Source organism: Pseudofrankia sp. EUN1h, assembly GCF_001854645.1.
Classification (GTDB): domain Bacteria; phylum Actinomycetota; class Actinomycetes; order Frankiales; family Frankiaceae; genus Pseudofrankia; species Pseudofrankia saprophytica.
Map to the genome: position 1 here is coordinate 346,029 of NZ_MBLN01000025.1, position 57,671 is coordinate 403,699.

At 70.8% G+C, this 57,671-nt stretch carries 50 protein-coding genes and 2 tRNA genes (2 of these 52 cut by a window edge); 22 read left to right on the forward strand and 30 right to left on the reverse strand.

Features of this window, described 5'->3' with window-relative positions; translation table 11 throughout:
- Positions 1-578, reverse strand: the 5' portion of a protein-coding gene (locus tag BCD49_RS07765) for a lipase family protein (protein WP_232793941.1). It extends 607 nt beyond the left edge of the window; the window shows 578 of its 1,185 coding nt (coding positions 1-578); the start codon lies at positions 576-578; the stop codon falls past the left edge of the window.
- Positions 579-1,023: 445 nt separating this feature from the next.
- Here BCD49_RS07765 and BCD49_RS07770 point away from each other — a divergent pair, with 445 nt between their 5' ends.
- On the forward strand, positions 1,024-1,854 hold the full coding sequence (locus BCD49_RS07770; RefSeq protein ID WP_007511754.1) for a DedA family protein: 831 nt from the start codon (positions 1,024-1,026) through the stop codon (positions 1,852-1,854).
- Between the two features lie 401 nt (positions 1,855-2,255).
- Here the strand turns inward: BCD49_RS07770 and BCD49_RS07775 are convergent, their stop codons facing one another.
- Positions 2,256-2,594, reverse strand: coding sequence for a P-II family nitrogen regulator (locus BCD49_RS07775; RefSeq protein ID WP_007511752.1), 339 nt, complete (start codon positions 2,592-2,594; stop codon positions 2,256-2,258).
- Between the two features lie 110 nt (positions 2,595-2,704).
- Between BCD49_RS07775 and BCD49_RS07780 the strand changes: the two genes are divergently transcribed.
- Both BCD49_RS07780 and BCD49_RS44005 read left to right on the forward strand, forming a co-directional pair.
- Entirely contained in the window at positions 2,705-3,247 is a 543-nt protein-coding gene (locus tag BCD49_RS07780) for a YbhB/YbcL family Raf kinase inhibitor-like protein (RefSeq protein WP_071041314.1), read from the forward strand.
- A gap of 141 nt (positions 3,248-3,388) precedes the next feature.
- Positions 3,389-3,520 carry a DLW-39 family protein gene (locus BCD49_RS44005; protein ID WP_007511748.1) on the forward strand — a complete coding sequence of 44 codons (132 nt, stop codon included), beginning with the start codon at positions 3,389-3,391 and terminating at the stop codon, positions 3,518-3,520.
- A 79-nt stretch (positions 3,521-3,599) separates the two neighbouring features.
- Here the strand turns inward: BCD49_RS44005 and BCD49_RS07785 are convergent, their stop codons facing one another.
- The 4 genes from BCD49_RS07785 to BCD49_RS07800 all read right to left on the reverse strand — a co-directional run bounded on the left by BCD49_RS07785 (position 3,600) and on the right by BCD49_RS07800 (position 8,035).
- A complete protein-coding gene (locus tag BCD49_RS07785; protein WP_007511745.1) occupies positions 3,600-4,535 on the reverse strand; it encodes an ABC transporter permease in 936 nt (311 codons plus the stop codon).
- Complete coding sequence (locus BCD49_RS07790) at positions 4,532-5,464, reverse strand: ABC transporter permease (RefSeq protein ID WP_007511743.1); 933 nt, start codon at positions 5,462-5,464, stop codon at positions 4,532-4,534. Before BCD49_RS07790 ends, BCD49_RS07785 begins: the two co-directional genes overlap by 4 nt.
- Positions 5,461-6,777 carry a polyamine ABC transporter substrate-binding protein gene (locus tag BCD49_RS07795; protein WP_007511740.1) on the reverse strand — a complete coding sequence of 439 codons (1,317 nt, stop codon included), beginning with the start codon at positions 6,775-6,777 and terminating at the stop codon, positions 5,461-5,463. Before BCD49_RS07795 ends, BCD49_RS07790 begins: the two co-directional genes overlap by 4 nt.
- Positions 6,778-6,841: 64 nt before the next feature.
- Positions 6,842-8,035, reverse strand: a complete 1,194-nt coding sequence (locus BCD49_RS07800) for an ABC transporter ATP-binding protein (protein WP_051466678.1) — start codon at positions 8,033-8,035, stop codon at positions 6,842-6,844.
- Between the two features lie 805 nt (positions 8,036-8,840).
- Here BCD49_RS07800 and BCD49_RS44900 point away from each other — a divergent pair.
- From BCD49_RS44900 to BCD49_RS07820, 4 genes are all read left to right on the forward strand, one after another.
- Positions 8,841-9,659 carry a maleylpyruvate isomerase N-terminal domain-containing protein gene (locus BCD49_RS44900; protein WP_035926567.1) on the forward strand — a complete coding sequence of 273 codons (819 nt, stop codon included), beginning with the start codon at positions 8,841-8,843 and terminating at the stop codon, positions 9,657-9,659.
- A gap of 359 nt (positions 9,660-10,018) precedes the next feature.
- Positions 10,019-11,146 (forward strand): ParA family protein, encoded by a 1,128-nt coding sequence (locus BCD49_RS07810; RefSeq protein WP_071041335.1) that lies wholly within the window; start codon positions 10,019-10,021, stop codon positions 11,144-11,146.
- A gap of 347 nt (positions 11,147-11,493) precedes the next feature.
- A complete protein-coding gene (locus BCD49_RS07815) occupies positions 11,494-12,831 on the forward strand; it encodes a hypothetical protein (protein WP_071041315.1) in 1,338 nt (445 codons plus the stop codon).
- 134 nt (positions 12,832-12,965) lie between these two features.
- A tRNA-Ala gene (locus tag BCD49_RS07820) sits at positions 12,966-13,038 on the forward strand.
- A 260-nt stretch (positions 13,039-13,298) separates the two neighbouring features.
- Here BCD49_RS07820 and BCD49_RS07825 read toward each other — a convergent pair.
- Genes BCD49_RS07825 through BCD49_RS07835 form a run of 3 tightly spaced genes read right to left on the reverse strand, consistent with a single transcriptional unit; the run spans position 13,299 to position 15,878 of the window.
- Positions 13,299-13,949 carry a response regulator transcription factor gene (locus BCD49_RS07825; protein ID WP_007511727.1) on the reverse strand — a complete coding sequence of 217 codons (651 nt, stop codon included), beginning with the start codon at positions 13,947-13,949 and terminating at the stop codon, positions 13,299-13,301.
- Entirely contained in the window at positions 13,946-14,620 is a 675-nt protein-coding gene (locus BCD49_RS07830) for a sensor histidine kinase (protein WP_027140310.1), read from the reverse strand. Before BCD49_RS07830 ends, BCD49_RS07825 begins: the two co-directional genes overlap by 4 nt.
- Positions 14,550-15,878 (reverse strand): hypothetical protein, encoded by a 1,329-nt coding sequence (locus tag BCD49_RS07835; RefSeq protein ID WP_071041316.1) that lies wholly within the window; start codon positions 15,876-15,878, stop codon positions 14,550-14,552. Before BCD49_RS07835 ends, BCD49_RS07830 begins: the two co-directional genes overlap by 71 nt.
- Positions 15,879-16,044: 166 nt before the next feature.
- On the opposite strand from BCD49_RS07835, the gene BCD49_RS07840 reads away from it, so the two are divergent.
- The 4 genes from BCD49_RS07840 (at position 16,045) to BCD49_RS07855 (ending at position 20,214) form a co-directional block, all read left to right on the forward strand.
- Complete coding sequence (locus tag BCD49_RS07840) at positions 16,045-16,527, forward strand: hypothetical protein (protein ID WP_157845177.1); 483 nt, start codon at positions 16,045-16,047, stop codon at positions 16,525-16,527.
- A gap of 545 nt (positions 16,528-17,072) precedes the next feature.
- Positions 17,073-17,852, forward strand: a complete 780-nt coding sequence (locus BCD49_RS07845; RefSeq protein WP_007511719.1) for a class I SAM-dependent methyltransferase — start codon at positions 17,073-17,075, stop codon at positions 17,850-17,852.
- Between the two features lie 29 nt (positions 17,853-17,881).
- Positions 17,882-19,327 carry an NAD(P)/FAD-dependent oxidoreductase gene (locus tag BCD49_RS07850; protein WP_071041317.1) on the forward strand — a complete coding sequence of 482 codons (1,446 nt, stop codon included), beginning with the start codon at positions 17,882-17,884 and terminating at the stop codon, positions 19,325-19,327.
- 140 nt (positions 19,328-19,467) lie between these two features.
- Positions 19,468-20,214: a metallophosphoesterase family protein gene (locus BCD49_RS07855; RefSeq protein ID WP_007511716.1), complete on the forward strand. Its 747-nt coding sequence runs from the start codon at positions 19,468-19,470 to the stop codon at positions 20,212-20,214.
- A 14-nt stretch (positions 20,215-20,228) separates the two neighbouring features.
- Here BCD49_RS07855 and BCD49_RS07860 read toward each other — a convergent pair whose 3' ends face one another.
- Together BCD49_RS07860 and BCD49_RS07865 are read right to left on the reverse strand one after the other, a co-directional pair.
- Positions 20,229-20,912: a class I SAM-dependent methyltransferase family protein gene (locus BCD49_RS07860; RefSeq protein WP_027140308.1), complete on the reverse strand. Its 684-nt coding sequence runs from the start codon at positions 20,910-20,912 to the stop codon at positions 20,229-20,231.
- A 91-nt stretch (positions 20,913-21,003) separates the two neighbouring features.
- Positions 21,004-21,867 (reverse strand): SDR family NAD(P)-dependent oxidoreductase, encoded by an 864-nt coding sequence (locus BCD49_RS07865; RefSeq protein WP_007511711.1) that lies wholly within the window; start codon positions 21,865-21,867, stop codon positions 21,004-21,006.
- A gap of 111 nt (positions 21,868-21,978) precedes the next feature.
- On the opposite strand from BCD49_RS07865, the gene BCD49_RS07870 reads away from it, so the two are divergent.
- Both BCD49_RS07870 and BCD49_RS07875 read left to right on the forward strand, forming a co-directional pair.
- Entirely contained in the window at positions 21,979-22,524 is a 546-nt protein-coding gene (locus BCD49_RS07870; RefSeq protein ID WP_007511709.1) for a PadR family transcriptional regulator, read from the forward strand.
- Between the two features lie 55 nt (positions 22,525-22,579).
- On the forward strand, positions 22,580-23,197 hold the full coding sequence (locus tag BCD49_RS07875) for a class I SAM-dependent methyltransferase (RefSeq protein ID WP_007511707.1): 618 nt from the start codon (positions 22,580-22,582) through the stop codon (positions 23,195-23,197).
- A 43-nt stretch (positions 23,198-23,240) separates the two neighbouring features.
- Here the strand turns inward: BCD49_RS07875 and BCD49_RS07880 are convergent, their stop codons facing one another.
- From BCD49_RS07880 to dnaA, 11 genes are all read right to left on the reverse strand, one after another.
- Positions 23,241-24,614 (reverse strand): hypothetical protein, encoded by a 1,374-nt coding sequence (locus BCD49_RS07880; protein WP_083401333.1) that lies wholly within the window; start codon positions 24,612-24,614, stop codon positions 23,241-23,243.
- Positions 24,601-25,404 carry a class I SAM-dependent methyltransferase gene (locus tag BCD49_RS07885; RefSeq protein ID WP_007511704.1) on the reverse strand — a complete coding sequence of 268 codons (804 nt, stop codon included), beginning with the start codon at positions 25,402-25,404 and terminating at the stop codon, positions 24,601-24,603. Before BCD49_RS07885 ends, BCD49_RS07880 begins: the two co-directional genes overlap by 14 nt.
- 3 nt (positions 25,405-25,407) lie before the next feature.
- Entirely contained in the window at positions 25,408-26,667 is a 1,260-nt protein-coding gene (locus tag BCD49_RS07890; RefSeq protein WP_007511702.1) for a glycosyltransferase family 4 protein, read from the reverse strand.
- 858 nt (positions 26,668-27,525) lie between these two features.
- Positions 27,526-27,599, reverse strand: a tRNA-Ile gene (locus BCD49_RS07895).
- Positions 27,600-27,718: 119 nt separating this feature from the next.
- Complete coding sequence (locus tag BCD49_RS45825; protein WP_007511700.1) at positions 27,719-29,128, reverse strand: DUF3566 domain-containing protein; 1,410 nt, start codon at positions 29,126-29,128, stop codon at positions 27,719-27,721.
- A 33-nt stretch (positions 29,129-29,161) separates the two neighbouring features.
- Complete coding sequence (gyrA, locus tag BCD49_RS07905) at positions 29,162-31,654, reverse strand: DNA gyrase subunit A (protein WP_007511698.1); 2,493 nt, start codon at positions 31,652-31,654, stop codon at positions 29,162-29,164.
- Positions 31,655-31,958: 304 nt separating this feature from the next.
- Complete coding sequence (gyrB, locus tag BCD49_RS07910) at positions 31,959-33,899, reverse strand: DNA topoisomerase (ATP-hydrolyzing) subunit B (RefSeq protein WP_007511696.1); 1,941 nt, start codon at positions 33,897-33,899, stop codon at positions 31,959-31,961.
- Positions 33,900-34,235: 336 nt separating this feature from the next.
- Positions 34,236-34,919 carry a DUF721 domain-containing protein gene (locus BCD49_RS07915; protein ID WP_007511694.1) on the reverse strand — a complete coding sequence of 228 codons (684 nt, stop codon included), beginning with the start codon at positions 34,917-34,919 and terminating at the stop codon, positions 34,236-34,238.
- Positions 34,909-36,012, reverse strand: coding sequence for a DNA replication/repair protein RecF (recF, locus tag BCD49_RS07920; protein WP_071041318.1), 1,104 nt, complete (start codon positions 36,010-36,012; stop codon positions 34,909-34,911). The genes BCD49_RS07915 and recF overlap by 11 nt, the downstream gene beginning before the upstream one ends.
- Before the next feature lie 9 nt (positions 36,013-36,021).
- Positions 36,022-37,188 (reverse strand): DNA polymerase III subunit beta, encoded by a 1,167-nt coding sequence (gene dnaN / locus BCD49_RS07925; protein WP_007511690.1) that lies wholly within the window; start codon positions 37,186-37,188, stop codon positions 36,022-36,024.
- A gap of 994 nt (positions 37,189-38,182) precedes the next feature.
- A complete protein-coding gene (gene dnaA, locus BCD49_RS07930) occupies positions 38,183-39,727 on the reverse strand; it encodes a chromosomal replication initiator protein DnaA (protein ID WP_007511686.1) in 1,545 nt (514 codons plus the stop codon).
- Positions 39,728-40,235: 508 nt separating this feature from the next.
- On the opposite strand from dnaA, the gene rpmH reads away from it, so the two are divergent.
- From rpmH to BCD49_RS07975, 9 genes are all read left to right on the forward strand, one after another.
- Positions 40,236-40,373: a 50S ribosomal protein L34 gene (gene rpmH / locus BCD49_RS07935; protein ID WP_007511684.1), complete on the forward strand. Its 138-nt coding sequence runs from the start codon at positions 40,236-40,238 to the stop codon at positions 40,371-40,373.
- 34 nt (positions 40,374-40,407) lie between these two features.
- Entirely contained in the window at positions 40,408-40,953 is a 546-nt protein-coding gene (gene rnpA / locus BCD49_RS46110) for a ribonuclease P protein component (RefSeq protein WP_007511682.1), read from the forward strand.
- On the forward strand, positions 40,950-41,321 hold the full coding sequence (gene yidD / locus BCD49_RS07945; protein ID WP_007511680.1) for a membrane protein insertion efficiency factor YidD: 372 nt from the start codon (positions 40,950-40,952) through the stop codon (positions 41,319-41,321). Before rnpA ends, yidD begins: the two co-directional genes overlap by 4 nt.
- Before the next feature lie 4 nt (positions 41,322-41,325).
- The gene (gene yidC, locus BCD49_RS07950; RefSeq protein WP_071041319.1) at positions 41,326-42,636 is read left to right on the forward strand and encodes a membrane protein insertase YidC; all 1,311 of its coding nucleotides are present in this window, start codon (positions 41,326-41,328) and stop codon (positions 42,634-42,636) included.
- Between the two features lie 97 nt (positions 42,637-42,733).
- On the forward strand, positions 42,734-43,270 hold the full coding sequence (locus tag BCD49_RS07955; protein WP_007511677.1) for a Jag family protein: 537 nt from the start codon (positions 42,734-42,736) through the stop codon (positions 43,268-43,270).
- A 132-nt stretch (positions 43,271-43,402) separates the two neighbouring features.
- Positions 43,403-45,394 carry a hypothetical protein gene (locus tag BCD49_RS07960; protein ID WP_007511675.1) on the forward strand — a complete coding sequence of 664 codons (1,992 nt, stop codon included), beginning with the start codon at positions 43,403-43,405 and terminating at the stop codon, positions 45,392-45,394.
- A gap of 155 nt (positions 45,395-45,549) precedes the next feature.
- Positions 45,550-46,422, forward strand: coding sequence for a 16S rRNA (guanine(527)-N(7))-methyltransferase RsmG (gene rsmG, locus BCD49_RS07965; RefSeq protein ID WP_007511674.1), 873 nt, complete (start codon positions 45,550-45,552; stop codon positions 46,420-46,422).
- Positions 46,343-47,338 (forward strand): ParA family protein, encoded by a 996-nt coding sequence (locus BCD49_RS07970; RefSeq protein WP_425343319.1) that lies wholly within the window; start codon positions 46,343-46,345, stop codon positions 47,336-47,338. The genes rsmG and BCD49_RS07970 overlap by 80 nt, the downstream gene beginning before the upstream one ends.
- The gene (locus BCD49_RS07975) at positions 47,335-48,276 is read left to right on the forward strand and encodes a ParB/RepB/Spo0J family partition protein (RefSeq protein ID WP_007511670.1); all 942 of its coding nucleotides are present in this window, start codon (positions 47,335-47,337) and stop codon (positions 48,274-48,276) included. The genes BCD49_RS07970 and BCD49_RS07975 overlap by 4 nt, the downstream gene beginning before the upstream one ends.
- 163 nt (positions 48,277-48,439) lie before the next feature.
- On the opposite strand, the gene BCD49_RS07980 is transcribed toward BCD49_RS07975, so the two are convergent.
- The 8 genes from BCD49_RS07980 to murJ form a co-directional block, all read right to left on the reverse strand.
- Positions 48,440-49,093, reverse strand: coding sequence for a hypothetical protein (locus tag BCD49_RS07980; RefSeq protein ID WP_007511669.1), 654 nt, complete (start codon positions 49,091-49,093; stop codon positions 48,440-48,442).
- Between the two features lie 416 nt (positions 49,094-49,509).
- Entirely contained in the window at positions 49,510-50,661 is a 1,152-nt protein-coding gene (locus BCD49_RS07985) for an N-acetylmuramoyl-L-alanine amidase (RefSeq protein ID WP_007511667.1), read from the reverse strand.
- Positions 50,662-50,934: 273 nt separating this feature from the next.
- A complete protein-coding gene (gene trxA, locus BCD49_RS07990) occupies positions 50,935-51,261 on the reverse strand; it encodes a thioredoxin (RefSeq protein ID WP_007511665.1) in 327 nt (108 codons plus the stop codon).
- A gap of 34 nt (positions 51,262-51,295) precedes the next feature.
- Positions 51,296-52,267: a thioredoxin-disulfide reductase gene (gene trxB, locus BCD49_RS07995; RefSeq protein ID WP_007511663.1), complete on the reverse strand. Its 972-nt coding sequence runs from the start codon at positions 52,265-52,267 to the stop codon at positions 51,296-51,298.
- A 154-nt stretch (positions 52,268-52,421) separates the two neighbouring features.
- Entirely contained in the window at positions 52,422-53,531 is a 1,110-nt protein-coding gene (locus BCD49_RS08000; protein ID WP_007511660.1) for an anti-sigma factor family protein, read from the reverse strand.
- Positions 53,521-54,261, reverse strand: a complete 741-nt coding sequence (sigM, locus tag BCD49_RS08005) for an RNA polymerase sigma factor SigM (protein WP_007511658.1) — start codon at positions 54,259-54,261, stop codon at positions 53,521-53,523. The genes BCD49_RS08000 and sigM overlap by 11 nt, the downstream gene beginning before the upstream one ends.
- Positions 54,262-54,297: 36 nt before the next feature.
- A complete protein-coding gene (locus BCD49_RS08010) occupies positions 54,298-56,166 on the reverse strand; it encodes a protein kinase family protein (RefSeq protein ID WP_007511656.1) in 1,869 nt (622 codons plus the stop codon).
- Positions 56,167-56,394: 228 nt separating this feature from the next.
- A protein-coding gene (gene murJ / locus BCD49_RS40420; protein ID WP_035924386.1) for a murein biosynthesis integral membrane protein MurJ crosses the window boundary here: on the reverse strand, positions 56,395-57,671 show its 3' portion. Its footprint extends 292 nt past the window's final position; the window shows 1,277 of its 1,569 coding nt (coding positions 293-1,569); its start codon lies beyond the right edge, outside the window; it ends in the stop codon at positions 56,395-56,397.

Below are 57,671 nucleotides of genomic sequence, written 5' to 3' on the forward strand. Positions count from 1 at the left end.
CCACCCTGCGAGTAGCCCCAGATGACCACGCTCGCGCCGGCGTGCGCCGCCGGGAGCTCCCGAGCGGCCCGGACCACGTCGAGCAGCGCCTGGCCCTCCGGACGGGCGACGTAGATCGCGTGCTCGCCGGGAGTGCCGAGCCCGATGTAGTCGGCGGCGGCGAGCACGTACCCCTGCGTCACCAGCCCGAGCGCGCCGCCGATGGCGGACAGCGGCGGGTTGGCCCTGGATGGCGCGCAGCTGTCGCCGACGCCGGTCGTGCCGTGCCCGAAGGCGACCACCGGCCGGCCCCCGGCCGGGACGGCGCCGCCCTGCCCGGCCGCCGGCGTGACGACCAGCCCCGACGCCGCGACGTCCGCGCCGTTCTGGTCGCGCGTGTGGTAGACGACCCGCCAGGCCGCCAGCCCGTCCGACGCGGCGAGCGCCGTCGCCGAGATCAGCTCGCCCGGCGCGCCCGGGCTGATATCCGCTGGTAGCTCGGTGCCCGCCTGCGTCGGCACGGTCGCCGCCGACGTGGCGGGCGCCGGGCGGGCACCACCGTCACCGCCGGAGCCGCAGGCGGCCAGCGACGCGGTCACGCACGCGACAGCCAGAGCCGCGGCGACGCCCGTCAGCCGTCGCCGTGCCCCTCGTCCGCCCGGTCCGCCCGGGGATCGCCGCGCCCGCACACATAGAGGTTAATCACCCCCTGTGTTCGCGAATGTTTCACGTGAGTCCATGACGGCCGATTTGGCCGGAGACACAACCGATCACTGATCTGCGCCAAAACCAGTGGCCCCAGGTCCAACTCGGCGTCGGGATCACGCGTCCTGGACCGGAACCGCGAGGCCCCACCGGCGACGGGTATGAACCAAGACACAGCGGCCGGGTCGGGTCGCTCGCCCGGCAGCCGCCGGCCGGGCGAGCGGAGGCGCTGGTTACCCTGATCTGGACCCACGGACTGGGCCATCGACGGGCGGGCATGCCGTTCCCGCGGGCGGCTGGCCATCCTCGCGTCCGCGTCCGCTCCCGGAGGCCCGCACTGTGACCACCTCGATCGCGGCGAACACGCTTGCCCTGCCCGCCTTCCTGAACGCCGACACCCTGGCCAAGGCCGGCCTCGTGGCGATCCTGATCCTCGTGTTCGCCGAGTCGGGACTGCTCATCGGCTTCTTCCTGCCGGGCGACTCGGTGTTGTTCACGTTCGGCATGCTGATCGCGCGCGGCGAGGTCTCCACCCCCATCTGGGTCGCCTGCCTGTTGATCGGCCTGGCGGCCGCGGCCGGTGACCAGACCGGCTACCTGTTCGGCCGCAAGGTCGGCCCCACGCTGTTCCGCCGCCCGAGCTCTCGGCTGTTCAAGCAGGAGAACGTCGAGAAGGCGCACGCCTTCTTCGAGCGGCACGGCCCCCAGTCGATCGTGCTGGCCCGCTTCGTGCCGGTGATCCGCACCTTCACGCCGATCATCGCCGGCGTGAGCCGGATGAACTACCGCACGTTCGTCATGTACAACCTGGTCGGTGCCGTGCTCTGGGGCTGCGGCGTCACCGCCCTCGGGTACTTCCTCGGCCAGATCGGCTTCATCCGGAACAACATCGAGGCGATTCTCGTCCTCATCGTCCTGATCTCGGTGGTCCCGATCGGCTTCGAGGTCCTGCGCGCCCGCCGCTCGGCCAAGCGCCGCGCTGGCGCTGGCGCCGCCGCCCGCTCTGAGAGAGGCGACGACGCGCTCTACGAGACGCTGGGGGACGACGAGGTACTTCCCATGGGCCACGACACGACCCAGGTCCTCGTCCGCTCGCGTCTTCGCCCGTCCGTCCAGCCGTCGACCGCGCCGCCCCGCCGGGCCGCCGGTGGCGGCCGCCACCGGCGTTGAGGGCTGGGCCCCCGCCCCGATCTGCCCGATCTGCCCGACCTACGCGAGCCGCACGGCCGCGAGCCGCAGCCGCAGGCCGACCCGTCACGGTGTCGCGGGCGCGGACCGTCCGCCGCGGGCCGCCGTCCCAACGGGATCCCGGGTTTCTGGAACTCCGACAGCGATGGCCGAGCACGCTCGGTGCCCACCGCGACGCGGCAGCAGAACCTGGGTGAAGCCGCCTGAGGCACGGCGGACACGAAAAATCCCGATCGCCTGCTCGTCGATACGGGGGGATTCGACGAGCAGGACGACCGAGACGAGGTTAGCTTACGCCATCTCGGGCCGGCACGGCACAACAGACGACATCTGAATACGCATCGTCTGGAACTCGCGGCACGTGAGCTCGCCGCGGGTGGAACTCAGAGCGCGTCGGTACCACGCTCGCCGGTACGCACCCTGGCCAGCGTGTGGACCGGGGTGATCCAGACCTTCCCGGCACCGCTCGCGGTACTCGCGGCCGAGCGCAGGATGACGTTGACGACGTCCTCCGCGTCGGCATCGTCGGTGACGATCTCCAGCCGAACGTTACTGACGGTCTCGTCGTGGAAGGCCTGCCCCCTATACGAACTGGTACGCCAAAGTTCCATACCGTAACCGGTTACCTGGCTAGTAGTCATGCCATGAATACCGAAAGTGGTCAGCGCGGCGCGCACGTCGGCCACCCGGTGCGGGCGGAGAATTGCGGTGACAAGCTTCACGACCAGGCCCCACTCATGCGCTCGGACTGCGGGTTTTCGTTCCGCCAAAGCGTAGAGCCGACGCGTGCCGGGCCGCGCTGCCCACCCTTGCTCTTCTGGAGGAACGCCGTATGTCGCTGGCCGACCGCGCACTGGCGCCGGACCCGCTCGACCTGCTGCCGCCCGCTCCCGGCTTCGCCGTGGCGARCACGGACCTGACCGACGGCGAGCCGCTGCCCCTGGCCCAGGTGCACARCAGCGCCGGTGGGGAGGACCTCTCTCCGCAGCTGTCCTGGTCCGGGTTCCCGGCCGAGACGGCCAGCTTCGTCATCAGCTGCTACGACCCGGACGCGCCGACGGGCTCCGGGTTCTGGCACTGGGTGCTCGTCGACGTCCCGGCCTCGGTCACCGAGCTCGCGACCGGCGCGGCCTCGGGCGACCTCACCGGTCTGCCCGCGGGCGCCTACCACGTGGCGTGCGACTGGGGGACGAAGAACTACGGCGGCGCGGCACCGCCGGCGGGCGACCGCCCGCACCGGTACGTGTTCGTCGTCCACGCGGTGGACGTGCCGAAGCTGGAGATCAACGACGCGGTCTCGCCCGCCGTCGTGGGCTTCAATCTCGCGTTCCACACGCTGGCCCGCGGCGTCCTGCGAGCGACCTACCAGCACTGAGTCATCTACCAGCACTGAGCGCCGGGCCGGCGGCCAACCCGGGCAGGTCGGGCTCAGCGCCCGATCGCGGCCGCGAGGCCCCCGGGATACCGTGACGACGCGGGGGCGGGAGCCCAGCAACCAGGACAAGGAGAGCGTCCGATGATGCGCAAGCTTGCGTTGATCGCCGCGGTGGCCAGTGCCGCCGCGCTGGCCGCCCGCTGGCGCCGGGACAAGGGCGAGCAGATCGATCTGTGGCGGGAGGCGACCTCCGCCAGCACCGGCCAGGACTGACCCGCGGAACTGTTCGGGCTGTTCGGTTCGGGCTGTTCGGGCTGTTCGCGCGCAGGCCCCGCCGGCTGACATCGCCGAGTCAGGCCGGAACGCTGGCTGTGTCCTCGGCCGGTGGTCGAGGGCGCCGGCCTCGGCCGATGGTCGCGCCCAGGACGGCGAGCAGCACACCGCCCATGAAGATGATCGTGGCCATCACGTTCACCTGCGGCGGGACGCCGACCCTGGTCGCCCCGAAGACCCACAGCGGGAACGTGAGCGTCCCGCCCGCGTTGAACTGCGTCATGATGTACTCGTCGATCGACAGCGAGAACGCGAGCAGCGCACCCGACATGACGCCCGGGAAGATGATGGGCAGCGTGACCAGCCGGAACGTCGCGAACGGACCGGCGCCCAGGTCGCGGGCCGCCTCCTCGAGGCTCAGGTCGTAGCTGGCCAGCCGCGTACTGACCACCACCGCGACATACGCGATGTTGAACATCGCGTGCGCGATGAGGATCGTCAGGTATCCGCGCGGGATGCCAAGCGTGATGAACAGCGACAGCAGTGACGCGCCGAGCACCACCTCGGGCGCGGCGATGTTGGCGAACAGCAGCAGGTTCACGGCGCCCTTGCCGCGGAACGCGTGCTTGCCGATCGCCATGCCGATCATCGTGCCGAGCACGGTCGCGATGAGGGTCGACAGCAGCGCGATCGTGAGCGAGTTCTCCAGCGCGGTGGTCAGGTCGGGAATGGCGCCGATGCGCTTCCACCAGGTGAGGGTGAATCCCTGCCACGTGTTGTTCTGCTTGCTGTGCGTGTCGTTGAAGCTGAAGACGATCATCGAGATGATCGGCGCGACCAGCCACAGCAGGATCACCCAGGTGTAGAACCGCAGCAGGTGCTCGCCGAGCCGGCCGCGCGGACGCCTGGCCCTGGGCCGGCCCTTCGGCGTCGTGGACGTGGCCGTGGCTTCTGCCGTGGCCGTGGCAGTGGCGGCCGCGGCCGCAGCCGAGGCACCGGGCGCGGCCGTGCTCATCGGGTGCCCATCTCGAAGACGTCGCGGGTGCCCAGCACGCGCGCGTAGACGAAGATCCCGATGAGCAGGATCACCATCAGGATGAACGAGATCGCGGACGCCAGCGGATAGTCCGCGTTCGTCAGGAACGTGGTCTGGATGATGTTGCCGATCATCGTGTCGCCCGTGCCGCCGAGGATCGAGGCGTTGACGTAGTCCGAGGTCGCGGGCACGAAGGTGAGCAGCACCCCGGCGAACACGCCGGGCATCGACAGCGGCAGCACCACCCGGCCGAACACCGCCGCCCGGCCCGCGTAGAGGTCGTCGGCGGCCTCGAGCAGCTTCGGGTCCATCCGCTCCAGGGCGACGTAGATCGGCAGCAGCATGAACGGGAACGAGTTGTAGGTCAGGCCCCCGATGACCGCCGTCGAGGTGGCGAGCACCCGGAAGTCACCCGGCAACAGGCCAAGGTCCTTCAGGTTGCCCAGCAGCACGCCGTCGTCGGCCAGCAGGAACTTCCAGGAGACCGTCCTGATCACGAACGAGACGAAGAACGGCAGCAGGACCAGGAACAGGTAGGTCGAGCGGCGCCGTCCGCCGTGGAAGGCGATCCAGTACGCCATCGGGTAGGCGAGCACGACGCACAGGACGGTGCAGATCCCGCCGTAGACGAAGGACCGGATGAACTGGTCGGAGTACTGCCTGATCGCGTCGGGGTAGACCGCGAAGTGGAAGGTCTGCGCGAAGCCGTCCACGACGTTCCCGGTCTGCAGGGAGACCGAGAGCATGACCAGCATCGGGACGACGAAGAAGATGGCGAGCCACAGCCCGCCCGGCAGCGCCAGCAGGTACGGGGCCAGCGGCGAGCGCCACCGCCCGCCCCGCCGCCTGCCCCGGGGGCCAGGGGCCCCCGGGGCAGGGGCGACGGGGGCCGCGGACTCGGCGGTCACGACTGGTAGACCGGCTGGAAGATCTTGTTCCACTCGGTTTCCTCGTCGGTGGTGAGGACGCGGAAACGGTGGGTCTTCGCGAGGTCACTCTCGCTCGGGAAGATCAGCGGCGAGTCGGCGAGCGCCGGGGAGACGTCCTGCTTGGCCGACGGCACCGGGGTGATGTAGTTGATGTACTCGGCCAGCATCGCGGCGATCTCCGGCTTGTACACGTAGTCCATGTAGGTGATCGCGTCGACCGGGTGCTGGGCGGTGATCGGGATACACAGGTTGTCGGTCCAGAGGATCCCGCCCTCCTTGGGCACGACGAACCGCAGGTTCTTGCCTTCCGCGACCTGCTGGTACACGTCCCCGGACCACGCCATCGAGATCCACAGGTCACCGGACGCCAGTGCGTCGATGTAGTCCTGCGTGTAGTACTTGCGGACGATGCCGTCGGTGCGCTGCTTGTTCAGCTTCTCGGCGGCCTTCTTCCAGTCGTCCGGGGTGGACTTCTCCGGGTTCACCCCGATGCCGACGAGCGCCAGGTTCGGCAGGTCGAGGTTGTCACCGAACATGCCGACGTGGCCCGCGAACTTCGGGTCGAACAGGTCCTCGTAGCTGGTGATCTCCCGGCCGGTCTTGTCCGGGTCGTACGCGATGCCGGTGAGGCCGGACTGCCAGGCGACCGTGTACTTGTTCCCCGGGTCGTACGACGGGTTCTTCACGCTGGCGTCCGCGTTCGCCGCGAACGTCGGCAGCTTCGCCTGGTCGAGCGGCGCGAGATAGCCGAGCTGGATGAACTTGTCGAGGAAGATGCCGTTGGTGATGACGATCAGGTCGGCACCGATCGACTTCCCGGCGGCGAGGCTCGGCCGGACCTTGCCGAAGTACGACTCGTTGTCCTGGATGTCCTCGCGGTAGTTGACCTTGATCCCCGTGTCGGCCTTGAACTTGTCCAGCGACGGGTTGGACTTCCCGTCGTCCGACACGTCGATGTAGAGCGGCCAGTTCGAGAAGTCGAGCGTGTTGGTCTTGGTCTTGCCGGCCCAGAAGTCGCTGGGCGCGACGCTGGCCGAGTCGTCCTTCTTCTCGCCCTTGACCCCGCAGGCGGCCAGCAACGCGGCCGCGCCGGCGAGGCCACCCAGCCGGAAGACGTCGCGACGGCCCAGCCTGGGCTGGGTCAGCCCGCGCAGGAGCGCCGGGTCGACGGCTGAGCCAAAGGAGGTGCGAGAATGATCTTCTTTCGCACCTCCGGCGGCCGCTGTCCCGAGGGTCGCGGGGGCGGGCGCCTGGTGCGCGCCGGGACGGTCCGAGCTGTCGTGAGTCGTCACGATGGGGGTCCTCCACGGGTGCAGTCGAACTGTGGTTCTTGGCTTACGTGGGTGGCCCGGAGGGTCAGCCGGTGGTGGGCACCTGGTCGGCGCCCCCCGGCGCCAGCGCGCAGAAGTGGTCCGACCGCCAGGACAGCCACACCTCGTCGCCACGGCTCGCGAGGTCGCTCGCGTCCGCGCTGTTCTGCCAGAAGACCGTGAGCTCGTCACCCCCCGGCGTGAACACCGTGTAGGTGGTGTTGGTGCCCAGGTAGACGACCTCGGTGACCCGCCCGCGCAGGATGCAGACGTCCCCGTCCGGTCGCTCGGCGGTCATCTCGATCTTCTCGGGGCGGACGGAGAGCTCGACCACCGAGCCGGTGGACACCTCGCCCAGCTCGGGAACCACGTCGATCATCATTCGCTCGTCCACGCCGGTGTCGAGCGTCGCGACCCGACCGGTCCCCTCGGTGGTCACCGTGCGCACGGTGCGGCGCATGACGTTCGAGACGCCGATGAAGCCGGCGACGAACCGGGTGCGCGGCCGCTCGTAGAGCTCACGCGGCGCGGCCAGCTGCTCGATCCGGCCCTTGTTCATGACGGCGATGCGGTCCGACATGGTCAGCGCCTCGCTCTGGTCGTGCGTCACGTAGACGAACGTGATCCCGACCTCGCGCTGGATCCGCTTCAGCTCGATCTGCATGGTCTGGCGCAGCTTGAGGTCCAGCGCGCCGAGCGGCTCGTCGAGCAGCAGGGCCCGCGGCCGGTTGACCAGCGCGCGGGCGAGCGCGACTCGCTGCTGCTGGCCGCCCGACAGCTCCCGGGGCCGGCGGTCGGCGAGCGCGCCGAGCTCGACCAGGTCGAGGATCTCGCCAACCCGGCGGCGTACCTCGCCGCGGGCGACGCCCTTGCGCTTGAGGCCGAACGCGACGTTGCCCGCGACGTCGAGGTGCGGGAAGAGCGCGTAGCTCTGGAAGACCAGGTTGACGTCGCGCTTGTTCGGCGGGACGGACGTCACGTCCAGGCCGTGCAGCAGGATCTGGCCACGGCTGGGCTCCTCGAACCCGCCGATCATGCGCAGCGTGGTCGTCTTGCCGCAACCGGACGGGCCGAGCAGGGAGAAGAACTCGCCCTCGGTGATGCGCAGGTCGATGGTCTCGACGGCACTCACCGCGCCGCGGCGCGACATGTACTCCTTCGCGACGCCGACCAGCTCGATCGCGGGCGAGGTGTCACCCGTTCCACCCGTGGGCACCGTCGTGGACACCTGGGTGGACAGCGACGTCGCATCATCCACCGCGTCCACGGCGGACACCGGCCCCTCGTCCGCGGTCACCGCCAAGCTCGCACCCGCCCTTCTCACTTTCCGTGACAGATCTACGGCAACCCGTAGAAGTTACGCACTGACGCCGAGCCAGACTGACAGCGGAACAAGACCTCGACAAGGGATCCGACGTAAAGGTTCGATTTCCCGGCTGAATCGGGGCCCATCGACGCCTCGCGCCAGGGATTCCGCTCCCGGGCGTTCGCCGGCGCGTCGGCCAGCCGGAAACCCCGCGGACCCGCCACCTGCGTGGACCGGCCGAGGACGCCGAGCGCGGTCCCGGGGCGTTCGGGTGACGCTGCTCCCCCAGGGAAAGTGTCCGCACACGGATGGATACCAGCCGACGTGGTCTCGACGTGGCACTGCCCTTCAGGTGGTCAGCGTGCGGGCGGAGCGTGTCCGGGAAGCCCCAGGGGCACCAGTGAGGTCCAAGCCACGGACCGTGACCTACTCCGAACGACTCCTCGGGTGGGTCAGCGCCTCCGCCGGGACGGGCAGCGTCGTGGGACGCCCGCCAGCTGGCCGGCTACGTCTCGCCGGCGACGTCGACCACCCACGGGCATCGTGCGGGCCACGGCCAGCCCAAACGACGTTCGACCACGTCGACGTCGGCTGTGGATGGGCAGCGTCCAGGACGCGGTCCTGGGGACGCGGTCCATGGGTGGGCGACGTCGCGGCATGGCCTCGGGCCGTCCGACAGGCGGCGTGGCCCGCGGAGGCTCGGTTGGACGGGCGGGCCGGGGTGGCCCATCGTGAGCTGGTGGCCACCGAGACTCGGTCCGGCACCCGGGAGCCGGGCATCCCACCGTCCGCCCGGGAGACGCACGTCACGCCCGCCGGCTCCGGCTACGTCCCCTCGCCGGTCCCGCACGACCTGCTCGCGGGCGTGGCCACCGGGCATCGGCGGCTGCTCGCCCTCGCCTCGGCCGTCGATGACCACGTCGTCGCCCGCCCGTCGCTGCTTTCCGGCCGGACCGTCGGGCACGTGCTGAGCCACCTGGCTCACGACGCCGACACCCACGCCGGGCTGTTCGAGGGGGCGTCCGAGGCCGCGACGGTCGCGAGGCGGGCAGTCCAGGCCGAGACGAGGCCGGCCACGGACCTGGACGCGGCCGCCCTCCGACCGGCGGCGGTGATCCGCGATGACCTGGCAAGGGCCATCGTGGCGCTCGAACGCGCCTGGGACCGCACCCACGTCGATGTCTGGCGGACCGGGCTCGCTTACCACCGAGGGGCACCGACGAGCCTGGCCGACCTGGTCTTCGCGCGCTGGCGTGAGGTCGAGGTACATCTCGTCGACCTCGGGCTCGTCGACAAGGGCGGTCCTGGCTGGGCCGACCTGCCGGCGACCTACGTCGACGCCGAGTGGGCGTGGAGCGCGGCGCGCCTGCCGGGACGGTTGCCACCGGAGGTCACCGTGCTGCTGGCGCCGGGCGACCGGCCGTCACGCGCCTGCGGAGCCGGTCCACGGGTGGTCACCGTGCGGGCCTCGACCCAGGAGACGTTGCGCTGGCTGCTCGGTCGCCTGCCCACGGCGGCCATCCCGGCGGACTGGCCGCCGCTCGCTCCCTCGAGCTGACTGACCGAAAGGGCCCTCCCCGGTTCGCGGCACGACGCCCACCAGGCACGGTGCTCTCCGGTGGTCACCGTCTCGAATGGTCACCGTGTCGAACCGAGCCACGCTGTTGGYGGCCTACCACCCTGGCAATGCGTCGCGCTGGGGAGGCAGAGGGACAATGGTCGGGTGCGCGCGCAACATGCCGGTATGGCCGGCTTTCCTGGCCGTCAGAGCCGCCGGACGCGCGCTGCTGCTCAGCTGCGCGGCTTCGCCGGCCCCGGTCCAAGGGGGCACCAGAATGGCGGGTCCTCGCGCCGCCGGCGGAAACCTGGCGGCTTCGCGCTGACACGGGCCCGGTGGGCGGCGCGAGGGGGCCGGCGTTGATCACGATGGCGCTGTTCAACAACAAGGGTGGCGTGGGCAAGACCACGCTGACCTTCCATCTCGCGCACATGCTGGCGCGCCAGGGGCACCGTGTGCTCGCCGTCGACCTCGACCCCCAGGCGAACCTGACCGCGCAGTTCCTCGACGAGGACGAGCTCGCGACGCTGTGGCAGGAGCAGCCCGCCGCCGGCGCTCCGGCGAACGGCGGGATCGGCTCGACGGCGTCCTCGGCCCCGCGGCGCCTCGACATCCTCGGCGGCGGGCGACGCCCGCGGATCGCCGCCGGCACGGGGACCATCGCGACGGCGATCGCGCCGATCATGGAAGGTGTCGGGGACGTAGCGCTGTTCGACCCGGTATCCGTCGACGACAACGTCTGGCTGCTGCCCGGCGACGTCGACCTTTCCGTCTTCGAGGACAAGCTGTCGGCGGCCTGGCCGAACAGCTTCCTCGGCAAGGACGTCGCAGCGCTGCGTACGACCACCGCGCTGCACCGGGTCGTCGACCACGGCGGGCGCGCGATTCGCGCCGAGATCGTGCTCATCGACGTCGGACCGAACCTCGGCGCGATCAACCGGGCCGCGCTGCTGTCCGCGGACACCGTGCTGATGCCGATCGGCGCCGACCTGTTCTCGCTGCGCGGCCTGCGCAACCTGGGCCCGACGCTGCGGGACTGGCGCTCGACCTGGCAGGGCATGGTGCTGCCGAAGGTGCCCGACCGCATCGCCGCGCCGCGCGCCCTCATGATGCCGATCGGCTACGTCATCATGCAGCCGGCCTCGGGGAGAGACYGGCCGGTGCGGGCGTACGACCGTTGGCTCGACAGGATCCCCGAGGTGTTCGCGACGTCGGTGCTCGGCACCCAGCGCGCCGACCCGTTCGACAAGTCGTTCGAGATCGCGAACCTGCCGCACTACCAGGCGCTGATGCCGCTGGCGCAGGACGCCCGCAAGCCGATGTTCGAACTGCGGGCGGGCGACGGCGCCCTTGCCGCGGCGCAGACCCAGGTCCGCAAGTGCTACCAGGAGTTCCGCGATCTGGCGGTGAACGTGCGCGAGCGGCTGCGTTACCTCGACCCGACCCTGCCCCGTCTCCCTGTCTCCGCCACCGGTACCAGGCAGTAGCCCACCAGCCAGCCTCACCGGACACCGGCCTCACCGACAAGGACGCCGCGCACCCATGCCCAAGCTCCGCCGCTCGGCCAACGGGACCTTGATAGTCCGTTGTTGGTACGCGCGTGGTTTGCCCGGCTGGTCGGCGGTCATCTACCGCGATGTGGAACCGTGAGAATCGGTAGTCAGCGCCCAGGCGCCGCGCTGCGCCGCCGCATGGCGCGCGGACCCGCGCGAGAAGCGCGAGATGTAGGCGACAGGGGCACGTCACGATGAGCGAACCGGTCACAGGGGGCTGGGACAGCGGCGTAGGAGACGTAACGGATTCGGCCCAGGACGCCCCAACGGTGCGCCCCGAGATGGTCCGATCCTCGCCCCAGGACGAGGTCGCGCTCCGAGACGACGCGCTCCAGGCCGGCACGGTCCCGGCGGACGGCGCCACGTCCGGCAACGCGGCCGGCCCGGTGTCACCCGCCCCGGAACCGCCGGTGAACACCGCCGATGTCCAGGACCGCGACGACAACAGCCGCGGCGAACCTCGACAGACCACCGATCTGTGGGCGACAAAAGCCCCGGAAACGGACAACGGAAACCGGCTCGCGTCCACTGCGCGGCGCAGATCCATGGGCATCGCCGCGTTCCTCCGGTCCCGACGGTCAGCCGTCCCACCGCCGGCCCCGCACCCGTCCGAGGCCTCCTTCCCGGTCCTCGGCGACGCCGCGGCCAGCGGAGCCGTCCCATCCTCGTACTCGCCAGGAGACGACGGCGCCGACCCCGAAGCCACGGTGAAGGGCGGCCTTCTCCTCTCTCCGCTCGCGCCCGTGGACCCGCCCGTGGACCCGCCCGCCCCTGAGGTCTCGGCACCCGGGTCCGCCGGGAGCCCCGGGTCCGCCGTGAGCCCCGGGTCCGAGGCCGGCGGTGGCGACGGTGGGGGCTTGGAAGCCCCGTCATCTGCCGGGCCGCCCACGGCCGGCGGTCCCGAGGCGACCGCCRCCAACACCACCGCCGCTGGCACCGCCGCCGCCGACAGCGACCAGGTCGGCACCGGCGGCGGCGAGACGAAAGACGCTCGCCCGGTCGAGGCAGCCGGGAAGACCGAGGGAGCCGAGGGAGCCAGCGGCGGCCCCGAGGAACTCGATGAGGATGAGATCAAGTACCGGACCTCCCGGCTCCTCATCCCCATCGAACAGGCGCACGCACCTGCGGGAAGAGGCCCCCAGGAGTGGCTGAACATGCTGCGCACGGGCACCTTCGCCAACAGTCCGACCGGCCGGACGGCGATCGCCCTCGTCGCCGCAGTCATCGTCATGATCGCCGGCGGCGCCGTGCTGTTCAGCGTCGGTCCCGGCGCTGGGCAGGCCTCATCCTCCGACGCCGGATTCCCCGCCGCGACCGGCACCGACGGAACTTCCGCGGCCACGCCGAGCACCCCGGCCGCCGACCCGACGTCGTTCTCGTTCCCGGGCGCTCCCCTGGCCACCCCGTCGCTCCACGCCGAGGCCTCCGCGAACTCGACAACCCGGCCAGTCCCACCGCGGCGGCCCGCCACGGCCGCCCCAGCGCCACAGCCCACCTCCACCCCGCCGCCGGCGCAGGCCCCGACGTCGCCCGCCGCCCCGCCGTCGACCCGTCCCGCCTGCTACGACCAGCTGCCACCGCTGCTCGCGTCCTGGCTGGACCAGATGGGCCGCTGCTGATCAACGATCGGAGCGCCAGTCCCGATACCGTCGGCGCTTCGGGGCTCCTCACCCCCTGCCCGCATGTCGTACGCTTGGCGGGGCGCGCTGCGGTACGGCCGCCGGGCCGGTGCCACCCGCCGGTCGCACCGCACGGGGGCGTAGCTCAACTGGCAGAGCACTGCCTTTGCAAGGCAGGGGTTAGGGGTTCGAGTCCCCTCGTCTCCACGCGATCGGGACTGCCCTGTTCGGTGGCCTTTGGCCACCTTCCCGGGTTCCCGCGTTATGTCTGCCCAGGGGGGCGGCCCCCTGGAACCCCCGATGCCGGGCTTCGCCCGACTTGAGTCCGATTTCGGTCGGAAACTTTTATTGTATCGACAATCAAGATTTTATTGATGGTTAAAGGTCGCCTCGCGTGGTGGGCGGCCTTTTCTGTTTTTCGTCGTTGTGGACCCCATTTGGGGATGGCGTCCAGGCCTTGAAAGTGATCAGTACCGGTAGTGGCTGTTGCTGCCGCGGCCTGCCGCTCGTCCTAGCGAGACGGCCTCCTCGCGTGAGGTGACTGCCAGCTTTCTCAGCAGTTCCGAGATCCGATTTCGGACGGTTTTGGGAGCCAGGTAGAGACGCGCGGCGATGTGGGAGACAGGCATGCCCTCGACCATGAGGTCCAGGAGCTCCAGGTCTCGCGCGTGCAATGCCGCGAGGGCATCGGTCCGCGGGGCCGATGCGGCTGCGGCGACCACGACGGCGCTGACGCCTCGCCCGACGACCAAAGAGCCGCCGGCGGCGGAGTGGATCGCGGCGAGGACGTCCTCGGGGTCGGCGTCCTTGAGGAGATAGCCGTTCAGGCCGCTCGCGAGACTCTGGATCACGGTGGCGTCGTCGGCGTGCATGGTGAGGACGAGTACACGCAGCGCCGGCCATCGTCGCCTGAGTTCGACGCCGAGGGAGATACCGTCGCCGTCCGGCAGCTGCAGGTCCACCACGGCGACAGTCGGTCCGTGATCACCGGGCAGCTCCCGAGCGGCCGCGGCGGATCGGGCCGTCCCGAACACGGACAGCTGGGGATCGGATCCGATGAGCGCGGTGAGGCCGGTGAGGACGACGGGATGGTCATCGACGACGAGTACGTTGATCATGTTCCGGCCGGTTCGGTGGTGGGCAGGATCATTCGCATGCGCATTCCCCTCGGGGTGATGGCGGTGATCGTCAACGCGCCACCCAGGCTGCTGGCGCGTTGCGCCAGGGACGAGAGGCCTACACCGGGGACCGCCTGGCTGCCGACTCCGTCGTCGCTGACCTCGACAAGGACATCGCCACGGCAAGTCGCGACCTTCACGTCGATCGTCGAGGCCGCCGCATGACGAAGCGCATTGGTCACGCCCTCCGCGACGCAGCGGTAGACGGCTACTTGCATGGCCGAGGGCATCTGTTCGTCCAGCGCGATCTCGTGCGTGAGCTGGGGAGCTCCTGCTACGCGTTGGAACGACTCGACCAGCCGGTCCAGGGCCGCCGCGAGGTCGCCGTCGTCGAGGGTGGACGGCGCGATGCCGGCGACGATGCGCCGCAGGTCGGTGCGGCAAACGGCCAGGTCGCGAGCAAGATCGGTCAACAGTTCGGTGTGTTCCGACGGCGGAGCGGAGCGCAGTGTCGCCTGCACCCGCATGCTCATTCCAGCTAGTACCGGGCCTAGTCCGTCGTGCAGGTCGCCCATGACCCGCTTGCGCTCGGCATCCCGTTCACGGGCGACGTCCCGCCTGGCGTGCTCGGCTTCGACCGCAAGCCCGACGGCGCGCGCGACGAGGGCCACGGTGGGCAGTAACTGGGCGACAATCTTCTGCTGGCGCGGCTCGGGCCCCTCTCGCTGGCGAGACGCGACGAGCAGTGCGCCGACTCTGTCCCCCCCCGACGTCAAGTGGATGGAGGATCCAGTGCCCGGAGAGGACGGGAGCGTCCTCGCCGAGAACGATGCGTGCCCCGGCGCTGCCGCTCGCGGCCGCGACCATGCGTGCGGCTTTGTCGAGGAGGCTACGTGGTTCGATCTTGGCGTGCAGGTCGGCCGTGATGACCGCGACGTCGGTGGGGGACAGGACGCCGCTGCCGTAGCGGTGTGTCGTCGCCGCGCGTCGGACCCACAGTGCAGCGGGGGCAGCCATGACGACGGTGACCAGCGCGGTGAACACGGCCGAGGTGCCGGGTGACGGCACCCGCACGAGGCCGGCGCCGATTCGGACGAGCGCGGCTGCCAGCACGGCGGTGCCGACAGCGGCGACGACGAGGACGACGTCGAACGCGGCTTCGTCGAGGGGTCGGAAGGAATCACGCAACCACAGCCGTGCCACCGTCATCGCGGTCACGGCAACGACCGAACCTGTGACGTAGTACGCGAGTTCGGCTGACATGAGCGACCAGGCGACCGTGACGAGAGCGCCGGCCAAGGCGAGGCCGACCAGGAGCCAGACCACCCGCCGTCGGCTGGTACGACCGTCCGTCCAGGCCGCTCGCGCGACGAGCGTCCAGAGCCCAGCACATCCCAGAACGACCAGAGCCCAGCCTGCGCCCCGCGCGGACATGTGAACGACCCGTGCCTGAGCGAGCAGGACCGTCAGTGCTCCGGCAGCCGCGAGGACCACGAGGCCAATCGCGCAGCCACGGTGTTTCGGAGGTCGAACTGCCACCGGAATCGCGAGGGCGACGGCTGCGACCTGTACAGCGGCCAGTTCGGAGACCGCATTCGCGATGTAGTGCGCCGACGACACGCTACCGAAGCGTGCCCMGGCCCATCCGAGGTCGAGAGCGGGGGCGAGCGAGAGCAGCGTAAGAACACGCCCGATGCGGGAAGCGGGTTGCTGGTCGAGAACCACACCGCCGGCCACCGCGAAGACCGGCCAGCCGGCCAGAAATKCCAGGCCGGGGCTCCGTTGCGGCGCCAGGCGCAAGGACAAAGCCGTCAGGCCCACGCCCAGGACGAAGCACACGGCGGCAGCGAGAACCTCGGCCGTCACCTCCGCTGAACGGACGTCGCCGCTGGCACCGTATTCGGCCGTCTCCGCCACACTCGACAGCATGGGGCACAGCGCTGATGACGGGTAGGCCGCGGGCTCGCGTCGGGACGGCATCGGGAAACTGTCGGGAGAGGACGGGACGCGAGGGCGTCGCGTGCGGGACATCGCAACGATGACGATCTCCGTGGCGACTCGGACCTTCCGGGTGCACGAAACTAACGAGGCTGTCATGTCAACATCTGCCGCGGTACGCAGGTCTTTCTCCCTACCGTCTGCCCGCGTCCTGGTCGGAACTGTCTACGGCGTGTGCGTTCTCGGGTTCATCGCCGTCTTCGTCGCCGACATCCTGTTCAACGACAAGGACCCCCACCGGAGCGAAGGTCCGATCGAGTCGATGATCGGCGTCAGCGTGGTGGGCACGACCGCCCTCGTCATCGGGGTCGGCAGCGCATTGTGGTTGATTCGCACGCCCGAACGGGCGCGGGTGGGCGCGATCGTGCTGGGCGCCTTGTCAGTCCTCACTCTGGTCGTGTTCTGGTCCGGGGCTCCTGGCCTGCTCGGTGGGTGCGCAGCGTGGCTGGCGGGTCTCACCCGCGGTGGCCGGCCGCTCGGCGGAGCCGCCAGGACCGCGGGAATCGTCGGCGCCTTCATTGCCTTGCTCAACATCGTTCTCACCGCAGGCGGCGTGATCGTCGCCGCCATTGAGCTCTGAGCGTCGAGTGAAGATCGACCAGGCGCGTACTGCCCGACCGATGGTGTCGTCGACCCGGCCTCGCCGCCGGGCCGCACGCGATGCCCAGCGGCGGCTACGAGCCGTGCGGACACGCACAAGCCCTCGAAATTCTCCGCGCAGCGGAGCACCTCGCGCCCGAACCTGTCCGAACCCACCCACTCATCCGTGAAACCATCACGTCCATGCTTCAGCGCGCCCGGAGCGCCGTTGGAGGATGCGACCTACCCGGCCGCGCCTACCGCATGGCCATAACCTGAGGCCACGGCCGATCCGCTTTCATGATCTGGTGGAATCTTCGGAGCTATAGGGCCGAAGATTCCACCAGATCATGAACGGCCCGCGCGCCGGCCGAGGTTTCGACGCGACGCAGGCCACCGCTCTCAGGGGGCTTTGCCCCCGAGATCCCCCTGCGCGTGGTACGTAGTCGATCAGGGTGGGGTTCACCTTTGGACTTCTCGCCAGACGGACACGACCAGTAGCCGGTGCGGCAGTAGAGGTACTTCGGGCACAGACAGGGTGATCGCGTGGAACAGCACGAACAGCTACTTCTCGGCTCGTCGTTTGGTGCGGCGGCGACCGCGTATGCCGAGCATCGCCCGGACTACGCGCAGGCCGCGGTGCGTTGGGCGCTCGAGCCCGCGCCCGGCCCGCGAGTGCTCGACCTCGGCGCCGGAACCGGCAAGCTGACCGCCACGCTGAGGGCGGTGGGCGCCGAAGTCATCGCGGTCGAGCCCGATCCGGCGATGCTGGCCGAGCTGCGCCGCACGCTGCCTGCTGTCCGTGCCCTGCCGGGTAGTGCCGAGGCGATACCGCTGCCGGACGCGTCCGTCGATGCCGTGCTGGCCGGCCACGCCATGCACTGGTTCGACATGGCCGTCGCGGGACCGGAGATCGCCAGGGTCCTCGCGCCCGGCGGCATCCTGGCTGGCCTGTGGAACGTCACCGACGACCGGGTCGACTGGGTTGCCGGGCTCGCGCGGGCCGGCGGGAGCGCGGCCATCGGCCCGCGCGACACGCTCAGCACCTGGCGTGCCGCGACGGCGGACCTGCACCTGCCAGCCGACGGCCTGGGCGCCCGGTTCGGCTCGCCGGAGCAGGCCGAGTTCGGGCACGGCCAGCGCCGCACCGCCGACTCCCTCGTCGCGAAGATCGCGACGCACGCGGGGATGCTGGTCATGCCAGAACAGGAACAAGAGGCCGCGCTCGGCCGGATTCGCGCCTTCCTCGCGAGCAGACCGGAGACCGCCCTCGGCGAGTTCACCCTCCCGATGCTTACCGGCGTCCTGCGCGTCCGGCGGTTCTGAAAGCCCTCGACAGGGGGAAGGACCGAACCGTGAAGAACTCCAGCGCGGTGGCACGGGCCGCACGTATGGCCGAGCGCGTTCGCGGTCGGGTGGCCGCGAGGGGCGAGGGCGCTCCTACCGGAAGTCAGCGTGGTGAGGCGACCGCCGGCGACGCCTCCACCCGCGGCGGGTCACCGCGGGTGGTCGTCGTCGGCGGCKGGTTCGCCGGTCTCGGCGTTCTCCGGCACCTCGAGGCACGGCTACCGGCCGGCGCGGCGGACCTCGAGCTCGTCTCCCCMACGGACCATCTGCTCTACACCTCCCTGCTTCCCCAGGTGTGCACMGGCGAGGTGGAGCCGCGGCACCTGGYGGTGTCGGTCCGGAGCGCGTTGCGGCGAACCGTCCTGCGTCCGGGGCATGCCGTCGACGTCGACCTCGCCGGCCGCACGGTCACCGTTCTGGGCAGCGACGGCTCGACGCATGAGACCGGCTGGGACCGTCTCGTCCTGGCGCCGGGATCACTCACCCGGACCTTCGACATTCCCGGCCTGGCCGAACATGGCCTCGGTATGAAGAACCTCGCCGAGGCCATCTATCTACGCGATCACGTGCTGCGTCAGCTGGAGTACGCGGACATGGCCACCGACGCCGCCGAGCGACGAGCTCGGTGCACGTTCGTCGTGGTCGGCGCCGGTTACACCGGAACGGAGATCGCCGCGCAGATGCGCCGGTTCACCGCCGGTGTGCTGGAACGTTTCCCCCGGCTGGCAGCCGACGAGCTTCGCTGGATCCTGCTCGACCTGGCGCCCCGGGTGCTCCCGGAGCTCGACGAGGCCCTGGGGGCGGGCGCCATGAAGGTGCTGCGCGACCGCGGAGTGGAGGTCCGGCTGGAAACCTCCGTCACGAGGGTCGCCGCCGATTCGGTCACGCTGAGCGATGGCGAGGTCGTGCCCGCGCACACGCTCGTCTGGTGCGCGGGCATAACTCCCAACCCGCTGATGGAAAAGGTGGGCACCGAGACCGTCAAGGGCCGTCTCGTCGTCGACGAGTACTTCAACGTTCCCGGCGCGGCCGGTGTCTTCGGGCTCGGCGACGCGGCGGCGGTGCCTGACGTGACCAGGGACGGCGCGCCCGCCGGCCAGACCGCGCAGCACGCCGTCCGCCAGGGGGCCGCCGCGGGGCGCAACGTCGCCGCCTCGATCGGCTACGGCAAGGCCCGGCCATACCGCCACCGCGACCTCGGATTCGTCGTCGACCTCGGCGGCACCGACGCCGTCGCCAACCCGCTCGGGATTCACCTCTCCGGCGTCCCGGCCGCCGCGGTCACCCGCGCCTATCACCTGCTGGCCCTCGGCGCGGGCACCAACCGGGCGCACGTCGCGACCGACTGGCTGCTGGCGACGGCGGTTCCCGAACAGGTCGTCCAGCTCGGCTTCCGCCCACCGCCCAAGGCGACGATCACCGAGATCGAGGACACCCACGTCTACGCCGGATGAGGTCGCCGTGCTGTACCGGGATGGCCTCGAGCTCTGCGGATGGCGGCGCGGCACAGCGGTACCCGCCGACGGCACCCGCGGTGCCAGGCCAGATCGCTCAACCGTCCGCTCGCCGGACGGGCAGCAGGGATGATCGGGTCATGGTCCGAATCGCGGCAGTAGGAGATCTCCACGTCACCACCGGGGCAGCGGCTCGGCTTCGGCCGCTATATCAGCGTGCGGCCGACGTGGCCGACGTTCTTCTTCTTGCCGGGGACCTGACCGAGGATGGCGACACCGATTCCGCCGCGGAGGTCTGCGACCTGTTCGGTGGCCTCGACCTGCCAGTGATCGCCATTCTCGGCAACCACGACTACGACCGCGGCGAGGAGGCGATGTTCACCGAGATGCTGACCGCCGCTGGCGTGACCGTGCTGGAGGGGTCGTCCACCGTCGTCGACACCGCCGGCGGACAGGTCGGAATCGCCGGCGTGAAGGGATTCCCCGGAGGCTTCACCGGCTGCGCGGCTGCCGCGCACGGAGAGCAGGAAATGAAGATATTTGCTCGGCTGGCCGAAACGGCCGGGGGAGCGTTGCGAGACGCACTTGAGCGGCTCGACGTCGATCTCCGGGTGGTCCTCACGCACTACGCGCCGATCCGGGAAACCCTCGTGGGTGAGCCGCTTGAGCTGTATCCGTTCCTGGGCAGCCACCTCCTCGGCGCGGCGATCGACGGCGAACCCGCGCCCGACCGGCGCCCGGTCGCGCTGGCCCTGCACGGCCACGCGCACTACGGGACCGAGGTCGGAGCGACACCCGCCGGGACTCCCGTACGCAACGTCGCCGCACCGGTCATCGGCGCCCCGTTCGCCGTCTACCGGCTTCCGGAGGCGATCCGCATCGGGTGAGGCACGACGCCCGGCTAGAGGTGCGCCTCTCCGCCGTCACCGACGAAGTCGAACAGCCGGATGTCCGGCCGGTATGGCGACGTCGGTCCGACCAGCCGGTGGGTTCCCACACCGATCAGGAAGCCGTCCTCGGTGTCGAACCCCACCTCCTCAAATCCCGCCGCGGCGAACCAGGAACGCACCGCTGGAGTGAGATCAGGCGCCCGGCGATGACGTGTCCAGATCACGGTCGCGGCGGGTTGGCACAGCCGGGGCAGTTGCTCGACGGTGTGTCGCACGTCAGCGTCGCTGACATTGCCGAACACTCCGCAGACCAGGGCGATGTGCGCCGGGGCGATGTCCTCGTACATGCCGACGTCCGCCGCGTCCCCGACCACAACCCGCACGCCGTCCAGTCCGGCGGACCGCGCCGCGCGTTCCGCGTCGGCGGCAAGGTCGGGGGCGAGCTCGACGAGCCTGGCCCGGACGTCGTCGCGGCGCTCATGGTCAACCACCGCGCCGAGGATGTCGCGGCCTTGGCCCGCGCACATGCTCAGCACCCGGATCTCCCCGGGCGGCTGCTCGTCCAGCGCCTGCCGAATGCGTCGCTGGACGATGGCGAGCCGACGGCTCAGCGGTGACCCCGTGACGTCGTACTGCCGGTGCCAGTCAACCCAATGTCGCTCTGACCAATGGCGCTCCGACGCGGCACGATCCACGAGTTCCGACCATAGCCGGGAACGGGAAAGGAAATGCGCGGCTCGGGCGTGGAGGCCCGCGATCGCCGCACGGCGAGCGCGCGTCCGGGTACTAAGACGCCGCTGGAACCGCCTTGCGCAGGCCGAGCAGGCGGGTCAGCAGACGGTCCTTGGTCCGGGTCGGCAGGCGGGAGAGCATCACGGCGGCGCGGGCATCGGCATTGGCGAGGTAGTAGGCCCTGGGCTTGGAGGCCTCGATCGCGCGCAGCACGGTGTCCGCGACGGTCTGGGCCTTCGAGGTCCTCATCGCCACCTGCGCGGCGGCGACGGCCTCGAGCTGACGGCTGTACAGGGCGACCGTGCGCGGGTCCGCCTCGCGCAGCACGGCCTGGGCGGCGGCGTCGGCCTTGGCGAAGATCGGGGTCTCGATGGCCCCGGGAACGACGGTCACGACGTGGATCCCCCACGGCGCCAGCTCGACCCGGGCGGCGTCGGAGAACGAGTCGAGTGCCGCCTTGCTCGCCGAGATCGGCCCGGCGAACGGGACCGCGACACTCGCGCTTGGGGCGCTGATGTTCACCAGGCGGCCGCGGCCCGCTCGCAACAGCGGAAGGAACGCCTGCGCGACCTCGACCGCGCCGAAGACGTTGACGGCGAACTGGCGCTCCAACTCGGCGCCGGCGACCAGCTCGACCGGACCGTGGACAATCACTCCGGCGTTGTTCACCACCGCTCGCAGGCCGCGTTCGCGCCGGGCGGCGGTGACCTGCTCGGCCGCGGCACGAACACTGTCTCGGTCCGTGACGTCCAGGCCTACGACGTCGACGTTCGGAAGGCCCTTCAGGTGCTCACCGCCGCCGCGTACGGCCGCGTACACGTGGAAGCCACGCCTGGCGAGCGTCTCGGTGATGGCCGTTCCGATGCCGCCGGCGGCGCCGGTGACGAGGACCGCCGGGTGATCTGTTGGCTGCGACACCGATGCCTCACATGGATTGGATGACATGTTGGTCGATACAGGTGTGAGCATCCATGTGGCCGCGGCGACATGTCAAGGTGTACATGTGCCTACCGACGAGAGGGGGTGAGGATGTCCCTGCGACATGGGCTGCTCGGGCTGCTGGCCGAGGGACCGGCCAGCGGCTACGACCTCACCCGTCGGTTTCAGGAGACCCTCGGGCCGATCTGGCCCGCCCAGCACCCCCAGATCTATGCCGAGCTCGGCCGCCTGGCCGAAGCCGGCCTGATCGAGGTGGAGAGCCGAGGACCGAGGGGGCGAAAGGCATACGGCATCACGGATGCCGGTCTCGACGAGGTCCGCCGCTGGCTCACCGAGGGCGAGGTCGACCACACCCTGCGCGTCGAGCCCCTGCTTCGTTCCGTGTTCTTCTGGCTGATGTCGCCCGGCGACCTCGACGCCCACCTCGAACGGGAAGGCCGCTACTTCGCCGAACAGGCGAACCTCTACCGCGAGCATGCCAATGCCAAGGATCGCGGCGACTACGGTGACAGCCCACAGACGCGGTCGATCCGCCTCGCGGCCGAGGCCGGCATCCGGCTCTTCCAGGCACTGGCGGACTGGGCCGAGTGGGCCCGCGCCATGCCGCCGGTCAGCGACTCCGATCCCGCGGACTGATCGCGTCGGTCCGGGGCGGCGGACCGACAGGCCCGTTTCTGGTAGTACCTACCTTGTGGACGAGCGTTTGCGGCGGGCGGCGCTGGCCGCGAAGGGTTTCATGCCGGAGGACGAGGGTGACGCGCTCTACGACGCGGCGAGGACGGTGCCCGCGGGTGGGCTGATCCTCGAGGTCGGCACCTACTGCGGAAAGTCGACGATCTACCTGGCGGCGGCCGCTCGGGAGGCGGGGGCCCAGGTCGTGACGGTCGACCACCACCGCGGCTCGGACGAGAACCAGGCAGGCTGGGAGCACCACGACACGACGGTGGTCGACCCGCGCACTGGCCGGATGGACACGCTGCCCTTCCTGCGTCGCAACCTCGAGGACGCCGACGTGGAGGACGTCGTCACCCTCGTCGTCGGACGCACGGAGCAGGTCGGTGGCTGGTGGACGACACCCGTCTCGCTGCTGTTCATCGACGGTGGCCACGCCGAGTACCAGGCCCAGGCGGACTACGAGGCGTGGGCGCACCACGTCCTGCCAGGCGGCACGCTGCTCATCCACGACGTGTTCCCCGACCCCGCGGACGGGGGCCAGGCTCCGTACCACATCTTCCTGCGAGCCCTGGACGACGGTTTCAAGGAGCGTTCCCGCACCGGCTCTCTCCGTGTCCTGGAGCGCGTGCCCTAGGGAGCAGCCCCGGCCGCGGAGCTCTGCTAACCCGCTACCTGGGCTAACCCGCTACCTGCTGTCGACGCCCCTCGGTGAGGCGGTCGGCGAGCGGGCCGYTGGCCCAGGTGGCGAGCAGCGGGGCCGGCTCGCAGTCGCAGGCAAGTTCCAGCTGGTCCCGGCTACGCGGGAGCGGCGGGACCCGGCCCGTGAGCCGGCCCGTCGGCGGGGCCGCGGGCCTGGAGAGGAACCTGTCCCCGCCCTCGACGGGCTCCAGGATGGTCATCGGCTCGGGCAGGTCGTCGCCGCGGAAGACAGCCTCGCTGACGCCGCCGGCGAGCACGTCGACGGCGAGGATGACGGCGGCCGCCGTGTAGGAACTGTGCTCCACCGGCCAGTGGCAGCCGGTCTCGAACTGCCAGCCGGTCCAGTAGGCGCCGTTGTCGTGGCGCAGGTGCTGCATGTCGTCGACGAGCGTGCGCGCCGCGGCCGTCTCTCCGACCAGGTGCATCGCGATCGCGAGCTCGCACGTCTCGGCACCGGTGACCCATGGCTCGTCATCCACGCACCGGATACCCAGGCCGTCGACGACGAAGTCGTCCCAGCGTGCGTGTAGYCGGGCCAGGCCCTCGGCACCCTTCAGCGCGCCGCCGATCACCGGGTAGTACCAGTCCATCGACCAGCGATCGGTCGGCAGGAAGTACTCGGGATGGGCCCGCACCGCGTGCGCGAGCGCGCCGGTGGCCAGTTCCCAGCCGGGCTGCGCCTCACCTACGAGGTCGGCGAGGCCGAGCCCGCAGCGCAGGCTGTGCAGGGTGCTGGCGCAGCCGGTGACCAGCGCCGCCGGGTAGTCGCTGCCGTCGGTCGACCGGGCCCACCAGATCTGGCCGCTGGGGGCCTGCATGTCGACCACGAAGTCCAGCGCGGCCCTGACCACGGGCCACATCCGGGTGACGAACGCGCGGTCGCCGGTGCGCCGCCAGTGGTGCCAGACCGCGGTGGCGACATAGGCGCACTGGTTGCTGTCCGCGTGGTCCTGCTTGACCACGCCACCGACCGTGCTGCCGGCCCAGGAGCCGTCGGGACGCTGGTTGCGCACCAGCCAGTCCCAGCCCCGGCTGGCGGCGTCCTGCCGACCGCCGACCTCGAGCGCCATCACGCACTCGAGATGGTCCCAGGCCTCGGTGTGGCCGCCGGCGAACCAGGGGATCGCGCCGTCCGGCTCCTGCATGGTGACGAGCGCGTCGGCCGTCTCGACGATCTCGGCCCGGGTCAGCAGTGGCGCGGGCCACGGTGCCGGTGCGGGCCGGGCGGGGCGGTCGGGCCGCCGGATCTGCTCGGGCCAGCCCGGCCGCTGACCGGGATGGTCGGGCAGGGCGGGCATCGTGAGTCCGTCCGGCCGGACCAGATGCGGATCGGGTTGGTCAGCCGACACCACGGCTGGTCTCCTCCAGTTTCGTGAGCGTGGCGGCCGCTGCCTGCGTCTCGTTGGGCTCGGACGCCGGGCCGGGCACAACGAGCGGTTTGCGCAGGTAGAGGACCACGCTCTTCCCCAATATCGGGTTGAGTACCTGCTCGGCCCACCGGGTCAGCTTGGGGCGCTTCATCATGTCCCAGACCAGCAGGCGGTGGTAAAGCTTCGTGGCCGGATGGTCGTCGTCATGGACACCGACGAGACAACGCAGCCACCAGTACGGCGAGTGCAGGGCATGCGCCTGGTGCCCGCCGATGTACTCCAGGCCGGTGGCCGTCAGCCGCCCGACCAGCTCGTCGCGGCGGTAGATGCGCACGTGGCCACCCTCGACCGTGTGGTAGCCGGTGGACAGGCCCCAGCACACCCGTTCCGGCAGCCAGGCCGGGACCGTCACGGCCGCGAGCCCACCGGGTCGCAGCACCCGGGCCAGCTCGGCCATCGCCTTCTCGTCCGCCGGCAGGTGCTCGAGGATCTCGGCGGCGATCACCCGATCGAACGTCGCGTCGGCGAACGGCAGGCCGAACGCGTCGCCGCGCACYGCGCCCGCCCGCGTCCGTTCCGGCACCTGGCCCTCGGCCGCCATCGCGGCGAGCATCCCGCCCACCGCCTGCACGTCGCCAAACGAATAGTCGAGCGCCACGACGTCCGCGCCACGGCGGTACGCCTCGAACGTATGCCGACCGGCCCCGCAGCCCAGGTCGAGGACACGCTCGCCAGGGCCGACCGGGAACTGGTCGAAGTCGACTGTCAGCATCGGTTACCGAAGCGCCGCGATTCGCTCGGCGTACCAGTCGGCGGTCGCGGCGGTGGCCACCCGCCAGGAGAACCGCTCCTCGACGCGGCGGCGCCCGCCGGCGCCAAGCCGGGCCCGCAGCTCCGGGTCGCCCAGCAGCCGGCTGATGGCCACAGCCAACGCGTCCGGGTCGCCGGGTGGCACGGTGAGAGCCGCCTCGCCGTCCGGCCCGGTCACCTCCGGCAGCGCGCCAGCGGTGGTCGCGACGAGCGGCAGCCCGCAGGACATCTCCTCGACGGCCGGCAGGCTGAAGCCCTCGTACAGCGACGGCACGACCGCGACCTCGGCGGACCGCAGCAGGTCGACGAGCTCGGACTGTTCGAGGTTGGACCGGAAGGTGACCGCGTCGGTCAGGCCCAGCTCGCTGACCTGGCGCGCGGCGGCGCCACCGGGACGGGCCTTGCCCACGCAGACGACGTGCGCGTTCTCCCGCTCGACCCTGATCTTCGCGAGCGACTCGAGCAGCACCAGCAGCCCTTTGAGGGGGACGTCCGCGCTGGTGACCACGGCGATCCGGCCGGGAACCTTGGCCACGGCCGGATTGGGCGAGAAAACCTCATGATCGGTACCGAGCGGCACCGTGTGCATCCGCTCGGACGGGATGCCCATTTCGGCGATGACGTCGGTCCGCGAGCTCTCGGACGGTAGGACGATGCCGTCCAGCCGGCGGGCGACCCGAGCCTGCATCGGAAGGAACGAGTACCAGCGACGGACCCCGAAGCGGGCCTTGAGCCCCTTCGTCGCCTCCAGGTGCAACCGGCGGTCGACGGTGATCGGGTGGTGCAACGTCGCGACGAGCGGGATGCGATGCGGCTCGAGCGCCCTGCGCAGCGACAGCAGCCCGTATCCCAGCGTCTGGTTGTCGTGCACGATGTCGAACGGCGGCGGCGTGCCCTTGCGCGGCCGCACCGCCTTGTTCGCGCGCAGGCTGAACGCGAGCGGCTCGGAGAACTGGCCCGTCCGCATCATCACGAACTCGGCCATCGAGGCCGCGTCCCGTAGCTCACGCGGCGACGGCCAGCGCAGCGGGTTCGGCTCGCTCCACAGGTCCAGGCTCGGTAGCCGCTGAAGCTCGACCCCTTCGTCCACGACCGGGTACGGCGGCCCGCTGAACACTGTCACCTCATGGCCGAGGCCGATGAGCTCGCGGGACATCTGGCGGATGTACACGCCCTGGCCCCCACAGGTGGGGAGACTGCGGTACGACAGCAACGCGATCCGCAACGGTGCGCCCTCCCAAGCTTCAGGCTCTCTCTCGCCAACCTGTCGAGAGCAGCGCCGTGACTTGTCACATTAGGACAGATTGGTCCGATCTTCCTGCACATCGGACCCGCTCCCCAACCTCGCCGCCGTCCCCGTGACGAGTCGGTCCATTGCGGACGAATCGATCAGTCCGACCGTCCCCGTTCCCACCGAAGCGGTGAGAGGGCAGACACCCAAAGTGGTTACCCGCTACCTTCGGTAAGCAATCAAGTGGTTGCGTAGCGCAACGCCCTAAAAAATCAGAGCACGAACTCGAATCGGCCCCATGTCTGCGCCCCCAAATCGGGCACTGTCGCGCTCCGCCCGGCCACGCACCGACACGCGCACCATCCCGATCCGAGCCCCAGGCGTCGGCGATGGATGGCTCAAGATCACGCCAACCACGACGAGCCCACGCATCCCCGACCCAAGCCAGCCTCAAACAAAGACCATCATCATCCGCAAGACGAGAAACAAACTTCCGCCACAAACAAAACCCCGGTCACCTCAAAAAAAACCACAAACACCCCAGAGGACAAGCCTCCCCCGCAGCCCTCCACCCCGGAAGCCAAAAACCAAGCAAGAAACAAAAGCAACATAACCCAGACGACCCGGAAGCCCAGGGGCGAAGCCCCCTGGCGCGAGCCCCGGGCCTCGGAGCAAAACAGCGGCCCCAACGAAGTTGACCAAAGGTCAACGAGCAACGCAACGTAGCCCAAACGATCCAGGGGTCCAGGGGCGAAGCCCCCTGGCGTGGGGTCCGGGGCTCGGCCCCGGAGCAAAATAACGGCCCCCGGCGAAGTTGACCAAAGGTCAACAAGCAGCGGAAACCAGCTCGAGTGGACCTAGGTGGACTTGAAMCACCGGCCTCTTCCTTATCAGGGAAGCGCTCTAACCGACTGAGCTATAGGTCCGTATGTCACGTCTGCGTCGCAGCCTACAGGATATCCAAGGGCCCCAAGGGGGCGAAGAGCTCCTGCCGGAGCCAAGAGTACAGGATGGCGGCGCCGCTGTGGGCGGCGCCGCCGGGACGTCAGCGGTCGCTGAGGGTGACCTCGATGCCGCCGATCATGTCGGAGCAGAGGTTGTAGAGAAGTGCGCCGAGCGTGGACAGCAACGTGATCAGGATGACGTTGATCGCGCCGATGAGCAGGCTGATCTGCATGGCGCGGCCGAACGACAGCCAGGAGCTGACGTTGTGGCTCTCGTCCGTGGTCAGCGTGCCCGCCGCCTCGACGATGCTGTCGAAGACGCCGATCGAGTTCAGGACGAACCAGAGCACCGCGACGGCGACCATGATGACGAGGAAGACGCACAGCGAGAACGCGAACGCCAGCCTGGTCACGGTCAGCGGGCTGACCCGGGTGAGCCGCAGCTTGGCGCGTCGGCCGGCGCCAACCTGGCTGAGGTCGTCCTCACCCTCCTGGTAGCCGTCCACGTAGTCCTGGCGCGGGTCCTGGCGCGCCGGCTCCGGCCGGTCGTACCGGCCGGGCTGGCCCTGGTGACCGGTCGGCCCGGGGTAACCGGCGGCGCCGGGGTCCTGGCGACCGTCGCGCGGTGGCCTCGCCCATTCCTGGTCGGCGCGCCCACGGTCGAGCCCCGGGCTACCCAGCGGCGCACCCACCGGCCCGGCGGGACGGCTGGCGGACGTCGGCGCCGGCACGCGTTCGGCTGGGACGGCGGGAGCGCGAGACGGCTTGGCCAGGTCGGGCTTCACCGGCTCCGCGACGGTCCGGTCCGGGTCGGGACCGGGGGCGGCGACGGCGGCGACCTTGCGGGTGTCGGCGGCGCCCGGACGGTCGGCACGCTCTGGCCGCGGCGCGGCGCGCTCTGGCCGGTCCCGCTGCTCCGCGGGCTCGGCGGCACCGCCGCGGGCACGGGCATCGCGGCCGGCGTCGCGCGCCTTCTCCGGGCCCCGAGCTGGGTTACGCACGATGGCCATCGTGTCGGGGTCGCGCGGAGGTTGCGCCTGCTGGTCCGCTCCGGCCGGTTTGGCCGGCGCGCCGCGGCCAGCCGCGGCATAAGGCTCCGACCGGTCAGAGCGGTCCGAACCGCCCTTGTCCGCGCTCGGCGGCGGGGGTACAACCGGAGCGGGGACCGTTGCCGTCGCCGCGGACGCGGACGGCGACGGCTTCGCGTCCAGCGTGGTCGTCTTCGCCGGGGCCTTCTTCGCCGCGGCCGACGCCGCCGACGAGGTCACGGACCGCACGACCGCGGTCTTCTCAACGTCGGCCTCGCCCACGCCAGTTCCTGGCGACGTGGGCGTCTTCGTCGCCGTCCTGGCGGGAGCGCTGTCGGCGGGCGACCGGGTGGGGGCCGAGTCGTTCTTGCTCCCCGGCCGCTCGAAGAACGGGTTGCCGTTGCCCGATGCTGAGCCCTCGTCGTCGGTGGCGGTCGCCGGGAGCGCGCCGGCCCTACCCGACCGTTCGTCCTTGTCGCTCACGCGTCTCCCCTCAGCTGCCCGTCAGCCCCGCCGTCAGCCGGCCGCCGGCTCGTCGCCCTCGACGTCCTCGGCATCAGCATTACGCGCGACGCCCACGACCTGCACACCGGGCTCAAGGTCGATCAGCTTCACGCCCATCGTCTGGCGCTGCGCCCTGCGGACGTCCTTGGCTACGGTACGCAAGACGCCACCGTTCGACGCGATGGCATAAAGCTGATCGTCAGGCTCGACGACGAGCGCCCCGACAAGGTTGCCACGACTGGAGACGATCTTCGCGGTGAGCACGCCCTTGCCGCCGCGGCCCTGGACCGGGTACTCGCCCAGCGGCGTCCGCTTGGCGTAGCCGCCACTGGTCGCCACCAGCAGGTCGGCCCGCAGGTCCGGCTTGACGACGGCGATCGAGAGCAGCTCGTCGGCGGCGTCGAACCGCATGCCGATCACTCCGGCGGTGGCGCGGCCCATCGGGCGCAGCTGCTCGTCGTCGGCGTGGAAACGGATCGACTGGGCGTTGCGGCTGACCAGCAGCAGGTCGTCCTCCGCGCCGACGAGCCTGGCGCCGATCACCTCGTCGTCCTCGCGCAGGTTGATCGCGACGAGGCCACCGGTGCGGTTCGAGTCGAAGTCCGCGAGCGCGGACTTCTTGCACAGCCCGCGCTTGGTGGCGAGCACCAGGTAGGGCGCGGCCTGATAGTCGTGAATCGCCATCACCTCGGCGATGCGCTCGTCCTGGCCGAAGGCGAGGATGTTCGCCACGTGCTGGCCCTTGGCGCTGCGGGCCTGCTCCGGCAGCTCATGCGCCTTGGCCCGGTAGACCCGGCCCTTGTTCGTGAAGAACAGCAGCCAGTGGTGCGTGGTCGTGACGAAGAAGTGCTCGACGATGTCGTCCTCGCGCAGCGCCGCGCCCTGCACACCCTTTCCGCCGCGCTTCTGCGAGCGGTACAGGTCGGTCTTGGTCCGCTTGGCATAGCCGCCCCGGGTGACCGTGACGACGACGTCCTCCTGGGCGATCAGGTCCTCGATGGACATCTCGCCTTCGAACGGCACGATCCGGGTGCGCCGCTCGTCGCCGAACTTGTCGACGACCTCCTTGAGCTCCTCGCTGATGATCTCACGCTGCCGCTGCGGCGAGGCGAGGATGGCCTCGAGCTCGGCGGCCCGGGCGCGCAGCTCGGCGGCCTCGTCGGTGATCCGCTGCCGTTCCAGGGCGGCGAGGCGGCGCAGCTGCATGTCCAGGATCGCGGTGGCCTGGATCTCGGAGAGCGAGTAGCGCTCCATCAGCTGGACCCGGGCGGCGTCGGCCGACTCCGCGTTGCGGATCAGCGCGATCACGTCGTCGAGGTGGTCGAGCGCGATCAGCAGGCCTTCGAGGACGTGCAGCCGCTCGCGGGCCTTGCGCAGCTGGTAGCGGGTCCGTCGGACGACGACGTCGACCTGGTGCTCGACGTAGTAACGGATCATCTGGTCGAGCCGCAGGGTCCGCGGCACACCGTCGACGATCGCCAGCATGTTGGCACCGAAGGTGTCCTGCAGCTGGGTGTGCTTGTAGAGGTTGTTCAGCACGACCTTGGCGACGGCGTCCCGCTTGAGGTCGATGACCAGGCGCTGGCCGATGCGGGCCGAGGTCTCGTCCCGGACGTCGGAGATGCCGGAGATCTTGTTGTCGCGGACCAGCTCGGCGATCTTCTCGGCGAGGTTGTCCGGGTTGACCTGGTAGGGCAGCTCGGTGACGACGAGCTGGGTGCGGCCCTTGTTCTCCTCGACGTTGACGACGGCGCGCATCCGGATGCTGCCGCGGCCGGTGCGGTAGGCCTCCTCGATCCCGGAACGGCCGACGATGAGACCGGAGGTCGGGAAGTCGGGGCCCTTGACGAGACCGATGAGCGCCTCGAGCAGTTCCTCGTCGGTGGCGTCCGGGTGGTCGAGGGCCCACTGGACGCCGGCGGCGACCTCGCGCAGGTTGTGCGGCGGGATGTTGGTCGCCATGCCGACGGCGATGCCGCCCGCGCCGTTGACGAGCAGGTTCGGGAACCGGCTCGGCAGAACCAGTGGCTCCTGGGAGCGCCCGTCGTAGTTCGCCGCGAAGTCGACGGTGTCCGCGTCGATGTCGCGCAGCATCTCCATGGCCAGCGCGGCCATGCGGGCCTCGGTGTACCGCATGGCGGCGGGCGGGTCGTTGCCCGGAGAGCCGAAGTTCCCGTTCCCGTCGACGAGCGGGTAGCGCAGCGACCACGGCTGCGCGAGCCGCACCAGGGTGTCGTAGATCGCCGTGTCGCCGTGGGGGTGGTAGTTACCCATGACGTCACCGACGATGCGGGAGCACTTGAAGTACCCCCGGTCCGGCCGGTAGCCACCGTCGTACATCGCATAGAGCACCCGGCGGTGCACGGGCTTGAGGCCGTCGCGGACCTCGGGCAGGGCACGCCCGACGATGACCGACATCGCGTAGTCGAGGTACGACCGCTGCATCTCGACTTCGATGCCGATCGGCTCAATCCGGTCGCCAGGCGGCGGTAGTACGTCGACCACGATGTCCTTCCAGGGCAGTGCGGAACCTGTCGGTTATTACCCCAACAGCACGGAACTAGTCGGTTAGTGCGCTATGTCGCAGTTGGTGCCACCGAGCGCGGCCAGCCTGCGCACCGGCCAGCCGCGCTCGCTCATGACCAAGACCCCGTCGATCGCCCTGCCGGGCACCCCGTCGGACGAAGCCCGACATCGGGGGTTCCAGGGGGTCGCCCCCCTGGGCGGACATCGCGGGCTGCCCGGGAAGCTGGCCAAAGGCCAGCGACCAGGGCTGCCCGCCTCGGGCGGCGAACAGGGTTCGTCCCGATCAGATATCGAGGAAGCGGACGTCCTTGGCGTTGCGCTGGATGAAGCTGCGGCGGGCGTCGACGTCCTCACCCATCAGGACGCTGAACAGCTCGTCGGCCACGGCCGCGTCGTCGAGCGTGACCTGCAGGAGGATCCGCTTGTCCGGGTCCATGGTGGTGTCCCACAGCTCGGTCGCGTTCATCTCGCCGAGGCCCTTGAACCGCTGGATCGCGTCCTTGGGCAGCTTGCGCCCCGACTCGACGCCACGCTCGACGAGCCCGTCGCGCTCCCGGTCGGAGTACGCGTACTCCCAGTCCTCCCGCCCCCATTTGATCTTGTAGAGCGGAGGCTGCGCGAGGAAGACGTGGCCCGCCTCGACCAGCGGGCGCATGAACCGGAACAGCAGCGTGAGCAGCAGCGTCCGGATGTGCTGGCCGTCGACGTCGGCGTCGGCCATCAGCACGATCTTGTGATAGCGCAGCTTGGCGATGTCGAAGTCGTCGTGGATGCCGGTGCCGAGCGCCTGGATCAGCGCCTGGACCTCGGCGTTCTTGAGCACCCGATCGATACGGGCCTTCTCCACGTTGAGGATCTTGCCGCGCAGCGGCAGGATCGCCTGGTACTTGGAGTCACGCCCGCCCTTGGCCGAGCCGCCGGCCGAGTCGCCCTCGACGATGTAGACCTCGCAGCGCTCCGGGTCGGTGTACTGGCAGTCGGCCAGTTTGCCGGGCAGGCCGGTGCCACCGAGCAGGCCCTTGCGCCGGGTCAGGTCACGGGCGGCGCGGGCGGCGATCCGGGCGCGCTGTGCGTCGAGAGCCTTGGAGACGATGGCCCGCGCCTCGACCCGGTTGGCGTCGAACCAGTCCCGCAGCGCCGAGTACGCCATCTCCTGGACGAACTTCTTCGCCTCGGTGTTGCCGAGCTTCGTCTTCGTCTGGCCCTCGAACTGCGGCTCGGCGAGCTTGACGGAGATGATCGCGGTCAGGCCCTCGCGGATGTCGTCGCCGGAGAGCCGCTCGTCGGCGTTCTTCGCGCCGGCCTTGACGGGCTTGAGCAGGTTCTGGTCCTTGGCGTAGATGTTCACCGCGCTGGTCAGCGCCGCCCGGAACCCCTCCTCGTGCGTGCCGCCCTCGTGCGTGTTGATCGTGTTCGCGAACGTGTAGACCGACTCGTTGTAACCGCCGTTCCACTGCATCGCGAGCTCGGCCTCGATGCCCTTGCCCTTGGCCTCGAGCGCGATGATCGTCTTGTGGATCGGCTCCTTCGTCGCGTTCAGGTGGGTGACGAAGTCGGCGAGGCCGTGCTCGTACATGAACGTGACCTCGACGGGCTCCTCGCCGCGCTCGTCGCGCAGCGAGATCGAGATGCCCTTGTTCAGGAAGGCCATCTCCTGCAGGCGCCGGTAGAGGGTCTCGTACTTGTACTCGAGGGTCTCGAAGATCTCCGAGTCGGCCCAGAAGGTGACCGTGGTGCCGGTGCGCTCGCTCCTCTTCAGCGGCGCACCCTTCTCCAGCCGCCCGGGACGCTGCGCGGTGTACGTCTGGGCCCAGACGAAGCCGTCGACCTTGATCTCGACATCGAGCCTGGTCGACAGCGCGTTGACGACGCTGATGCCGACGCCGTGCAGGCCGCCCGAGACGGCGTAGGACTCGCCATCGAACTTGCCGCCGGCGTGCAGCTTCGTGAGCACGACCTCGACGGTGGGCCTTTTCTCGGTGGGGTGCATGCCGACCGGGATGCCGCGGCCGTTGTCGACGACGCGCACGCCACCGTCCGCGAGCAGCGTCACCTTGATGGTGTCGCAGTACCCGGCGAGCGCCTCGTCGACGGAGTTGTCCACGACCTCGTAGACGAGGTGGTGAAGGCCACGCTCCCCGGTGGAGCCGATGTACATGCCTGGCCGCTTGCGGACCGCGTCGAGACCCTCGAGAACCTTGATCGAACTAGCGTCGTACGCCACGCACCGGGTCCCCTCGTCAAGGCCACATCGCCAGGCCCCTTCGTGGGGCCCCTTCGTTATGGGCCGAAGTCCTCATCAGTCTACCTGGCAACCCGCCACAACAGACGCAGGGTGGCGCCTGACGTCCGCGTAGCGACCCGACAGAGGCCTGACCGAACCCCCCTACGCACGGGGCGCCCGACGCGCTGTGGCGCCGATCCACGCCGATTCCCGCTCGCGAGGGCCAGCTACGGGCTGGTGCTCGCCCAACGGGCACGTTCCCCGAATGCCCCGTCACAGCGCGCGAGGATCGACGAGGCCGACGCGGGCGAAGCCCCCGGACGGCTGGCCTGGCCGCTATCCGTAGGTATCGCGAGGCCCTCGGCCGCCGGGCATCTGAGCAGGCCCGTGCCGCCACGAGGGCGCCGACGGCCCGCGCACGTTGATCCGGGTGACGACGTCGGGGCCCAGCTCCCGGCGCAGCTCGCCGAGGATCCGGCCGGCCAGGAAACGCAGCTGGGTGGCCCAGGCGGTCGACTCCGCGGCGAGCTCCAGCACTCCGTCGCGCAGCGAGACCGGGGTGGCGTGCGCGCTGATGTCCGGGCCGACGATGGCATCCCAGCGCGCCAGCACCGTCGAGTCGGCCGCCTTCGCGCGCCAGCCGCGCGCCGCGAGCATCCGCTCGACGGCGGTGCCGAGGGAGGTGGGCTCGCGCCACTCCCGCCCCGGCGCGGCGATTCCCGGCAGCCTCGGCCGGCGCGGTGGCTCCCGGTCGTCGTCGCCATCCGTTCCCTCAGGACGGGAGTCGGGCCGCGAGGAGTTCGGGGAGTCGGCGTTCCCGTCGGGGTTGCGGCCGGCTCGGCCCCCCGAGCGTGCGCGGGCCCTGGCATCCGCTTTCGCGGCGGCAAGCACCTGACGGGCGAGGTCGGCCCCCTTGGGCGTGGCCGCCCCGGCCGGTTCCGCCGGCCCAGGATGGTCGGCCGGCCCGGGCCGGCCGACCGCCGCCCGGCCGTCCGTCTGTTCGCCTGGCTCAGTCGGCAAGGCTGACCTCCCCCGTCCGCACGGTGAACCGTGGCCCCCCCAGCTCCTCCGGCACGTCCGCGCCGACCRCCGCGGTGATCAGCACCTGCTCGGCCGACGCGACCAGCTCGGCGAGCCGGCGGCGGCGGTGCGTGTCGAGCTCGGCGAACACGTCGTCGAGCAGCAGCACGGGGCCGCGGTCGTCGGCGCCCAGCAGTTCGAAGGCGGCCAGCCGCAGCGCGAGGGCGAGCGACCACGACTCGCCGTGGCTCGCGTAGCCGCGGGCCGGCCGGCCGCCCACCGACAGGACCAGCTCGTCGCGGTGCGGGCCGGCCAGCGTCACGCCGCGCTCGACCTCCCGCGGCCGCAGGGCGGCCAGCTCGGCGAGCATCGCGCCCGCGATCGCCTCCCGGTCGGCGCCCTCGGGCAACGGCACCGAGCACCGGTAGTCGACCCCGACGGCCGTCGACGTCTCGGTTCCCGCCACCGCCGCGTAGGCCGTGGCGATCTGGGGGCGCAGGTCGTCGACGAGCGCGAGCCGGGCGGCGAGCAGCTCGGCGCCGTGCCGAACCAGCGCCTCGTCCCAGGAGTCCAGCGTGCGCAGGTCGCCCCTGGCCCGCAGCAGCGTGGTCCGCTGGCGCAGCACCCGCTCGTAGTCGGCGATCACCCCGGACAGCCGGGGAGCGCGCGCCACCAGCAGCTCGTCGAGAAAGCGGCGTCGCTCAGCCGGGTCGCCCTTGACCATCGCCAGGTCCTCCGGCGCGAACAGCACGACCGACAGCAGGCCGAGCAGGTCGCGAGGGCGAGGGAGCTGGCGGCGGTTCAGCCGGACCCGGTTCGCCCGGCCGCTGACGATCTCGATCTCGGCCAGCGCCGCCCTCTCCGCGCGCACGACCCGAGAACGAATCACGGCGCGCTCGGCGCCCTCCCGGATCAGCGGCACGTCGCCAGACACCCGGTGGCTGCCGAGCGTCGCCAGGTAGCCGACGGCCTCGAGCAGGTTCGTCTTGCCCTGGCCGTTGGATCCCACGAACGTGACCACTCCGGGCGGGAGGGTCAGCTCAAGCGACGAGTAGGACCGGAAGTCGACCAGCTGCAGATGCGTGACGTGCACGTCACCCGTTCAGCCGTTCAGCTGGATCGGCATGAGCAGATAGCGGTAGTCGGGAGCCTCGCCCTCGCCGGCGCCCTTGCCGGTGAGGATCGCCGGCTTCTTCGCCGCGACCTCGGCGTCATCGGCGCTGGCGAAGCCGAACTCGACCTGGTCGGAGTCGATCGCGTTCAGCGCGTCCTGCAGGTAGGCCGGGTTGAACGCGACCGCCAGGTCCGGGCCGGAGTAGGTCGACGGCAACGTCTCGGACGCCTGCGCCTCACCGCCGTTGCTGCCGGCCTCCAGCTCCAGATGGTCCTCGGTGAACGCGAGTTTCACCGGCGCCGTCTTGGGCGCCACCAGGGCGACCCGCTTGACCGCCTCCAGCAACGGAGCCTTCTCCGCCGCCGCGATCAGCGGGCACGAGTCGGGCAGCAGCTTGCGGTACGGCGGGAACTGGCCGTCCACCAGCCGGGTGGTGGTCTGCCGGCCGTTACCGGCGAAACCGGCCAGCGCCTCGCCGGAAGGGCCGGTGCCGAGCGCGATCGCGACCTCGACCGAGCCCCCGGACAGCGACCGGGCCGTGTCGAGCAGCGTGCGCGCCGGAATGAGCGCGACACCAGCCGCGTCGGGGCTTTCCGGACGCCACTTGAGAGTGCGCACCGCGAGCCGGTAGCGGTCGGTGGCGGCGAGCGTCAGGACATCGCCCTCGATCTCGAGCCGAACACCGGTGAGCACCGGCAGGGTGTCGTCCCTGCCGGCGGCGACCGCCACCTGGGAGACCGCGGCGCCGAACGCGCCACCCTCGATGTAGCCGGTGATGGGCGGCAGCGGCGGCAGTGCCGGGTACTCCTCGACGGGCATGGTCCGCAGGGTGAACCGCGCGTTCCCGCAGGCGATCACCAGGCCGTTGCCCTCCGTCCACACCTCGACCGGCGCGGCGGGCAGCTGCTTGGTGATCTCCGCGAGCATCTTGCCCGGCGCGAGCGCGCGCCCCTCCTCGGAGATCGTCGCCTCCAGCTTCGCCTGGGCGGCCACCTCGTAGTCGAACGCGGCAACCACCAGGCCCGGCCCGCTCGCGTCAAGGAGCAGCCCGGTCAGCACCTGCTGCTGGGCCGCGGTAGCCGTGCGACTCGGCAGGCTGCGCGCGGTCCAGGCAACCGCCTCGGTGAACTCGTCCCGTTCAACCCGGAACCTCATGCCTGCCTCCTCTGGCGGCGACGAACCGAACCAGCATCTCAGAGCCCTCCGACAGCCCTGCGAGCGGTCCAGTCATCCGCGCAAGCGAGCGACCACGCAGAGCGACCGGGGCAGGTCGGCGCGGGGCGGCGGCGCGCCGAAGGTTCTCTGGCGTGGCCTGGAGCGGTCACGTCCACGTCCCCTCGGCGGGGAGTGGACCTGTCGGCCACCACGCGAACCCCGGCCGGGTAGCCCGGTCGAAGGCATCGGCCAGGAGATCACGCAGGAGACCACGGCGGCCGGGCGCGAGGCGTCCGACCAGACCAGGCGCTCGGCGCGTTGTCCCCAGGGCCCAGTACTTCAGGCTTTTGATCTCTTGGAAAATTTAATGGATCGCCGTAGTAGTAGGGCCTGTGGAAACTGGGGATAACCAGCGTTCGCGCAGGTCAGGGGCCCAGGAGCACGGTGGAGAGCGTGTGGGTGGAGCTGTGGGTGAGCCGGGTCGTCGTCCACAGGGCCGTTCCGTCCCCAGGCGCCATGCACCGTTCATCCACCGGTTGCCCCCACGTCGTCCCCAGGCTGTCCCCAGTTCTCCACAGCCCGTCCGCAGGGTTGTCCGCAGCCCGCCCCCAGTTCATCCACAGGCTTGTCCACAAGCTGTGGGTGAATACCACCCAAGTGGTCTCGCGGCCGCTGTGGGCGCCCCGGTGGTTTGTTCCTGACGGACTGGGCCAGTTGCGAAAGAAGTGCTTCGTTCGCCGGATCTCCGGCCRATGCAATGGGTACGGCGCCCAGCTGACCTGGGCAGACTAGTCACTCGGAAGYAGATGACTAGTCATTCAGAATCAGGAAGAAACGTCCATCGCCCGCGAACGCGGCGACGAGAGTCCACGGAGCGCGCAAGCTCACGCCAACGCCTGTTCATACCCAGCGATATCCACAGCCTGGGGGTATCTATGGCCCGTCGGCGGGACGTGGAGCGGCGGAACCAGTGGCCACTGGCCACTGGCCGGGGTTAGAGGTGCCGGGTCTCGGCGCGGATGCGGTTGGTCAGCTCGGTGACCTGGTTGTAGATGGCGCGGCGTTCCGCCATCAGGCCGCGGATCTTGCGGTCGGCGTGCATGACGGTGGTGTGGTCGCGGCCACCGAACTGCTGGCCGATCTTCGGCAGCGACAGGTCCGTCAGCTCCCGGCAGAGGTACATCGCGATCTGGCGGGCGGTCACCAGCACGCGGCTGCGGGACGTGCCGCACAGGTCCTCCATCGAGACCCCGAAGTACGCCGCAGTCGCGTTCATGATCGAGGTCGCGGTGATCTCGCTGCTGGTCGCGTCCGGGATGAGGTCGCGCAGCACGATCTCGGCCAGCGTGCGGTCGACATGGGACTTGTTCAGGCTGGCGAACGCGGCGACCCGGATGAGCGCGCCCTCGAGCTCGCGGATGTTGCGCTGGATGTGGGTGGCGATGTACTCGAGGACGTCCGGCGGGACCGGCAGCCGCTCGGTGGCCGCCTTCTTCGACAGGATCGCGATCCTGGTCTCCAGGTCCGGCGGCGTGACGTCGGTGATCAGCCCCCACTCGAACCTGCTGCGCAGCCGGTCCTCGAGCGCGGAGAGCTGCTTGGGAGAGCGGTCCGAGGAGATGACCAGCTGCTTCTCGGTGTCATGCAGGACGTTGAAGGTGTGGAAGAACTCCTCCTGCGTCCGCTCCTTGTTCTCCAGGAACTGGATGTCGTCGACCAGCAGCACGTCGGTGTCCCGGTAGCGCCGTTGGAAGGCCTGCTGCCGGTCGTCCCGGATCGAGTTGATGAAGTCGTTGGTGAACTCCTCGGTGCTGACGTACTTCACCTGGGAGTCCGGGTAGAGCTTCAGCGTGTAGTGGCCGATCGCGTGCAGCAGGTGGGTCTTGCCCAGTCCCGAGTCCCCGTAGATGAACAGCGGGTTGTAGGCCTTCGCCGGCGCCTCCGCGACCGCCACGGCGGCCGCGTGCGGGAACCGGTTGCTGTCGCCGATGACGAACGTCTCGAAGACGTACCGGGGGTTGAGCCGGGCCGGCTCGGACGGCCGCGGCTCCGGGTCGCGGCCGAGCCCGGTGGCCACCCGCTGGATCGGCGGCGCCGACGGGTCGAGGAACTGCTCCGGCGCCCCGCCCCCGCGGCCGGCCCCGTCGTGGGCCGGGTCCTCGCGCTCGCGGGTGACCGCCACCGGCGCCGACGGCAGCACCATCGGGCCGGTCATCGGCTCGGGATCCGTCTGATGTTCGACGGTGACGGCCACCCGGATCTCCCGGCCGTACGCGGCGGTCAGCGCGGTGGCCAGGAACGGGCGCAGCCGGGAGTCGAGCAGGTCCTTGGTGAACTCGTTCGGGGCCGCGAGCAGCGCGGTGTCCTGCACCAGGCCAAGCGGCCTGGTCAGCCGCAGCCAGGCCCGCTGCTGCGCGGACAGCGTCCCGTCCGCCACCCCGGCCACCGCCTGCCGCCAGACAGCATGCAGGTCAGGGTCGTCCCCCAGGGGTAGCTGGCGCTGGGAACCCGTGGCAGAGGGCGGTTCGCGGTCGTTCACGGGTGCTCCTCGGCGGGTTGGCCAGGTCGGCGGACGCGGCGTTCGGAGCGCGACGGGGTCGCGTCCCCTCGGCCGACGCACGGCGGGTGGACTCAGGTGAGACTCGGACGGGACCACGGCGCGGCGCACCGGGTTCTCCACATCGTCGTCCACAACCTGTGTACGGACATGACACCGCATCCGGCGTGCCGCCGGCACGGTAGCCCCTTCCCCGCCGATTAACTAAGCGAGACGTTGGCGCCGTTCGGCGCGTTCGGCATCTATCCCCGTCCGGCGCCGGGGAGCCCGGCCGCGGCTGTGTAAGCTGGAGCGTCGCCAGCGGGTGTCGTCTCTAACGGGGCGGCTCGTGCCCACCGGATCTTTCGAGGAGTCCCTCGGGAGCGTCCTTCGGGTGTGCGGTGCGCTCTTCTCGATGCGTGCGTCGAACCGGGAGCCGCACTGGCGTAGCCTGAGAACGGACAGCGTCTGCCTGTCGCGTCCCTGACCGCCAGTTACCCGGAGTCGTCACGTGAGCAAGCGCACCTTCCAGCCGAACAACCGTCGGCGGGCCCGCACCCACGGGTTCCGGCTCCGGATGCGTACCCGTGCCGGCCGCGCCATCATCTCCGACCGTCGCCGCAAGGGCCGCCGCGAACTGTCCGCCTGAGGCGGACATCGCCGGCGCTCGGTTACCGGCTCCGATGCTTCCCGTCCGTGCCCGTGTCAACTCCCGGGACGAGCATGCCCGGATTGGGCGGGAAGGGCGCCGGTTCAGCTGTTCGCCGCTGATCGTTCACGCTCTCAGCACCCGTGACTCCGGCCCGGCCAGGGCCGGCTTCGTGGTGAGCCGCAAGGTCGGTACGGCGGTGACCCGTAACCGGGTCCGTCGGCGCCTGCGGGAACAGACCCGTTCGCGGCTCGCCTCGGTGCCGCCAGGCACCCTGCTGGTCGTCCGCGCGCTGCCCGCGTCGGCTGAGGCCAGCTCGGCCGAACTGGCCGACGCGCTCGACCGCGGGCTGGCGGCGATGCGGTCCGGTCGGACGCGGTCCGGCCGGGACCGCCCGGCCCGGGCTCGCGCGACGACGCCCGGGACGACGGCGAAGCCGCGCCCGGTCATGGGCCGGTCAGGCAACCCAGCCGAAGGCCGCGCCGCCGTGGCCAAGCCGGACGCGACCTTCGGCGTCCCGGACGACGAGGCCGTGAGCCGGCCGGTGAGCTCGGACGAGCCGCGCCGGAGCCGACGATGAGCCGCCCCGTCTGGGCGCTGTGCGCCCTCGGAGCGCTCGCGCTCGTCGATCTCACGCTCGCGTCCGCGACGTTCGGCCGGTGGCTGCCGGCGGTCGCCCGTGACCGTTCCGGCGCCGTCCGCGGCCCGCTGGCGTGGCTGCTCGCCGCCCTGATCCGCGGCTACCAGCTCGTCTGGTCGCCCCGGTCGGCCGGCGCCTGCCGATTTGAGCCGTCGTGCAGCGCCTACGCGCTGTCCGCCGTTCGTATGCATGGTGGGGTAAGAGGCGGCCTGCTTGCCTGCTGGCGCCTGCTGCGCTGCCAGCCGCTATCCCGCGGTGGGTACGACCCAGTACCTGTACAGTCCGCCCGAGGGGCCTGGAGGAGTTAGACCGGTGCTGGATCCGCTTTACCATCTCGCGGCGAACGCGATTGTCTTCTTCCACAAGGGCTTCGGTCCGATCTTCGGCCAGGACAGCTTCTTCGCCTGGGCCTTCTCTGTCGTCCTCCTGGTCGTCTGCGTCCGCATCCTGATCTTCCCGCTGTTCGTCCGGCAGGTGAAGTCGCAGCGGACGATGCAGCTGATGCAGCCCCGGATCAAGGAGATCCGGGAGAAGTACGGGCACGACAAGCAGGTCATGCAGCAGAAGATGATGGACCTGCAGAAGGAGCACGGTAACCCGCTGCTCGGCTGCCTGCCGATCTTCTTGCAGATCCCGCTGTTCCTGGCGCTGTTCCACGTCTTCACGCACCTGTCGCCGATGAACGAGGGCCCGGGCGGCTCACTCATCTGGCGGCCTYGCGTGGGCCTGAGCGCCGACCAGGTCGAGCAGATCGCCTCGGCCAAGGTGTTCGGCATCTCGCTGGCGACCYCGTTCACGTCGAAGTCGAGCCTGCTGGACTTCCTGCACGCGAACGGCACGCACGTCAAGATCGTCGCTGTCGTGCTCATCGTGCTGATGGGCGCGACGACGTTCTTCACCCAGCGCCAGATCATGTCCCGCACCGGGCCGACCGACCCGCAGCAGGCGATGGTCCAGAAGGTCCTGCTCTACGGCTCGCCGGTCATGCTGGCCATCTTCGGTTTCCGGTTCCCGATCGCCGTCCTGATCTACTGGCTCACCACCAACCTGTGGAGCATGGGCCAGCAGTTCTACGTCATCAGGCGGATGCCGCCGATGACGCCGGACGCCTCCGGCCGGCTGCCCGGCGCGCGCCCCGCGACCGCCGCCGCGGCCGCGGGTGACCGCCCGACCCCGTCGCGGCCGGCTCCGGGCGCCAAGCCCGCTCCGGGTGCCCGCACCAAGGGCAAGGGCACCGCCGCCGGCACCCGGCAGACCTCGCTGACCAAGGCGACGCCGCCGGCTACCGCGAACGGCGCGGGCACGAAGCGGAACACGACGTCGGCGAACGGCTCCACCGTCGCCAAGAGCGGCTCCGCGCCGGCTGGCACCAGGTCGCCGCGCGGTGGCGCGTCGAACCGGGTAACGCAGCCGCCCAGCGTCGCCAAGGACTCGGGCACGAAGGACTCGGGCACGAAGGACGTGGGCATCACCGACTCGGAGGCTTCGCCGTCGGCGAGCGGCTCGGCCGCGCCGACCCCGGCTCCTGTCCCGGCCGGCGTCACCCGGCACGTCGGCGGGTCGCGCCCGGCCGCGAAGCGCAAGAGTGGCGGCAAGGGGAAGCGCCCCGGCGGACGGCGGTGAGCGGTCGCGACGGCTCCCCCGGCGGCCGGCCGACCTCGTGCGCCCTGAACGAGGGACCGCCGCCGATGGCGGCCCACCTACCCATGGAGTTGCGCTGATGAGCAGTTCCGACCTCGCCGCCCCCATCGACGAGGACTTGTCGGGGGCAGAAGCGTCGACGAGCCCGCAGGAGCGGCTGACTGCCCTGGAGCAGGAAGGCGAGATCGCCGCCGACTACATCGAGGGCCTGCTCGACATCGTCGACATGGACGGCGACCTGGACCTGGACGTCGAGGGCAGCCGGGCGGTCGTCGCGGTCGTCGGTGACGGCCTCGAGAAGCTGATCGGCCCGAGCGGGGAGACGCTGGAGGCCCTGCAGGAGCTGACCCGGCTCGCCGTGCTGCAGAAGACCGGCGAGCGCAGCCGGCTGATGCTCGACGTCGGCGGCCATCGTGCCCGCCGTCGCGCCGAGCTGCGCGAGCTCGCCGCCGATGTGGCCAAGCGGGTCGCCGGCGGTTCCAAGAAGGAGAAGCTCGCGCCGATGACCCCGTTCGAGCGCAAGGTCGTCCACGACGTCATCGCGGACGTCGAGGGTGTGCGCAGCGAGTCCGAGGGCGAGGAGCCCAACCGCTGCGTCGTCGTCATGCCGGTCTAGAAGGCCAAGGGCGCGCGATAATGATCTTTTATCGCGTGCCCTTTGGCCGTTGTTTGGGGATCAGAGGGCCAAGGGCGCGCGATAAGGATCTTCCTTCGCGCGCCCGGCGGCCGTTGTTAGGGGATTACTGAAATGGCGCCCGCTCCCCTGGCCGACGCGGCGGGGACGCGGGCCGAGCCCGGCGAGTCCGCGCGCGCCGTCCGTACCTCGGGCGGCGCGCGCCGTCGCCCGCCGGCCCGCCTCGCCCGCCTCGGCGGAAGCGACCTCTGGTGGGCCGGCGGGGTCGGCCTGGCGCTGGTCGCGCTGGACGTCGTGCTGCGGGCCTACCTGCGGCGACCGTTCTGGTACGACGAGATCTGGCGGGGCCATTTCGTCAGTGAACCGCTTGGCTCGTTCTGGTCGGAGCTGGCACGGGCGAACACCCCCTCCGCCGCCGGCTGGGTGGTCATGGAGCGGCTGGGCGGCGACCTGCTCGGCTGGCACACGTGGGTCCTGCGCCTCCCCGGGTTCGTCGCCCTGCCCCTGCTTGGCGTCGGGATCGTGCTGCTGACGGCCCGTTTCGTCGGACCGGTACCGGCGGCGTTCGCCGCGCTGTGGACCTGCCTGAACAGCTCGTTTCTCGACCTCGGCACCCAGCTCAAGCCGTACACCGTCGAGACGCTCGCCGCCGTCGTCGCGGTCCTGCTCTGGACGGGCGACGAGCGCGGGAACACCCGTGCCAGCGATGCTCACCCTGCCGCCAGTCCCGACAGCATCCCCGACAGCGGCACGGAGCGCCCTGACAGTGGCCTGGACCGCGGGCGACTGGCCCGGCGTACGGTTGCCGGCCTCGTAGGCCTGTTCTCCGTGCCGGCCGTCTTCGTCATCGCCCCGCTCGCCGCGGCCGACGTGGTGGCCGGGGCGGTCCGCGCCCGCCGGGCCTCCCGGGCTCGGCAGGGCGCCGCCGGCGTCGTCGCGGCGGCCGGGTGGCGGGCCCTGGAAGCCGCGCCCGCTCTGGTGCTCACCGGGGCGAACACGCTGTTCTTCGTCGGGCATCAGTCCAGCCAACGACTGGGGCACTACTGGGACGCGCAGTTCCTCGCCGGGCGAGGAATCGGCGGCGGGCTCTCGTTCATCGGCGGCCAGCTGGGTGACTTCGTGACCGGCACGCCACCCGGTATCGATCGCTACGACCCGAGCCTGCTGCACCCGCCGACCGACGGGTCCTGGGTGTCGGTCTGGCTGTTCGCCCCGGTGGTCGTCCTGTGCGCGCTGGCGGGCGTCGTGAGGCTTGCCCGGCGGCACGACGGCCGGCAGGTGCTCGCCGCGCTCGGTGGCGCGCAGCTCGCGATGCTCGCGGCGAGCGCGGTCCGATTCTGGCCCTTCGGACCGACCCGGACCAATCTGTTCCTGGTCCCACTGATCGTTCTGGTCGTCGTCACGGGTGCCGCCGACCTGATTCGACGTCTTTTTAAGATCGTCGGAGCCGGTACCCCTACCCTAGGCCGAGACGTAATCGCTCCATCGCTTTCGGTTACGACCGCTGCGGATGACGCCCGTTCCCCGGCGAGCCAGGTCCCCACCCAGGTAGGCCTGGTTACGGGACGGCGGAGGCCGCTGCGCCGCGTGGCGGCGGTCCTGGCCGTCGTGGCGCTTGGTGCCGTCGGGGTCGGAGCTCAGGTGTCCTCGGCGGCGCGCGACGGCCGGCTCTACGAGCAGCGTGACCGACTGCGCGGCCTGGACCTCACCGTCGACGCCGCGACCGCGGCACGCCGGCTCTACCGGCCGGGTGACCTCGTGGTGGTGGGCGGCCGGCTGATGCGCCCCGGCTGGATCTATGCCATGGAGGCCAGCGACGATGCTCCGATGCGTCCGGCCGCTCTCCCCGCCCGGGACGCCCCGGACGAGCCGGCCCGGATTCCCCGTGCGGACACACTGTTCTTCTCCGAACCGGGCAAGGGCGAGGTGGCCCGTGGGGTCGCGGCTCGCCTGCCCGGTCCGCGGCGCATCCTGCTCTTCGTCTTCGAGCCGGACACGGTGGCCGCTCGCTCGGACCTGGATGACCTCCGGCGTGCCGGCTGGTGTCCGGACGAGGCTCACGGCTTCGCCCTGACCGGGACCCTCACCGTCCTGGTTCGCTGCTAGGCCGGTGGCTGGGTCGGTCGTTGGCCGGCCGGCCCGAGGCTTCCGGCATTGCCTAGAGGGCCCGGAGGCCGTTGCCTCCGGATCACCAATGGCTCCTGTGAGCGGGTACGTCGGCATGGCTTCGCGCATGTTGCCGGGCGCGTCGTGGATGCTGGGTGGGTGCGGCGTTTGTGCGGCTGCTCGGCGGCCTGTTCCCTGTCCTGTTCCTTGTCCTGTTCCCCGTTGTCCCGGTGCCCGTCCGCGTCCCCGTTGGCCTGCGCGGCGGCCCGGTGAGTGAGGTCCTGACTCCGCCGCCGATGGCGGCCGAGGTGTTCGGCGAGGCGCTCGACAGCGCGATCCGGTATGCCGAGCTGCTTGCCACGGCGGGCGTCGAGCGCGGGCTGATCGGTCCGCGGGAGGCCGACCGGCTGTGGGACCGGCACCTGCTCAACTGCGCGGTGCTCGCCGAGGTCGTTCCGTCCGGGGTGACCGTCGTCGACGTCGGTAGCGGCGCCGGTCTACCCGGGGTGCCGCTGGCGCTGGCCCGGCCGGATCTGCGGGTGGTGTTCCTCGATCCGATGGAGCGCCGGACCGTCTTTCTTCGAGAGGTGGTCGCCGCCCTGGATGGTGGGAGCCGGATGTCCGTGCTGCGGGGGCGTGCGCCGGATGTCGGTGTCGGGAAAGACGGGCTACGGTGGGATGTGGCCGTAGCCCGAGCGGTGGCCCCGTTGGAGCGGTTGGGCGGCATGCTGCTTCCAGTCGTCCGGCCCGGGGGTGTCATGCTTGCCATGCGCGGTTCGCGAGTCGATGAGGAACTCGCCGAGGCGCGAGACGGCCTCCGTTCGCAAGGATGGCGGGATTTGCGGGTCCTCAAGTGTGGAGAAGATCGGCTGGCCGAACCCACCCGCCTGGTCTCGGCGGAACGAATGGCTGATGGGGCGGGGCGACGCAGCGTCGGAGATCGGCACGATGGCAGGCAGCGTGAACAACAACGGGGACAGACGACACGAGAGCAACGGCGGGAGCGCGGACCGGCGTGTTCCACGTGAAACAGCGTCGACGGGGCTGGGGCTGGACCCTCTGGACCCATCGACCCCGATCGGAGCGGCGGCGGCAGCGGCGGTGGAAGCACTGACTATGGAACGGCGACGACCCTTCCCACGACCGACCCGACAGCGAATCTTCGCGGTGGCCAACCAGAAGGGCGGCGTCGGCAAGACCACGACGACCGTCAACCTGGCGGCCGCCCTGGCCATGCACGGCGTCAGCGTGCTGGTCATCGACCTCGACCCGCAGGGCAACGCCTCGACCGCGCTCGGCGTGGACCATCGCTCCGGGGTGCCGTCCATCTATGAGGTGCTGCTAGGCGACCGGCCGCTCGATGAGGTGATCGCCAAGTCCGGCGAGGCGGACGGCCTCTTCGTCGCCCCCGCGACGATCGACCTCGCCGGCGCGGAGATCGAGCTGGTCTCCATGGTGGCCAGGGAGGGCCGGCTGCGCCGCGCGATCGCGTCGCTGACCCACGAGGTCGACTACGTCTTCATCGACTGCCCGCCGTCGCTGGGGCTGCTCACCGTGAACGCGCTCGTCGCGGCCAGGGAGCTGCTCATCCCGATCCAGTGCGAGTACTACGCGCTCGAGGGACTAGGCCAGCTGCTGCGCAACGTCGACCTGGTGCAGGCGCACCTGAACCAGGAGCTCCGGCTCACGACGATCCTGCTCACCATGTACGACTCCCGTACCCGCCTGGCGGACCAGGTCGTGCAGGAGGTCAAGGAGCACTTCGGCGATCGGGTGCTGGGCACGACGATCCCGCGCAACGTCCGGCTCGCCGAGGCCCCCAGCTATGGCCAGTCGGCGCTGACCTACGACCCGGTCTCCCGCGGGTCGCTCTCCTACCTCGCGGCTGCCCGCGAGCTGGCCGAGCGCGGCGTCGAGGCGCCGCGCGGAACGGCGACCCGATGAGTCCCCCGGCTCGGCGGGTCGGCGGACTCGGCAAGGGGCTCGGCGCGCTCATCCCGACCGCGCCGCCGGGCGGCTACGACGGCTACGCGGGTAACGCGGGTACCAACGGCTCCCGGATCGGTGCCGATCCGGTACCGGTCCACGGAGCCGTGTTCCGGGAGATCCCGGTGGACTCGGTGACGCCGAACCCGCGCCAGCCCCGCACGAACTTCGACGAGGACGCGCTCGAGGAGCTCTCGGCGAGCCTGCGCGAGGTCGGGCTGCTGCAGCCGATCGTCGTCCGCGAGGTGCTGCCGGATCAGTACGAGCTGGTCATGGGCGAACGTCGCTGGCGCGCGTCCAAGCTCGCGGGTCTCACCGAGATACCGGCCATCATCCGGGACACCGCCGACGAGGCGATGCTGCGCGACGCGCTCCTGGAGAACCTGCACCGCCAGCAGCTCAACCCGCTGGAGGAGGCGGCCGCCTACGAGCAGCTGCTGCGCGAGTTCGGCGCCACCCACGACCAGCTGGCCACGAAGCTCGGCCGGTCMCGGTCGCACGTCACGAACACGATCCGGCTGCTCGGCCTGCCGCCGGCCGTCCAGCGCCGGGTCGCGGCCGGGGTGCTGTCCGCGGGCCATGCCCGGGCGTTGCTCGGGCTTGGCGACTCGGAGGCGCAGGACCGGCTAGCCACCCGCATCGTCGCGGAGGGGCTTTCCGTGCGGGCGGTCGAGGAGATCGTGGCGATGGGCGACGAGGGCCCGCGCAAGCGGGCGCCCCGGACGCCGCGCCAGGCGCCGCCGGCACTCTCCCAGGTGGCGGAGCGCCTGGCCGACCGGCTGGACACCAAGGTGAAGGTCGACATGGGCCGCAACCGCGGCAAGATCACCGTCGAGTTCGCGAGCCTCGAGGACCTGGAACGCATCGTCGCCGCCATGGTCCCGACCGAGCTGTGACATTGGTTCGCTCCGTGCGGGCACGGCGCTCCGGTCCCGTGCTCGCTTCGCTCGTAGGGGAGCCTCCGCGGAGGCTCCCCTACGAGCCAGCTCGGTTACGTCCCGCTTGAACCTTGCGAGACCACCTTCGGCTTGGCGCGGGACCCACAAGCCGGCGTTTGGTCTATGCGGGCGCGGGGGTCGGGGAGGGCGTGCCGCCGATGGGGCGGAGGATGCCTTCTGGGTTCATCGAGCCCAGTAGGCGTTCCAGGGCGACCTCGACGTCCTCGCGCCAGGTGACGGCGTTCTTCACCTCGAGTCGCAGCCGCGGCCAGCGGCGGTGCGGACGGACGGTCTTGAAGCCCACAGCGAGTAGATAGTCGGCCGGCACGACGCAGCGGGTGCCCTCGTCCTGGCGAAGGTCACCGAACGCCTCGATGGCACGGTAGCCGCGCCGGATGACGTCCTTCGCCATCGCCTGGATGAGAACGCGCCCAAGCCCCTGCCCGGCGAACTCGTCGACGATTTTCGCCGTCATCAGCAGAACGGCGTCAGAACTCACCGGGCTGGTCGGGAAGGCAATCGAACGAGGCACGTAGGCAGGCGGCGCGTACATCGCGAAGCCTGCGGGCACGTTGTCGACGTAGATGACTTTCCCGCAGCTTCCCCACTCCAGCAGCGCCGAAGAGACCCAGGCTTCCTTCTCCAGGTCAGTGCCGCCGGCCTCCTCGGCCCGGCTGCGCGCAACCGGGTCGAGTTCCCAGAACACGCACCGGCGACACCGCTGGGGCAGGTCATCGATGTTGTCGAGCGTAATATTCGCGACGCGACGACTCATTGCTGGCGCTCCGCACGTCGAGGGATCCAGTAGCTGGCCCTAGCCTAGGCGCCGTACCAGGAATCTTCCTGGTGGACGGGGTGGATGTGGGCGCGGGGCGCCCCTGCCTTCAGGCATTGCGCGACCAATCGGGCGTGATGCACGGCCAGCCCGGGCCGCACCGGCTCGCCCGGGCTTGGGGTGAGGCGAAGGGGCGAGTGGGTGGGTAGGAGTTGAGCGTTGTTTCACGTGAAACGCGCGTCGACGGAAATCGCCGGATCGCGCAGCCAGACGGCCCGCCGCACCGCCCCCGCCGCCCACACCTCCTCGCCCGTGGCGTCCCGGAATTGCGCCGTCCGAGACACCCGGTCACGGTGACGCCGGAGTTGGTGAGACACCGACACACGTGCCGCATGAATTGCCGGCCCGAACAAGCCTCAGGAACGAGTTACGACCCGGGGGACCCGGAGCTGACCGGTCGGCGGATCCTGCTCGGGCGGCAGGTACAGCCGCTGGATGGCGGTGAGGACGGCTTCGGCGATGGCCGCCCGGTACACCGGCGAGCCGAGCGCCGTCGCGTCGCGAGGACTGGTGAGGTAGCCGACCTCGATCCGCACGGCCGGCATGGCAGTCCGGCGCAGCAGCTCCCAGGTCTTGGGATGCGTCCAGCAGTCGAGCATGTCCGTGCGGGACACGAGTTCCTTCTGGATGAGCGTCGCGAGCCGCTCGCCCACCGCCGACGAGCCATGGGCGTTGCCGAAGTAATAGCAGGAGACGCCTTCGGCCTTGGACGAGTCGCTGGCGTCGGCGTGTAGCGAGATGAGCAGGTCGGCGCCACGCTCGTTGGCTCGCCTGGCCCGCTCGGCGTCGTCCGGTGCCTCGTCGGCCGCGTGCACGCGAAAGGTCTCCAGGCCGGACGACCGCAGCCGGACCTCCAGCCGGTTGGCCAGGTCCGCCACGATGTCACGCTCGTTCAGTCCATGGGCGACGGCGCCGGCGTCCTCGCCGCCATGGCCGGCGTCGATRGCGACGACCGTGCCAAGCAGCGAGGACCCGCGCACGAGCAGCCGTGTCGACTCGCGCAGGACGTCCGGGCGGCCGCCGGTGACGGTGCGCTCCAACCGCTTGAGCTCGCGCAGGGTCTGCGGACCGCAGCGGCCATCCGGTTCGAGGCCCCGGTTGCGCTGGAAGTCGCGGACGGCCGCCTCCGTGCGCGGCCCGAAGATGCCGTCGCTGCGGCCGACGTCGAAGCCCATGCTCGACAGCCGCGTCTGGAGCGCCGCGACGTCGTCGCCGACGAACGGGCGGCTGGTCGCGTAGTAGAGCAGCCGGTCGCCCAGCCGGTGGCGTGCCTCGTCGAGCGCACGGGTGGTGTCCGGCCCGATGATCCCGTCGACCGACAGCCCGCGACTCTGCTGGAAGGCGCGCACGGCACGGTCCAGGCTGTCGTCGAACTGGTCGGCCCCGGGCGTCTCCGAGCCCTCACCACCGGGCTGCCGCGGAGCCGCTGGGAGGAAGGACAGATGGGTCAGGGCCGCGCGCGCATCGGCCACGCCCGGACCGCGGTCACCGAGCCGGAGCAGCTTCACGGGACATCAGCGTAGGCGATCCGGCCGGCCGAGCGGGGGCCGCGGGCGTGACCGTCCCGCTAGTTCTGGCTCCTCCTGATTMCGCCCGGCCCCAGGGGGGTGGACCGCTGCGGGCACGGGCCGGTCGTCCGCTCGGCCGGGCGTCGGTTCGAGCGGCCGAGAAAGCGATCGGAAACGAGTTCGGCCCGTCGGCCTCGCCACGTAGGGCGAAGCCGACGGGCCGTGGGGGCTCGCTGGCCGGGACCGGCCCGGAGGCCGGGCCGTGGGGCGGGATCAGATGAACTCGGCGAGGTCGTTCAGGAGGGCACGCTTCGGCTTCGCGCCGACGATGCTCTTCGCGATCGCGCCATCGACGAACACGGCCATCGTCGGGATCGACATGATCTGGTAGGCGCGCGCCGTCTGCGGGTTCTCGTCGATGTTGAGCTTGACGACCCGCAGCGAGTCGCCGTGAGCCGCCGCGATCTCCTCCAGGACGGGGGCGACCATCTTGCACGGCCCGCACCACTCGGCCCAGAAGTCGACCAGTACGGGCTTGTCACTTTTGAGCACCTCGGAGTCGAACGTCTTGTCCGTCACCGGGGTGGTGGCTCCTGCCATCGCTTTCTCCTTGGGTCGTGGGGACGGTGTCGTGTCAGGCCGCTGGCGCGGTCGAGCTGTCGCCGGTCTCGTGGTCGGCGATCCAGCGCTCGGCGTCGAGGGCGGCGGCGCAGCCGGTGCCGGCGGCGGTGATCGCCTGCCGGTAGATGTGGTCGACCACGTCGCCGGCGGCGAAGACGCCGTCCAGGTTCGTCCTGGTCGATGGGGCATCGACGAGGACGTAGCCCTCATCGTCCAGCGTCACCTGGCCGCGGAACAGCTCCGAGCGCGGCACGTGGCCGATCGCGACGAACATGCCCGTCACGTCCAGCTTGTCGTCCGCGTCGGTCACCGTGTCACGCAGCCGGACGCCGGAGAGCTTGTGGTCGCCCTCCAGTCCGGTCACGACCGCGTTCCAACGAAACTTGATCTTCGGGTTCGCGGCCGCGCGGTCCGCCATGATGGCGCTGGCGCGCAGCTTGTCCCGGCGGTGGACGACCGTCACGGACTTCGCGAACCGGGTCAGGAAGGTGGCCTCCTCCATCGCCGAGTCACCGCCGCCGACGACCGCGATGTCCTGGTCGCGGAAGAAGAAGCCGTCGCAGGTGGCACAGGCCGAGACACCGCGGCCCAGCAGCCTGTCCTCGTCGGGGACGTCCAGCTTCCGGTAGGCCGAGCCGGTGGCGATGATGACGGTCTTGGCGTAGTGGACTTCCTCGCCGACCTTCACGACCTTCGGAGTGACGGTCAGGTCGACCTCGGTCACATCGTCGGGGATCAGCTCGGCACCGAAGCGCTCCGCCTGCTTGCGCAGGCTGTCCATGAGCTCCGGGCCCTGGATGCCTTCCGCGAAACCGGGGAAGTTCTCCACTTCGGTGGTGGTCATCAGCGCGCCACCCGCCGAGACCGCGCCCTCGAACACGAGCGGCCGCAGGTTGGCGCGCGCCGTGTAGATGGCCGCCGTGTAGCCCGCCGGGCCGGACCCGATGATGATGACATCCCGGACCCCGCTGTCCTGCGCTGTCACGCCCTGCTCCCTTCACATCGCGACCTAAGCCGCTGACACGCTAACCGCGCCGGGTTATCAGAGATTCCTGCCTGCACCGGGTGGCAGGCCGGCCGTCCACGCACCCTCGTCGGATGCCGCCTTCGGATGCCGCCTGCCGGCCTGGACCTCTCTATCAAGCCTTGGTGGTCGTTCCCGCGTACCAGGTGTCGTCGGCCAGGTGGCCGGCGTCGCAGCCGAGATCGACGACGGTCAGCTGGATTCGGTCCTGGCCGGGTGGGACGGTGCCCGGGGCCGCGGCGGCAGCTCCGCCCTGGCCGGCAGGCTCATCATCACTCGACGTCGCGGAGGTACCAGATTCATCCGTTATGTCTGATGTGTCTTGAATCTCCAGTACGACCAGCACGGCATCGCGGCCACGGTAGCTGACCCGGTCGATCGCCAGTACGGCGCCGAAGCTCGTCACGAGCTTCTCGTAGCAGCCGAGCAGCCCGGGGGTAAGAACCGCCTCCCACGCCGCCGGGCCGCCAGTGGCCTGTCCCAGGGCCGCCACGGGGGTGTCCAGGCTGCTGTAGCCGGCGAACGGTACGCGGCCGGCCAGCAGGTCCTTGGCGTGCTGGGCGACGGCGTCCGGGTCCAGCGGGACGCCGCTGTCGGCCACGCTTATCACCTTGCTGGCGACCGATGACCGCACCGACGGCGCAAGGGCCGCCTCGCCGCCCGCCGCCCCCGCCGCGCTGTCAGCCGCGGACATGGCCGCGCTCGAGCTGGCGAAGTGATCGGAGGAGGCGCTGTTGTGCCCCCAGACGGCGAACAGCCCAGCTCCGGCGGCCACGACCAGCAGGCAGACGGCGAGCAGCGCGAGGCGCTCGGGCCGGGTGGAGCGGGGGAGGACGGACGACCGGGCACGGGTGGGCGCGAGGTGTCTGGCGGTGGCGCCGTAGGTCGGTGGCCGGCGCGTCCGGCCGGGCGCGCGCCGCTCGGCTCGGCGGTCACGGTGGCCGTCCGATCCGGCGCGATCCGAGCCGGAGCCAGACGCCGGCGCCGGAGCCGTCGAGAGGGCGGCCTGAATGCGGCGGGCGACATCCGGCGGCATGGCCACGGGCGCGAGCCGGGAGAGCTCGACGCGGACGTTGCGCAGCGCGACCACGGCCCGCTGGCAGTCGGCGCAGGCCCGAACATGACGGTCGACGGAAGCCGGCGTGCGCTCGCCGTCCGCGTAGGCGTCCAACAGCTCGCCGTCCGGATGGCGCGACACCGGCTCACCGCGCGCGTCAGACCCCACCGTCCATCACCTCCCCCTTCTCCAAGACGGAGCGGACGGCCTGCTGGTTCCCCGGACGGAGATGCCCGAGCTGTTCCGCGAGCCGAGCCCGGCCGCGCGCGGCCCGGCTCTTGACCGTCCCGACCGGCACGCCAAGCGCCGCCGCGGCCTCGGCTACGGGCATTCCTTCGACGTCGACGAGCACGACGGCGGCCCGCAGCGCCGGTGGAAGCCGCGCCAGCGCCCCCTCGATGTCGAGGCGAAGCTCACCCTCGGCGTGCGCGTCGCGTGGGTCGGCTGGCTCGTGCTCGACCCCGTCCGGGCTGGTCGGCATCGGCACGGTCAGCGGGCGGGCGGCCTTGCGGCGCAGGCGGTCCAGCGCGGCGTTCACCGTGATCCGATGTAGCCAGGTGCGCACCGTCGACTCGCCGCGGAACCCGGCAGCGCGCCGGTGGGCGGAGAGCATCGCCTCCTGGACCGCGTCGGCCGCGTCCTCGGCGTCGTGCAGCAGCCTGTAGGCGACCGACCAGAGCCGGTCGGCGTTGGCCCGGAACAGCTCGGCGAACGCCGCCGGGTCGCCGTCGACATGCCTGCGCAGCAGCGCCGCGTCCGGGTCGTCCGACCACGCCGAGCCAGCGTCGGCAGGATCGGCCGGGGGCGACTCCGACTCGGCCGTGCTCTGAGCCTGGCCGGGTCTGGCGGGCACGCCGAGGGAGCTGCCTGGTACGGGTTCGCCGGTCTGGTCAGGCATCGCATGCGGCCGGGACGGTGCTCGCCGACGCCCAGGTCAGGACAGGAACTTGATCTCGGCGATCGAGCCCTTGTCCTTGCCGTCCGAGCCAGTGGGCACGTGAGTCAGCCACACCACCCAGTACTGCGCGGGCGCGGCGTCGGCCGGGATCTGGATCGTTACGGACTGGCCGGCGGTGCCAGTCTGCGCGGTTCCGACGATCGGGAACGCGCCGATGTCGGTGCCATCGGCGTTCGCGGCGTGCAGCTCGAAGGTGACCGGGGCGAGCGTCCCGACCGTGACCACTACCTGGCTGGGGTGCACTGGCTGCGCGAACGAGACCTTGAAGCCGACGCCGCTCTTGAGGCCGCCGAACTGGGCGCCGTTGTCCCGATGGTTATAACCCTCTGTCGTCCACTCGGTAGCCAGGTTCCCATCGGTCAGCAACTTGACCTGCTCGGGCTTCTCGTCGTACGGCGCGGATCCCTGCGGGTCGAAGGAGACAACACCGCTCGGTGTGAAGGGCTGGGCGGTGGTGCCTGTGGGAGACGAGGTCGGGTTGTCCGCGTTACCGCCGTCCCCTCCACCGCCGAGCTGGAGGGCGAGCACGATCCCGGCGGCGAGAATGGCGACCACCACGATCGCGATGATGATCGGAAGCGCGCGTCGCCGGGGCTGCTGCCGGTTGTCCGGGGCATGGCCCGAACGCGGCCGCTGGCCGCCGGTTCCGGCCGGCGGGTAGCCGCGCTGCTGTGGCGGGTAGCCGTTGTCGTCGTAGCCGCCACCGCGCCGAGGGCGGTCGTAGCCGTCGTCGTAGTCGTCCTGGTAACGCCCGCCTCGGTAGCCACCGTCGTCGTAGCCGCCGCGGCCGTAGTCGTCCCGGCTGGGGGTCGCGAAGCCCGCCGTCGACGGCAGGCTCGCGGTATCGGGGCCGTAGCCGTCCGAGCCGCCGTAGCCCGGCGTCATCGCCTCGGTGCCCGGTGGCTCGTCGCCGAACGTCATCAGGCCGGTGTCGTGCAGCGCCTCGACCGGGGTGACCGCCTCCAGCTCGGCGATCAGGTCGGTGGCCGTCGTGATCGGCTCGCCGGCCGACTCGTCGCCGCTGAGCGCGGCCATGGTGATCGCGTCCAGGTCGCGCGGGACCGTGTGGTTGAGCTGGCGCGGGCTCTGAAGGCGGCCGTACGTGCCGTAGGAGGCCGTTGGCAGGCCCGTGTCACCGGGCAACGGCCAGTAGCCCGTCAGGGCGGCGTAGAGCAGACCTCCGAGCGCGCGCACGTCGGCGGCCTCGGTGCCGGCGCGGTCCTCGCCGCCGGCCGGCGCCGTTCCGTCGATGGTCGCCAGCACGGCGCCGACCTCGAGGTCGATGACCTTGACCGTGCCGTGGCCGGAGATGATCACGTCACCGGGGCGCAGGCCACCGTGGCGCAGCCCGCGCTCGTGCGCGGCGGCGATCACGCGGGCCGCGCCGAGGACGACGGCCGCGGCCTGCTCCGGCCGCAGGGGGCCTTCCTCGGCGAGCTGCCGCAGGGTGCGGCCATCGACCCACTCGGTGATGACGTAGGAGACCTGGCCGTTCTCGGTGGTCGTCACGGTCGCGTCGTAGGTCGACGCGGCGCCCGGGTGGACCAACCGACCGGAGTTCACCGCCGCCGAGAGCAGCGACTGGGCGGCCTCATGGCGGGCGGGATCGTCGTCCACATGCTCGACGACGCGGACCGCGACCGGCCGGGTGAGTACCGTGTCGTCACCACGCCAGAGCGTGACCGGGCCGCGGGAGCTGAGCACACCGATGAGGCGGTAGCGGCGGTCGAGGACGGACTCCGCGAGCAGGGTGCCACCGCCCGCCGCGTCTGCCCCGGACGAGGCGTTAACTGTCACGTCGTTGTCGACGTCCGCGGACTGCGGCCGGTTGCCTGCCTCGACCACAACGCCTCCGTCGTCCCCAGCTACGTGGCGCCGTCGCCACTGCGCTCGCCCCACCAGCGGCCGACGATGCCAACGCCGCGCCGCCTGGTGGCGCACCCGATGGCCTCGTCTGCCCGCGTCACCCGCTTGGGCGCCACTTGACCTGAGTCTGGCGCACCCACGTTGGCTCTTGCTGGCCGTTTGGCGATGTTCCCAGATTAGTTTACGGGGATCGCCCCGATGGTTCTCTCAGCCCCGGCTGAAACGTCGGGAGACCATCCGCGTCAGCGCCCTGACCTCGGGGAGGCCCATCCGCGTGACCGTCCCGACGAACAGGGGCAGGCCGACCAGCGCGCCGACGAACACCGCGGTGAAGGAGCCGAGGAGCCCGTCGCCGAGGACGTCGCGCAGCCCGTGGGCGACGGCGCTGGCCGCCGCCGCGCCGATGCCGGCGGCGACGCCGATCCGGGCGAGCGTCGCGATCACCCGGTCGCCGTCCATCCCGCCGAGCCGGCGGCGCAGCAGCGCGACCGTCACGCACAGCCCGGCCAGGTAGCCGACGTTGAAGGCGAGCGCCAGCGCGATCGCCCGGTGCTCCGGTGGCAGGAGATGGCTCAGCACCACCGCGGCCAGCACGTTGATCGCCACCACACCGATGTTCACCAGCGATGGCGTCCGGCTGTCCTGATGGGCGTAGAAGACCCGCAGGTGCAGCTGGAACACGGAGAACGGCACCAGGGCTACGGCGAAGGCCGAGAGCGTGTCGCCGATGGCGACCGCCGAGTCGTGCTCGACGGCGCCGTGGTTGAACACGGCCACCGCGATGGGGCGGCCCAGCGCCAGCAGGAACAGCGCCGCCGGAACGATCGCGGTGAGGCTCAGCCGGGTCGCCGTCGACAGGTCGTCGAGCACCAGGGCGCGCTTCCCGTCGGCGGCGTGCGCGCTCATCCGCGGCAGCAGCGCGGTGATCACGGAAACGCCGATGATCGCGTACGGGAGCTGGAAGAGCTGGTAGCCGTAGGCGTAGATGACGTTGGCGGTGACGGCGGTCGACAGCCGGGTGATGACCACGTAGCCGGCCTGGCTGACGAGCACCCAGAGGACCGTCCAACCGGCGAGCCGAAGCGCGCTGCGTAGTCCGGGGTGGGAGAGATCCAGCCGCGGGCGGTAGCGGAAACCGACCTTGCGCAGTGACGGGAGCAACGCGATCGTCATCAGCACGACGCCGAGCGTCGTGCCGCCCGCGAGCACCGCGGTCTGCGTGCCGGTGATCGTCTTCGGGCCGGTGACCTGCGGCGGCCGCGGCCCGGAGATCACGTAGGTGAAGGCGACGCAGGTGGCGATGACGGCGAGGTTGTTCAGGACCGGCGTGAACATCGGCGCCGCGAACGAGCCACGCACATTGAGGATCGCGCCGACCGTCGCGCCGATGCCGTAGCAGAGGATCTGCGGCATGAACCAGCGCAGCATCTGGGCGCCGAGGTCACGCTCCGGACCCGGATGGCCGATGTAGCGGGCGACTATCT

Bases quoted from the DNA above. Each gene is read 5' to 3' on its own strand.
- BCD49_RS44005 (WP_007511748.1), top strand. From the start codon at position 3,389: ATGATGCGCAAGCTTGCGTTGATCGCCGCGGTGGCCAGTGCCGCCGCG.
- BCD49_RS07785 (WP_007511745.1), bottom strand. From the start codon at position 4,535: ATGAGCACGGCCGCGCCCGGTGCCTCGGCTGCGGCCGCGGCCGCCACT.
- BCD49_RS07825 (WP_007511727.1), bottom strand. From the start codon at position 13,949: ATGATCAACGTACTCGTCGTCGATGACCATCCCGTCGTCCTCACCGGC.
- BCD49_RS07840 (WP_157845177.1), top strand. From the start codon at position 16,045: ATGTCAACATCTGCCGCGGTACGCAGGTCTTTCTCCCTACCGTCTGCC.
- BCD49_RS07855 (WP_007511716.1), top strand. From the start codon at position 19,468: ATGGTCCGAATCGCGGCAGTAGGAGATCTCCACGTCACCACCGGGGCA.
- BCD49_RS07870 (WP_007511709.1), top strand. From the start codon at position 21,979: ATGTCCCTGCGACATGGGCTGCTCGGGCTGCTGGCCGAGGGACCGGCC.
- dnaN (WP_007511690.1), bottom strand. From the start codon at position 37,188: ATGAGGTTCCGGGTTGAACGGGACGAGTTCACCGAGGCGGTTGCCTGG.
- rnpA (WP_007511682.1), top strand. From the start codon at position 40,408: ATGCTTCCCGTCCGTGCCCGTGTCAACTCCCGGGACGAGCATGCCCGG.
- yidD (WP_007511680.1), top strand. From the start codon at position 40,950: ATGAGCCGCCCCGTCTGGGCGCTGTGCGCCCTCGGAGCGCTCGCGCTC.
- BCD49_RS07955 (WP_007511677.1), top strand. From the start codon at position 42,734: ATGAGCAGTTCCGACCTCGCCGCCCCCATCGACGAGGACTTGTCGGGG.
- BCD49_RS07960 (WP_007511675.1), top strand. From the start codon at position 43,403: ATGGCGCCCGCTCCCCTGGCCGACGCGGCGGGGACGCGGGCCGAGCCC.
- BCD49_RS07970 (WP_425343319.1), top strand. From the start codon at position 46,343: ATGGCAGGCAGCGTGAACAACAACGGGGACAGACGACACGAGAGCAAC.
- BCD49_RS07980 (WP_007511669.1), bottom strand. From the start codon at position 49,093: ATGAGTCGTCGCGTCGCGAATATTACGCTCGACAACATCGATGACCTG.
- trxA (WP_007511665.1), bottom strand. From the start codon at position 51,261: ATGGCAGGAGCCACCACCCCGGTGACGGACAAGACGTTCGACTCCGAG.
- sigM (WP_007511658.1), bottom strand. From the start codon at position 54,261: ATGCCTGACCAGACCGGCGAACCCGTACCAGGCAGCTCCCTCGGCGTG.